Origin of the sequence: Paenibacillus sacheonensis (assembly GCF_009909195.1) — a bacterium.
Classification (GTDB): domain Bacteria; phylum Bacillota; class Bacilli; order Paenibacillales; family Paenibacillaceae; genus Paenibacillus_Z; species Paenibacillus_Z sacheonensis.
In genome coordinates this window covers 1-45,669 of sequence record NZ_JAAAMU010000031.1, presented here as the reverse complement: position 1 = coordinate 45,669, position 45,669 = coordinate 1, and the positions used below count along the sequence as shown (strand labels likewise).

Annotated in this window: 38 protein-coding genes, 11 tRNA genes and 1 rRNA gene; 39 read left to right on the top strand and 11 right to left on the bottom strand. The window is 53.5% G+C overall.

Annotated features, from left to right (window positions below; genetic code table 11):
* The first annotated feature begins 71 nt into the window (after positions 1-71).
* The 19 genes from GT003_RS30950 (at position 72) to glmS (ending at position 13,773) form a co-directional block, all read left to right on the top strand.
* A tRNA-Asn gene (locus GT003_RS30950) sits at positions 72-147 on the top strand.
* Positions 148-152: 5 nt separating this feature from the next.
* Positions 153-228: transfer RNA gene (locus tag GT003_RS30945), tRNA-Thr, on the top strand.
* 12 nt (positions 229-240) lie between these two features.
* Positions 241-315: transfer RNA gene (locus GT003_RS30940), tRNA-Glu, on the top strand.
* A gap of 13 nt (positions 316-328) precedes the next feature.
* A tRNA-Val gene (locus GT003_RS30935) sits at positions 329-404 on the top strand.
* Positions 405-413: 9 nt separating this feature from the next.
* Positions 414-488 (top strand) — tRNA-Gln (locus GT003_RS30930).
* Positions 489-493: 5 nt separating this feature from the next.
* A tRNA-Lys gene (locus GT003_RS30925) sits at positions 494-569 on the top strand.
* Between the two features lie 34 nt (positions 570-603).
* A tRNA-Leu gene (locus GT003_RS30920) sits at positions 604-683 on the top strand.
* Between the two features lie 327 nt (positions 684-1,010).
* Entirely contained in the window at positions 1,011-1,844 is an 834-nt protein-coding gene (locus tag GT003_RS30915; RefSeq protein WP_161705336.1) for an ABC transporter ATP-binding protein, read from the top strand.
* A 177-nt stretch (positions 1,845-2,021) separates the two neighbouring features.
* Positions 2,022-2,096, top strand: a tRNA-Gly gene (locus GT003_RS30910).
* 5 nt (positions 2,097-2,101) lie between these two features.
* A tRNA-Arg gene (locus GT003_RS30905) sits at positions 2,102-2,178 on the top strand.
* 25 nt (positions 2,179-2,203) lie between these two features.
* Positions 2,204-2,280 (top strand) — tRNA-Pro (locus GT003_RS30900).
* Between the two features lie 8 nt (positions 2,281-2,288).
* Positions 2,289-2,362, top strand: a tRNA-Gly gene (locus GT003_RS30895).
* Between the two features lie 318 nt (positions 2,363-2,680).
* Complete coding sequence (gene ppc / locus GT003_RS30890) at positions 2,681-5,491, top strand: phosphoenolpyruvate carboxylase (RefSeq protein WP_161705333.1); 2,811 nt, start codon at positions 2,681-2,683, stop codon at positions 5,489-5,491.
* A gap of 471 nt (positions 5,492-5,962) precedes the next feature.
* Complete coding sequence (sigW, locus tag GT003_RS30885) at positions 5,963-6,529, top strand: RNA polymerase sigma factor SigW (protein WP_161705331.1); 567 nt, start codon at positions 5,963-5,965, stop codon at positions 6,527-6,529.
* Positions 6,530-6,658: 129 nt separating this feature from the next.
* Positions 6,659-7,288 carry a zf-HC2 domain-containing protein gene (locus GT003_RS30880; protein ID WP_161705329.1) on the top strand — a complete coding sequence of 210 codons (630 nt, stop codon included), beginning with the start codon at positions 6,659-6,661 and terminating at the stop codon, positions 7,286-7,288.
* A gap of 136 nt (positions 7,289-7,424) precedes the next feature.
* Positions 7,425-8,267: a diadenylate cyclase CdaA gene (gene cdaA / locus GT003_RS30875; RefSeq protein ID WP_161705327.1), complete on the top strand. Its 843-nt coding sequence runs from the start codon at positions 7,425-7,427 to the stop codon at positions 8,265-8,267.
* The gene (locus GT003_RS30870; protein ID WP_161705324.1) at positions 8,260-9,753 is read left to right on the top strand and encodes a CdaR family protein; all 1,494 of its coding nucleotides are present in this window, start codon (positions 8,260-8,262) and stop codon (positions 9,751-9,753) included. The genes cdaA and GT003_RS30870 overlap by 8 nt, the downstream gene beginning before the upstream one ends.
* A gap of 19 nt (positions 9,754-9,772) precedes the next feature.
* Positions 9,773-11,119 (top strand): phosphoglucosamine mutase, encoded by a 1,347-nt coding sequence (gene glmM / locus GT003_RS30865; RefSeq protein ID WP_161705322.1) that lies wholly within the window; start codon positions 9,773-9,775, stop codon positions 11,117-11,119.
* An 821-nt stretch (positions 11,120-11,940) separates the two neighbouring features.
* Entirely contained in the window at positions 11,941-13,773 is a 1,833-nt protein-coding gene (gene glmS, locus GT003_RS30860) for a glutamine--fructose-6-phosphate transaminase (isomerizing) (RefSeq protein ID WP_161705319.1), read from the top strand.
* Between the two features lie 472 nt (positions 13,774-14,245).
* On the opposite strand, the gene GT003_RS30855 is transcribed toward glmS, so the two are convergent.
* The 5 genes from GT003_RS30855 to GT003_RS30835 all read right to left on the bottom strand — a co-directional run bounded on the left by GT003_RS30855 (position 14,246) and on the right by GT003_RS30835 (position 17,380).
* Positions 14,246-14,665, bottom strand: coding sequence for a DoxX family protein (locus GT003_RS30855; protein WP_161705316.1), 420 nt, complete (start codon positions 14,663-14,665; stop codon positions 14,246-14,248).
* An 89-nt stretch (positions 14,666-14,754) separates the two neighbouring features.
* Positions 14,755-15,234 (bottom strand): hypothetical protein, encoded by a 480-nt coding sequence (locus tag GT003_RS30850; protein WP_161705313.1) that lies wholly within the window; start codon positions 15,232-15,234, stop codon positions 14,755-14,757.
* Positions 15,235-15,360: 126 nt separating this feature from the next.
* Positions 15,361-15,519: a hypothetical protein gene (locus GT003_RS30845; protein WP_161705311.1), complete on the bottom strand. Its 159-nt coding sequence runs from the start codon at positions 15,517-15,519 to the stop codon at positions 15,361-15,363.
* A 150-nt stretch (positions 15,520-15,669) separates the two neighbouring features.
* Positions 15,670-15,843, bottom strand: coding sequence for a LuxR C-terminal-related transcriptional regulator (locus GT003_RS30840; protein WP_275589214.1), 174 nt, complete (start codon positions 15,841-15,843; stop codon positions 15,670-15,672).
* Positions 15,844-16,090: 247 nt separating this feature from the next.
* On the bottom strand, positions 16,091-17,380 hold the full coding sequence (locus GT003_RS30835; protein WP_161705307.1) for a galactokinase: 1,290 nt from the start codon (positions 17,378-17,380) through the stop codon (positions 16,091-16,093).
* 239 nt (positions 17,381-17,619) lie between these two features.
* Here GT003_RS30835 and GT003_RS30830 point away from each other — a divergent pair, with 239 nt between their 5' ends.
* Positions 17,620-18,045: a MarR family winged helix-turn-helix transcriptional regulator gene (locus tag GT003_RS30830; protein WP_161705344.1), complete on the top strand. Its 426-nt coding sequence runs from the start codon at positions 17,620-17,622 to the stop codon at positions 18,043-18,045.
* A 77-nt stretch (positions 18,046-18,122) separates the two neighbouring features.
* Positions 18,123-18,476, top strand: a complete 354-nt coding sequence (locus tag GT003_RS30825; RefSeq protein ID WP_338046044.1) for a DoxX family protein — start codon at positions 18,123-18,125, stop codon at positions 18,474-18,476.
* An 85-nt stretch (positions 18,477-18,561) separates the two neighbouring features.
* Here the strand turns inward: GT003_RS30825 and GT003_RS30820 are convergent, their stop codons facing one another.
* The 5 genes from GT003_RS30820 to GT003_RS30800 all read right to left on the bottom strand — a co-directional run bounded on the left by GT003_RS30820 (position 18,562) and on the right by GT003_RS30800 (position 23,918).
* Positions 18,562-19,650 (bottom strand): GerAB/ArcD/ProY family transporter, encoded by a 1,089-nt coding sequence (locus GT003_RS30820; RefSeq protein ID WP_161705305.1) that lies wholly within the window; start codon positions 19,648-19,650, stop codon positions 18,562-18,564.
* A 37-nt stretch (positions 19,651-19,687) separates the two neighbouring features.
* Positions 19,688-20,842: a Ger(x)C family spore germination protein gene (locus tag GT003_RS30815; protein WP_161705303.1), complete on the bottom strand. Its 1,155-nt coding sequence runs from the start codon at positions 20,840-20,842 to the stop codon at positions 19,688-19,690.
* 32 nt (positions 20,843-20,874) lie between these two features.
* The gene (locus tag GT003_RS30810) at positions 20,875-22,353 is read right to left on the bottom strand and encodes a spore germination protein (protein ID WP_161705300.1); all 1,479 of its coding nucleotides are present in this window, start codon (positions 22,351-22,353) and stop codon (positions 20,875-20,877) included.
* Between the two features lie 234 nt (positions 22,354-22,587).
* Positions 22,588-23,337, bottom strand: a complete 750-nt coding sequence (locus tag GT003_RS30805; protein ID WP_204798995.1) for an SDR family NAD(P)-dependent oxidoreductase — start codon at positions 23,335-23,337, stop codon at positions 22,588-22,590.
* A 137-nt stretch (positions 23,338-23,474) separates the two neighbouring features.
* A complete protein-coding gene (locus GT003_RS30800; protein WP_161705294.1) occupies positions 23,475-23,918 on the bottom strand; it encodes a MarR family winged helix-turn-helix transcriptional regulator in 444 nt (147 codons plus the stop codon).
* 298 nt (positions 23,919-24,216) lie between these two features.
* Here GT003_RS30800 and GT003_RS30795 point away from each other — a divergent pair, with 298 nt between their 5' ends.
* The 5 genes from GT003_RS30795 (at position 24,217) to GT003_RS30775 (ending at position 28,641) form a co-directional block, all read left to right on the top strand.
* Complete coding sequence (locus tag GT003_RS30795) at positions 24,217-25,470, top strand: sensor histidine kinase (RefSeq protein WP_239566175.1); 1,254 nt, start codon at positions 24,217-24,219, stop codon at positions 25,468-25,470.
* 4 nt (positions 25,471-25,474) lie between these two features.
* Positions 25,475-26,137 carry a response regulator gene (locus GT003_RS30790; protein ID WP_161705291.1) on the top strand — a complete coding sequence of 221 codons (663 nt, stop codon included), beginning with the start codon at positions 25,475-25,477 and terminating at the stop codon, positions 26,135-26,137.
* 427 nt (positions 26,138-26,564) lie between these two features.
* Positions 26,565-27,713 (top strand): peptide-methionine (S)-S-oxide reductase MsrA, encoded by a 1,149-nt coding sequence (gene msrA, locus GT003_RS30785; protein WP_161705288.1) that lies wholly within the window; start codon positions 26,565-26,567, stop codon positions 27,711-27,713.
* Complete coding sequence (locus tag GT003_RS30780) at positions 27,710-28,171, top strand: DinB family protein (RefSeq protein ID WP_161705286.1); 462 nt, start codon at positions 27,710-27,712, stop codon at positions 28,169-28,171. Before msrA ends, GT003_RS30780 begins: the two co-directional genes overlap by 4 nt.
* Before the next feature lie 104 nt (positions 28,172-28,275).
* Positions 28,276-28,641, top strand: a complete 366-nt coding sequence (locus tag GT003_RS30775; protein ID WP_161705283.1) for a DUF1304 domain-containing protein — start codon at positions 28,276-28,278, stop codon at positions 28,639-28,641.
* Positions 28,642-28,714: 73 nt separating this feature from the next.
* On the opposite strand, the gene GT003_RS30770 is transcribed toward GT003_RS30775, so the two are convergent.
* A complete protein-coding gene (locus GT003_RS30770; protein WP_161705280.1) occupies positions 28,715-29,521 on the bottom strand; it encodes a DUF2935 domain-containing protein in 807 nt (268 codons plus the stop codon).
* 216 nt (positions 29,522-29,737) lie between these two features.
* Here GT003_RS30770 and GT003_RS30765 point away from each other — a divergent pair, with 216 nt between their 5' ends.
* The 13 genes from GT003_RS30765 to GT003_RS30705 form a co-directional block, all read left to right on the top strand.
* Positions 29,738-31,249, top strand: a complete 1,512-nt coding sequence (locus GT003_RS30765) for a sensor histidine kinase (protein WP_239566178.1) — start codon at positions 29,738-29,740, stop codon at positions 31,247-31,249.
* Positions 31,239-31,451: a sensor histidine kinase gene (locus GT003_RS30760; protein ID WP_161705275.1), complete on the top strand. Its 213-nt coding sequence runs from the start codon at positions 31,239-31,241 to the stop codon at positions 31,449-31,451. The genes GT003_RS30765 and GT003_RS30760 overlap by 11 nt, the downstream gene beginning before the upstream one ends.
* 18 nt (positions 31,452-31,469) lie before the next feature.
* The gene (locus tag GT003_RS30755) at positions 31,470-32,768 is read left to right on the top strand and encodes a response regulator transcription factor (RefSeq protein ID WP_161705272.1); all 1,299 of its coding nucleotides are present in this window, start codon (positions 31,470-31,472) and stop codon (positions 32,766-32,768) included.
* Between the two features lie 105 nt (positions 32,769-32,873).
* Complete coding sequence (locus GT003_RS30750; RefSeq protein WP_161705269.1) at positions 32,874-34,598, top strand: extracellular solute-binding protein; 1,725 nt, start codon at positions 32,874-32,876, stop codon at positions 34,596-34,598.
* Positions 34,599-34,745: 147 nt separating this feature from the next.
* Positions 34,746-35,696 carry an ABC transporter permease gene (locus GT003_RS30745; protein ID WP_161705267.1) on the top strand — a complete coding sequence of 317 codons (951 nt, stop codon included), beginning with the start codon at positions 34,746-34,748 and terminating at the stop codon, positions 35,694-35,696.
* Positions 35,697-35,712: 16 nt separating this feature from the next.
* Positions 35,713-36,603 (top strand): carbohydrate ABC transporter permease, encoded by an 891-nt coding sequence (locus tag GT003_RS30740; RefSeq protein WP_161705265.1) that lies wholly within the window; start codon positions 35,713-35,715, stop codon positions 36,601-36,603.
* A gap of 56 nt (positions 36,604-36,659) precedes the next feature.
* On the top strand, positions 36,660-37,775 hold the full coding sequence (locus GT003_RS30735; RefSeq protein WP_161705262.1) for a glycosyltransferase WbsX family protein: 1,116 nt from the start codon (positions 36,660-36,662) through the stop codon (positions 37,773-37,775).
* 259 nt (positions 37,776-38,034) lie between these two features.
* On the top strand, positions 38,035-39,771 hold the full coding sequence (locus GT003_RS30730; protein ID WP_161705259.1) for a sensor histidine kinase: 1,737 nt from the start codon (positions 38,035-38,037) through the stop codon (positions 39,769-39,771).
* Positions 39,772-39,783: 12 nt separating this feature from the next.
* The gene (locus GT003_RS30725) at positions 39,784-41,358 is read left to right on the top strand and encodes a response regulator (protein ID WP_161705255.1); all 1,575 of its coding nucleotides are present in this window, start codon (positions 39,784-39,786) and stop codon (positions 41,356-41,358) included.
* Positions 41,359-41,517: 159 nt separating this feature from the next.
* The gene (locus GT003_RS30720) at positions 41,518-42,438 is read left to right on the top strand and encodes an ABC transporter permease (protein WP_161705253.1); all 921 of its coding nucleotides are present in this window, start codon (positions 41,518-41,520) and stop codon (positions 42,436-42,438) included.
* 42 nt (positions 42,439-42,480) lie between these two features.
* On the top strand, positions 42,481-43,362 hold the full coding sequence (locus GT003_RS30715) for a carbohydrate ABC transporter permease (RefSeq protein ID WP_161705251.1): 882 nt from the start codon (positions 42,481-42,483) through the stop codon (positions 43,360-43,362).
* A 55-nt stretch (positions 43,363-43,417) separates the two neighbouring features.
* A complete protein-coding gene (locus tag GT003_RS30710) occupies positions 43,418-45,040 on the top strand; it encodes an ABC transporter substrate-binding protein (protein ID WP_161705248.1) in 1,623 nt (540 codons plus the stop codon).
* A 395-nt stretch (positions 45,041-45,435) separates the two neighbouring features.
* Positions 45,436-45,669 (top strand): 16S ribosomal RNA (locus tag GT003_RS30705); the annotation flags it as partial.

Below are 45,669 nucleotides of genomic sequence, written 5' to 3'. Positions count from 1 at the left end.
CTAAGCAAGACACCTTTCGCAAAGGTTCGTATCCAGTTTTCAGGGTGTAAGCTGCCCGAGTTACATACCGTTCCCTGATAGCTCAGTTGGTAGAGCACTCGACTGTTAATCGAGTTGTCACAGGTTCGAGTCCTGTTCGGGGAGCCATTTTTGCTCTCATAGCTCAGTAGGTAGAGTGCATCCATGGTAAGGATGAGGTCACCGGTTCGATCCCGGTTGAGAGCTCCATTTTTTTAAAATGGCCCGTTGGTCAAGTGGTTAAGACACCTCCCTTTCACGGAGGTAACAGGGGTTCGAGTCCCCTACGGGTCACCATCTCTCTCAACCCGGAGGCTTAGCTCAGCTGGGAGAGCATCTGCCTTACAAGCAGAGGGTCGGCGGTTCGATCCCGTCAGCCTCCACCATTTAAATAATGGGGATTAGCCAAGCGGTAAGGCAACGGACTTTGACTCCGTCATCCCTAGGTTCGAATCCTAGATCCCCAGCCATTTATGAGCCATTAGCTCAGTTGGTAGAGCACCTGACTTTTAATCAGGGTGTCGTAGGTTCGAGTCCTACATGGCTCACCATTTTCCTTTTGTAGGAAATGGAACTATATAACATGCGCGTATGGCGGAATTGGCAGACGCACCAGACTTAGGATCTGGCGGGCGACCGTGGGGGTTCAAGTCCCTCTACGCGCATTCATGGAAAGGCCCGCATTGGGTCTTTTTGTGTTTGTGCATAAGTCTGTGGATAACGCTGCTTGCCCTCTCGGAAGCCACGGAACGCCTATGTTATTTACCCACAGCACAATTGATGGTAAAACAGAACAGTAATATCTAGCGTTAAATTATGCATTGATTAATTGAGATTTATTATGTAAATGTTTTTCCACATGAATAAATATATTTCTGTGTATAAGGGTCAATTTACTTGACGCATATACTGAGAATGGTTATCATTATAGATGGATATTTTATGAGAACGGTTATCATTAAGGCCATAAGAAGCTTTAAGGAGTGGATGAGATGCAAGCGATGCATACGAATAATCTGAATATCGGCTATGAAGACCGGCTGATTGTTGAAGACTTGAATATAGCGATTCCCAAAGGCAAAATAACGGCGCTTGTGGGTGCGAACGGATCGGGTAAATCCACGATATTGAAAACGCTGGCTAGGCTGATGTCCCCCTCGAATGGAACGGTTATGCTGGATGGGAAGTCCATTCATAAACAATCGACCAAAGAAGTTGCGAAGCAGCTGGCGATTCTTCCTCAGAATCCAACAGCGCCTGACGGTTTGACCGTCTCGGAGCTTGTTTCGTACGGACGCTTCCCTTATCAGCGCGGATTCGGTTCTTTGAGCAAAGAAGATCGTTCCATCATTCAATGGGCCGTAGAGAGCACCGGACTTTTAGAGTTCAAGGACCGTCCTATTGATCGTCTCTCGGGCGGTCAGAGGCAGCGTGCTTGGATCGCAATGGCACTTGCGCAGCAAACCGATCTGCTGTTCCTTGACGAGCCTACGACGTATTTGGACATGGCTCATCAGCTTGAGGTATTAGAGCTGCTTCAACAATTGAATGCTACTGCCGGAAGAACGATTATCATGGTTGTACATGACCTGAATCATGCCTCCCGTTACGCGCAGCATATGGTTGCCATAAAGAAGGGGCAAGTCGTTAGCGTAGGCGCACCGGTAGCCGTTATGACGAAAGATGTCCTGCGTGAAGTTTTCAACATTGAGACGGACATTATCCCGGATCCGCGTACTGGCGTGCCTTTGTGCTTCCCGTTTGCGCTAGCGGACAATAAGCCGCAGGTTGCAGAAATGATTTTAGAGCCCGTAAAAGTAAGCTAAACGCAATGCGAATGGCTTGAGGAAAGGGCTTTAGAGCATGAGCAGAGTGCTTCTCGAAAAAAGTTTAATTTTTTTCTGTGAAGAGGTTGCATTCTGCTTGTGACCATGATATATTATTACTTGTCGCGCTTGAGAAAAAGCGACTGACACTGAAATGCGGAAGTGGCTCACTGAAATGCGGAAGTGGCTCAGCGGTAGAGCATCGCCTTGCCAAGGCGAGGGTCGCGGGTTCGATTCCCGTCTTCCGCTCCATATTTGCGCCCTTAGCTCAGCTGGATAGAGCGTTTGACTACGAATCAAAAGGCCGGGAGTTCGAATCTCTCAGGGCGCGCCATTTCTTTAAAGCAGATGATACATATCGGGACGTAGCTCAGCTTGGTAGAGCACCTGGTTTGGGACCAGGGGGTCGCATGTTCAAATCGTGTCGTCCCGACCATATTTTCTGCGGGTGTAGTTCAATGGTAGAACTTTAGCCTTCCAAGCTAATAGCGTGGGTTCGATTCCCATCACCCGCTCCATATTAACCATTCAAGCCTTGGGATTCCAAGGCTTTTTTATTTTACCTGTATTTCCTTTTCTTATGCCGGTGAAAAAGGTTTTACCGTTATTTGATTTGTAGTATGATGATGAGAGTTTAAAATCGCCGATATCGGTTAATTTGGCTTATGGTGAGGATTGCTGCAGGCAAGACCTGAGGATAGGCCGTTATTATATACAAATAGGGAAGCGTTTCGCATTATAAACCGAAGATTATGCTTTTGCAGTGGTTTGCTCTGCTGACCATCGACGAAGCTTAAGATATGGTTTCGCATCGCAAACCCTAAGGAGGATTAGGAATGTCGGAACAGGCTGGTACTACAATGACAACAAACCGACCGCAAGCCAATAACTTGCTGCGACGTGATGTTCGTTTCCTGGGGAACATTTTAGGGGACGTACTCGTTCATCAAGGCGGTCATGAACTGCTGGAAACCGTTGAGAAGATCCGTGAAATGAGCAAAACGCTGCGAGCTGAGTTTTTGCCGGAACTGGACGAGGAATTCAAACAGGTTATCGATGCGCTGACTCCCGCAACTCGTTATCAGGTCATTCGCGCCTTCGCCATTTATTTTCAATTGGTGAACATCGCCGAGCAGAATCACCGGATTCGCCGCAAACGCGATTATGAGCGTTCATCGGGCGAGAAAGTACAGCCAGGTTCCATTGAAAGCGCGATTCAAGTGCTGAAGGATCAAGGCATTTCGGTCGATAACGTGAAAGCGATCATTGCGGATATTTCATTGGAACTCGTCATGACCGCACATCCTACGGAGGCGACGCGCCGCGCTGTTCTCGATATTCATCAACGTATCGCCGCTGACATGATGGAGCTTGACGATCCGACACTGACATTCCGCGAACGCGAGAAGCTGCGCGAGAGACTGTTGAACGAAGTGCTGACATTGTGGCAAACCGATGAGCTTCGCGACCGCAAGCCGACCGTCATCGATGAAGTTCGAAACGGAATGTACTATTTCGACGAGACGTTGTTCGAAGTGCTTCCTAACGTATATGAAGAGCTGGAACGGTGCTTGGACAAGTACTACCCATCCGACGAACACTGGCATGTTCCGACCTACCTTCGTTTCGGTTCGTGGATCGGAGGCGACCGTGACGGCAATCCTTCGGTAACGGCTAAGATTACTTGGGAGACGTTGAAGCTGCAACGCGGTCTCGCGCTCGAGAAATACGAAGAGCTATTGAAAGAAGTTATGGGTCAGTTAAGCTTCAGCACGAATATCATCGATGTCACGGACGAACTGATCGAGTCCATTAAGAAGGATCGCGAGCAGATTGAGCTCCGCGGCGCGGATATTTGGCGTAATGAGAAGGAACCATACCGCATCAAACTCGGCTACATGCTGGAAAAGCTGGCTAATGCGCTGGATGATTCCCTGAAGGGGTCGGCGAAGCGTTACAACAGCGCGGAAGAGCTGAAAGAGGATTTGCTGGTCATCGACCGGAGCCTTCGTCATCATTTCGCTGATTACGTGGCCGATACGCTTATTCGCAAGCTGATACGTCAAGTGGAGCTGTTCGGATTCCACCTGGCTGCGCTCGATGTTCGTCAGCACAGCAAAGAGCACGAGAGTGCGATGACGGAAATCTTGGCGAACATGAATATCGTAGAAGATTACGCGTCTCTGGCTGAAGACGATAAAATTCATTTGCTGCATGAAGTACTGAACGATCCGCGTCCGCTTACGTCGCCGCATTTTGCCTATTCTGAAGGCACGCGCGAATGCTTGAACGTCTACCATACGATTTACCGCGCACAAGCCGAATTCGGTGCTAACTGTATTTCCAGCTATCTCATCAGCATGACGCAGGGCGCAAGCGATATGCTGGAGGTTATGGTATTCGCGAAAGAAGTGGGCTTGTTCCGCAAAGAAGCAAACGGCAACATCACTTGCACGCTGCAAGCCGTGCCGTTGTTCGAAACGATCGACGACCTGCATGAAGCGCCAGGCATTATGGAAAAGCTTTTTGCTTTGCCGATTTACCGGCAGGCCGTCGAGGCTCGCGGCAATCAGCACGAAATCATGCTCGGTTATTCCGATTCCAACAAGGATGGCGGCGTGGTTACGGCAAACTGGGAGCTGCGTGTCGCCCTGAACGCGATCACGAGTACAGCGAAGAAATTCGGCGTGAAGCTGAAATTCTTTCATGGCCGCGGCGGAGCGCTCGGCCGTGGCGGAATGCCGCTTAATCGCAGCATTCTGGCACAACCGCCGCATACGGTAGGCGGAGGCATCAAGATTACGGAGCAGGGCGAAGTATTGTCTTCCCGTTATTCTTTGAAGGGCATTGCGTACCGCAGCTTGGAGCAGGCGACTTGGGCGCTTGTGACAGCTTCGCGTTTGGCGAAATATCCGGAACAGGAAGAAGCGGCTACGGCGGAGTGGGAAGAGATTGCCCGCGGGATCTCGGAGACGGCGCTGACGAAATACCAGGACTTGATTTTCCGCGACCCGGACTTTATGACGTTCTTCAAGGAATCGACGCCGCTGCCCGAAGTTGGCGAGCTGAACATCGGTTCCCGTCCGGCGAAACGCAAGGGTAGCGACCGTTTCGAAGATCTTCGCGCAATTCCTTGGGTATTCGCATGGACGCAAAGCAGATACTTGCTGCCGGCATGGTATGCCGCAGGCACGGCGCTGCAGAACTACGTTCAAGACGATGCGAAACGGTTGGATACGCTGCGCGTGATGTACGAGAAGTTCCCGTTCTTTACGACGTTAATCGATAATCTGCAAATGGCGCTTGCCAAGGCGGATCTTCTGATCGCCAAGGAATATGCGGGCATGATCGAGGATCAAACGATTCGCGATCGCATCTTCACGCAAGTCGAGGAGGAGTATGCTCGGACATCCTCGTTCATCTTGGCAATCACGGGGCAGGAAGAAATCTTGGATAACGTACCGGTTATCCAGGAATCGATCCGTCTGCGTAACCCGTACGTGGATCCGCTGAGCTACATGCAGGTCCAATTGCTAATAGAGCTGCGTGAAAGCCGCGCTAAAGGCGCTGAGGACGATCTGGAGCTGCTCCGGGGAGTGCTGTTGACGATCAACGGAATCGCGGCAGGGTTGAGAAACACGGGTTGATCAGCTGATTGGTTTGCGCGGACGCTAGGCCGCGCAGCATTCGTCAATGGGACGATTGGTTTGCGAAGACGGTAGCCGGTAGGCTTCGCAGCATTAAGCGATCGGGACGTCTCGTTTACGAGCCACGAAAGGCCGCGCGTATCGTTCCCTGCAAGAGGCTGTGAATAACGCTTTAAAATAAACCGAGCTTGGAATGGCTATTATCCATTCCAAGCTCGGTTTTTTATTGTCCTCAAAATGATATCCACAGTTCCCTGCATAGTTGTGAGGAATATGTGGATAAGCCTGTGGATAGTACTTATTTTATGTGTTATGAGCATGTGGATAGACGCTTGAAATCATTATGCACAGAAAATAATGCGTTTTTCTGCAATTGATTTCCTTTTCCATTCTCATTCATTGCCTCCGCACGCTCATAACGGTATAATCAAAACGTCGTGTATTGGATACGGCGGGTTTGGAGGAGTCGCATTGTTATCAGTAGAGGCGAGATTAGCGAGAATGGCACTGCAAGGCGATCAACGGGCGTTTGCCGAGATCGTGGAGCTATACCAAGACAAGCTTTACCATATGGCTTACCGGATGCTGTACAACCGTCAGGAAGCAGAGGATGTCGTGCAGGACGTGTTCCTGCGTGTATATAAAAATTTGGATCGTTACGACGCAACGATGAAATTCTCGACCTGGATTTATCGGATCGCTACGAACCTATGCATCGATCTCCTTCGCAAACGCAAGCCGGTGTACTCATTGGATGCGGAATCGGGCGAGCATGAAGGGTTGGACGGCTATGCGATGATTCCGAGCGATGACCGGACGCCGGAGAGCGAACTGCTCTTGTCGGATACCCAGCGTATTATTCATCAAGCGATTGCAACGCTGCCTGCCAAATACAAATCGGTCATGGTACTCCGGTACTTGGAAGAGCTCTCGCTGCAAGAGATCGGAGACGTGTTGGAGATGCCCGTCACGACCGTGAAGACGCGGGTGCACCGCGGCCGGGAGTTTCTTCGTAAGAAGTTGGAGCATAAGCTGTAGGGAAATGGGTCCGCCGGCGATGAACCATAAATTGGGCAGCCGCGGATTCCAGAAAAAAGTGAAACATCTGCTTCTTTCATACGTATCGAATACTACTGTGAAATTACAACGAAGAAAGGACTGGCTGCTATGAATTGCAACGTCGCCATCATGTTGATGCATGATTACTTGGACGACGAGCTGCCCCATCAAGATCTTGCAGAGCTTAAGGAGCATCTTGCTTCTTGCCCGGAATGCCGCATCCGAATGGAACAGCTGGAACAGACGGAAGCGCTCACGCACAGGATGATGGACACGCACTTCGTCGTTACGGCCGAACAATCCTCGCAGTTGACGCAGCGTATCATGTCCGCTCTGCCGGTCAAGCGCCGCAGAACAGGGACCGGCTTCGCAAGATGGGTCCGGAATCACCCGGCCGTCTCGGTTGCCGCCGTGTTCGTGCTTGTGATGTTCTCCAGTTTTCTGGCGATGTGGCAGCAAGACAGCGAATTGGCAGTTCGGGGACCTGATTTGGCGGAAGTCGTCATCCAAGGCGATACCGTTACCGTGCCTGCGGGCGCACATATCAATGGCGATCTGACGGTCGAAAACGGAAAAGCAAACGTACTCGGCGAAGTGGATGGGGATGTTACGGTTATCTCAGGAACGCTGTACGAAGCCTCCACTGCACATATCTCAGGAGAAGTGAAGCAGATTGACCAGGCGCTGGACTGGTTTTGGTACAAAGTTACGACTTCCATCAGCAGTTTGGCCTATTGATGTTCTGCCTCCCTTACGCGGGAGGTTTTTTTGTGAAGGAAAGAGGATTTGCAACCCCGTTTCTAGAAAATAATAAGGTTAGAATGCCGATAAAAGGATTAATGTGTACGCACGTTAGGTCTTTGGGGGTTGACGTATGAACTACTTTGACGATATGACATGGACGGTCTTAATCAAGGATATTATCGATATTTCCGTCGTTAGCTATATTATTTACAAACTCATCATACTGGTTCGCGGCACGAAGGCGGTACAGCTCTTCAAAGGGATAATCGTTCTCGTGGTGACGTGGGCGATCAGCACTTGGTTCGACCTGTATACGCTCAAGTGGCTGATGAACCAAATGTTCACGCTCGGCGTGTTCGCAGTGCTCGTCATCTTTCAGCCGGAGCTTCGCCGGGCGCTGGAGCAGCTGGGGCGTGGCAAATTGTTCAGCCGCACGTCTGTCGTCGACCCGGATATCAGCGATCGGATCAACGCGATCATTAAGGCGCTGAATTACATGGCCAAGCGGAAAATCGGGGCGTTGATCGTATTCGAGCGGACGACCGGACTTCAGGATTATACGGAGTCCGGCATTCGGATGGAATCCATGGTCAGCTCGGAGCTGGTCATTAATATTTTCATTCCGAATACGCCGCTGCACGACGGGGCCGTCATCATTGGAGGCAACCAAATCAAGGCGGCCGGATGTTATTTGCCCTTGTCCGAGAATCCGTTCATCAGCAAGGAGCTGGGCACGCGCCACCGGGCTGCGATCGGGATTACGGAGGTGTCGGATGCCGTATCGGTCATCGTTTCGGAGGAGACGGGGCAAATCTCCCTTGCGGTCGGCGGAATGATCGTTCGCGACATTAAAGAAGAATCGCTGATCTCGAAGCTGTACGAGGAGCTGAATCCGAAGCCCAAGACGCGCGAGCGGCAAGGCGGCGTGAAGATACCTTTCTGGAAACGGAAAGGAGGGAACGAACATGGATAAATGGCTCAATCATCCCACGGCGCTCAAGATCATCTCCCTGCTGATCGGGATCCTCATGTGGGCGGTCGTTCATTTCGATTCCGAGGAAACGCCGAATACGGTGTCGACGCTGACCGAAACGCGCGACATCGACGGCGTGCAGATCAAGCCGATCGGCATGGACGATAAGAATTATGCGCTGCGCCTGCTTGATCCCGAGGTTGTGCATCTGACGGTTCGCGGATCGCGGTCTGATTTGCTGATTGCTTCGCATAACAATGATTATCAGGTTACGGTCGATCTGAGCAAGGCCAGCGAGGGCAGGATGGTGCTTCCCGTTAAGGTCAACCTGCCGCGGGGACTCGAGCTCATCGAAGCGCAACCGAGCAATGTAACGGTCGTGCTGGAGCGGCTGCTGACGAAGGAATTCGAGGTTCAAATCAATGCCGAAGGGACGCCGGGCAAAGGGTATAAGCTTGGTCAACCGCTCGTCAAGCCAAACGGCCGCGTACATGTCACGCTGCCGGAGGACGAGATGAACGAGGTGGCATTCGTCGGCGCAACGGTGTCCGTAGACGGCGAGGAGGAAACCGTCAGCGACAAGAAACTGAAGCTCACGGCACTGGACAAGAACGGGAACGAGCTCACGGATGCCATCATTAGTCCCAACGTCGTCGAGGTGGAAATTCCGATTACGAAACCATTCAAGAAGCTTCCATTGCAGGTCAGCTTCAAGGGAAGTCTGCCGCAAGGCCTGGCGGTTGCGTCGTTCAAACAAAGCGTGGACGCGATCACGATTTATGGGCCGCAGGACGTGCTCGATAAGTATGATTTTTATGATGGATTGACGATAGACTTGTCGCAAGTGAAACAATCGGGTACGATGGAGCTCAATGTCGAACCCGGAAAAGATATCGCAACGGTAGATCCGGCGACGGTAACATTCGACTTTACGATCGTATCCGCGGAAACGAAGGTGCTTCCGAAGCTGCCGGTTACGATGATCGGGTTATCCGAAGGGCTGAAGGCGCAAATCGCGCTTCCGGAGGATGGCCGCGTCGATGCTTCGATCAGCGGCGCGCCGAACATGCTGGCGCAGATCGGCACGAAGGATGTGCAGCTCGTCGCGGATTTGAGCGGGCTTGGTCCAGGCAGCCACGTCGTGCCGCTGGCCATGCATGTGCCGCGGTTCATTGACCAAGCGGCCGGCGCTTCGCTGAGCATTACGGTCACGATTACGGATGGCACGGCACCGGCTACGACCGACACGCCTGACGGCAGCTTGCCGGCAAACGGACAAACGGATACCGAGCCCGATGCGGATTCAGGGGCCGTGACTGGCGGAAGCACGAACGGAAGCAACAGCGGTAATAATCCATCGGGCACCGCGGGAACGGGAACGGGAGCCGGCTCCAATGCCGGCGCTGAGCAGAAGCCGGGCAATGAGGGCGTCGACGAGAGTCCGGATACCACGAAAAACAATCAACCAGTGAACGGAAATCAATAATCAAAGGGGAACTACAACCATGGGAAAATATTTTGGGACGGACGGTGTCCGCGGTGTCGCAAACCGTGAGCTTACGCCTGAGCTTGCTTATAAAATCGGACGCTGCGGCGGTTACGTGCTCGCCGGGCAGGCAGATAAGCCAAAAGTCGTAATTGGACTGGATACCCGGATTTCGGGACCTATGCTGGAGGCTTCGCTTATTGCGGGCCTGCTCTCGATCGGCGCAAGCGTCGTGCGGATCGGCGTCGTGTCGACGCCGGCCGTAGCCTATCTGACGCGTGTTCTCGGCGCGGATGCGGGCGTTATGATCTCCGCTTCGCATAATCCGGTCGAAGACAACGGCATTAAGTTCTTCGGCGGCGACGGTTTCAAGCTCTCCGACGATACGGAGAACGAGATCGAGCGCTTGATGGATGCGGAAGTCGACGAACTGCCGCGCCCGGAAGGCGGCGACATCGGGACGGTCACGGTGGATGAAACGGCGAAACGCGTCTTCATGGATTTTCTGAAGACGACGGTATCCCATTCCTTCAACGGGCTGAAGATCGTGCTGGACTGCGCGAACGGCTCGGCGCACAGCATTGCGCCGACGGTATTCCGCGAGCTTGGCGCGGAAGTGATTACGGTCGGGGCCGAGCCGAATGGCCTGAACATTAACGACGGCGTCGGTTCGACCCATCCGGAGTATTTGCGCGAAGAGGTCTTGAAGCACGGGGCTGACCTGGGACTTTCATTCGACGGCGATGCGGATCGGCTGATCGCGATCGACGAGAACGGCGAAGAGGTGGACGGCGACTATATTCTCTGCATCTGCGGCGACGCGATGAAGCGGGATGGGAAGCTGAAGAATGATACGATTGTAACGACGGTCATGAGCAACATCGGCTTCTTCAAGGCAGCTCAGAAGATCGGCTTGAACACCGCGCAGACGGCCGTAGGCGACCGCTATGTCATGGAAGAGATGCGCCGTGGCGGCTTCAATCTCGGCGGCGAGCAATCCGGTCATGTTATTTTCCTGGATTACAATACGACTGGCGACGGCATCTTGACCGCGCTGCAATTGACGGACACGTTGGTGGCTTCCGGCAAGAAGCTGGGCGAGCAGAAGAAGCTGATGCGCAAATACCCGCAGGTACTGATCAATGTGCGCGTGGCGGACAAAAATGCCTATAAGACCAATCCGGCCATTGCCGCGGTAATTGCCGATGTGGAGCGGGAGCTGGGCGACAACGGGCGCGTGCTCGTGCGTCCTTCCGGTACGGAATCGCTGGTCCGCGTCATGGCGGAAGGCCCTGAGAAGGATCAAGTCGAGGCTTACGTGGCGCGAATCGTGGATACGGTTCGCACGGAGATTGGCACGGAATAAATATGCGGCCCAACAGGCAACCCTAGAAGCATAAACATATGCTCGGGGTTGCTTTTCTCGTGATCCGAGAGCTATTGGTAAAATTTCAAAGTTGCTGATTAACAGCGGTTGGAAACGGTTACCTGAAGATTGGGTTGCACGATTCCCGTAAAATGCATATAGTAGGTAGTGACATTCAAGCAGGAAAGCGAGGATAGCGGTTATTAGCATCACAAAGCGCCAGAGCTTGTGCATATTCATGCAGCTGCTGCAGCGGTCCAATTCGGAACGGGCCATGCGGATCTACAATCGGCTGAATGAACGGCAAGCTGACGAGGTGGAGGTGTTCGAAATTTCGGCGGGGACCTCCCGGTTTTGCATTCAACCGAAAGTCGATTCTCAAATGGACCGGGCGACCGGTCTGACAAAAGGTCGACAGGATGCTTCATAGTAAAGAAGGCGAGGGACGGCAACGGAAGCCGTCTGCGCTAAAACAGCCATCAGAGCGACTAGAACGATGGAAGGTAAACGGCTCCAAGCAGCTGTTTGTTTTCTGCTGGATTCTGACGGTTGGATTTAGGGATGAGGGTCTGGAGAAACGGATTTGAAAGTCGGTGCATACGTTGGCTGACTTCTCTTCGTACGGCAGCAAGCATGCGAAATATTTCAATGGCTTAGCAGCCCGGTGATTTTTGAATGTGCAGGCTGCGCTTTATTTCTTATTGTCTTTATACTTTTGCGGATCGATGCCGGAGAATAGTGCGGCTTTGTGCCGCCATGCTTTGACAGGTATTCGAAGGCATCCGTTACCGCTATACATTCGATAACGGAGGTCTATTCATATGTGTGGAATTGTAGGATATATCGGTAAACGGGATTCGCAGGATATTTTGATCGAGGGCTTGAAGAAGCTGGAGTATCGCGGTTATGACTCCGCCGGCATTGCCGTATTCACGAAGAACGGACTTGAAGTACGCAAGTCGATCGGCCGTCTAGCCAACTTGGAGGAGAAACTGGACGGTCGGCCGTTGGAAGGCTCCGTGGGCATCGGGCATACGCGCTGGGCAACGCACGGTAAGCCGTCGGATGTGAATTCTCATCCGCACACGGACAACACGCACAAGTTCTCTGTCGTGCATAACGGCATTATCGAGAACTACCTGGATTTGAAGGATGAGCTGGTTGCGAAGGGCTGCCGATTCGTATCGGAAACGGATACGGAGGTCATCTCGCATCTCGTCGCGGACGAATATGATGGCGACATCGTGAAGGCCGTACAGCGTGCGGTTAAACGGATGCGCGGCGCGTTTGCGCTTGGCGTGTTGACGGAATTCGAACCGGACCGCTTGGTTGCCGTGCGTTTTGCCAGTCCGCTCGTTATCGGCGTGGGCAAAGGCGAGAACTTCATCGGCTCCGATATTCCGGCGATTCTGGAACATACGCGCGACGTATACATCCTGAATGACGGGGAAATGGCGATTCTGACGCAGAACAGTGTCGAATTGATGACGATCGATGGCGGGTTTATTTCCAAGGAAATATTCCATGTCGATTGGGATTTGGAAACGGCGGAAAAAGCCGGATTCGATCATTTTATGTTGAAAGAAATTTACGAGCAGCCGAAAGCTTATCGCAACACGATGATGGGACGTATTACGGATGACGGCAAATCCGTCGTTCTCAAGGAAATCGGCATGACGGCTGAACAGATTCGTGGGATTCGCAAGGTTCATATCGTCGCTTGCGGAACGGCGTTCCACGCGGGTCTGGTCGGCAAGTCGGTCATCGAGAACTTGGCGCGCATTCCGGTTGAGACGGATGTTGCATCCGAATACCGTTACCGTTCGCCGATTATCACGCCGGATACGCTCGTGATTGTCGTCAGCCAATCCGGCGAAACCGCGGATACGCTCGCCGCGCTGCGCGAAGCGAAACGCTGCGGGGCCCGCGTGCTGGCGATTACGAACGTCGTCGGCAGCTCGGTTGCCCGCGAAGCAGACGATGTCATGATTACGCAGGCCGGCCCGGAGATCGCCGTGGCATCGACCAAAGCGTACACGTCGCAGCTCATCGCATTCTATCTGCTCGGATTGTTTCTGGCGGATACGATCGGCACGCGCGATGCAGCGTATGTATCGGAAGTCGTTGCGGCCATGGGCGAGTTGCCTGAGCAGGTAGAGCGAATCCTGGAGCACGCCGAAGTGTTGAAGCAGGTAGCGGAATCCCTGTCGAAGCACAATAACCTGTTCTTCATCGGCCGCGGCGTCGACTTCGCCGTTGCGCAGGAGGGATCGCTGAAGCTGAAGGAAATCTCGTACATTCACTCCGAAGCGTATGCGGCAGGCGAACTGAAGCATGGTACGCTGGCCTTGATCGAAGAAGGCATTCCGGTCATCTCGGTCATTACGCAGGAAGATCTGTATGAGAAAACGTTGAGCAATATTAAAGAAGTGAAAGCGCGCGGCGCGCATGTCCTTGCCCTCGTTAACGAAGGTCAGGAAGAAGAAGTCGGCAAATCCGTCGACGAGCTGTTCGCGATTCCGAAGACGCTGCCTCTGCTTGCGCCGGCTCTGTCCGTTGTACCGCTGCAGCTGATTGCTTACTTCGCGTCTCTGGCGCGCGGCAATGACGTGGATAAACCGCGGAATTTGGCGAAAAGCGTCACGGTGGAGTAGGCCTATCATAAAGCTTGTAGCTGATGATGGTCAGCAGTGATAAAAATGTATGGAACCATTAAAGAAAGTATGGAACCCATTAAAATTCTAAGGTGCCATTAAAGAAACTGTGGAACCAGTCTGTAGTATTGAGCCGCATAGTTGGTCCCGATGATTGAATGTCATCGGGACTTTTTTTATATGGGGAAAGGTGGACACGGTCTGTATCATTGCGCCGACGAGATCGGTGAGGGGCTGATTTTAACTACCCAAAAGTCGTCAACGTTGTAGCCAATTTCAGCAACCGTCCCCATCCGCAGCGAAGCGACACCAGTGAGGCATATCGTCTACAGGCTGGAAGAAGGTATTTGGAGGTTTGTAACTGGAGGCAATGCATTGGGGGTTTCGGAGTATTTAAAAGCATTAAGTGTCTAGAAACGCTCAGAATTAAAACTCCTTATAAGGAAGGACAGCTGTTAATTTCATTAGCTCCTTAAAGTTTACGGCTCTTCGGACGTAGCGCCCACGAGGCGAGAGCTAGGAGTGCAAGACCAACAGTGCTCCAAATATGGTACGCATAAGCTCCGTAATCCCCCACGAATGCATGTGATGCCGCTGCGCCCGACATTCCAAAGAAAATGCCTGCATACGCCCATTCTTTAAGCCGTAGAAAGCCCGGCACGAGGATGGCTAACGTCCCAAGCACTTTCCAAATCCCGATAATGGTCAGAAAGTATACCGGATACCCTACTATCTCCACTGTATCGAGCGTTCCCCATTGATGGCTTAGTTCCCCAATTCCTCCGCTTCCCTCAACGAATGCAAGCAGTACCGTTGTAACCCAATATGCGGTGATTTTAACTCGGGGCTGGATTTGTTCTTTCGCGGTTATTTCCACGCCAATCGTACTCATTTTGTTTCCTCCTCATAATTGTTGATTCAAGTTTGGGCATTCTTCTTATTTTTTACCATAGGCATGTGAAATCTCCTTATATTCAGCAATTAGCCTTCGACTTTGTGTACACGAAGCCACATTTCGCCGTAGAATTCACCGTTTTCAGCTGCTTTAACAAATGTTGAGTTACCAGATCCAACGTACTTGTGGTCTGTGATTCCTTGCAACATGCCGCCGAATACTTTGCCAGTGATTTCGTCAGCAAGGCGCTCTTTGTCAGCGCTTGTTCCAGGCACGACGAGGTAGTCGCCAGCGAGGAAATCGAGGACGTCCGCTCCCTCCACGTTGAACTCGCCCATCACGCCGAAGCCGCGCCAAGCCTTGCCGGCGATCACGTAATTGATTTGATACTCTTGCCCGTCCGCGAGTGCGAGAAGTTCAGCAAGCTTGTTGTTTTCAGTAATTTCAGCTTTTTTCGTTGCAGTTTTTGCTGCATTACCCGCCCAGTCGTTGTAGTCCTCAAGTGAAACACCGAAAGCAGTCATTTTGTAGTTTTCCGAGATTGTTTTGATGGCGTAGTTAGTCATTTTGTTCTCTCCTTTGTGGATTTGTATTTGTTTCTTACAAGATTGATTCTATTTTCTGAATGTATCAAAAAATGATACTTTATATTTCATCTTCGTGCTTTCCGGGGTGTAGTACCAGCGGAGCTGTCACCAAGTGCCGATCCGGTCATGGGTGGTTTCTTTAAACTGCGATAACGCCTTGGTGGAGGACGCGCCTTTGTCCTCCGCTTCCGCGGGCGTACAAACGCTCCGCAACCTGCCGATGCCGATTGGCACCATCATCATACGTTTCGATTGTTTTAACATATCCAACGTTCCTATTGTCGTTTGCCTTCTTTAATCAAGCTTAGCAAGGACGGCGGCAAGGCGAATCTGCAGGACGATAGATTGCAGGCAGCAAAAAAGAGATGCCTGAGCATCTCTTTTCTCTCTTCCGACATACTTCTATGCCGAAAGTCATGCCTCGAAAGCGGCCAGTCCATGCTTTACAGCGAAGATCGCAACCTCAAGACGGTCGCGCAATTCCAGCTTCGCGTTGACGTTGGGCACGTAATTCTTGACGTTCCCTTCGGTGATGGTCAGCACGTCGGCGCTTTCCCGGCTGTTCAAACCACGCCCGAGCAGCCGCAGTACATCACGTCTCTCGGTCCGACAGACTGCCGATTCGCGCGAAACCCCGAGCGGGACCGGGGATTTCGGTAGAAACGATCGTCACGCTCTTCTTCCATTCCTCGAAACGAGAATACGGGCCGTTATATTCGGCTGCAGCACCAAGCCCCCGGCGTGAATGGCATGGATGGCGCTGACGATGGCATCCGAGGGCATGTCCTTCAACAGGCAGCCGTTCGCGCCTTGGTTCAGAGCCTGGACAATTAATTCAATACGAACTCGAATTCAAGCACACCGCGCCGACTTCGCGCACGCGGATCTTGAACAGCTCGGTGCCGGTCGTACGCGCGATCAGTTCCCGGTATTCCGCTACGGCCGCATGCGGCAGAACGGCCAGAATGACGCCGGCAAAGCCGCCGCCGTGGACTCGGCAGGCACCGTCGCCCAGCCGCTCGATGAAACGTTCGGTAATGGCGAGCGTGAGCGCGATCCCTTGTTCATGGGACACCGATTCTTGATGGATGTTCTGCAGCCATTTCCACGAGGAATTGCCCGACGCGGTAATATGCTTCAGCACGTCCTTCCACTCGCCGGCCTTAACGGCCTCCACTTGCCGACCGACGCGGTCATTCTCATCCAGGAAATGAAGCGCCCGCAGCACGGCTCGATCGCCGGCAGTTTCGCGGAGTTCCGCGAGCCGGCCATAGATCATCTCCGCCGTCAGATCGCGGCATACCTCTACGCCGAAAGCTTGCGCCACCGCCCGCATCTCGTTCGGAATCGATGCATAATCTTTCGTCAGGTCGGCATGGTTACCGCCGGTGCCGACGATGACGAGGCTGTAGCCTGCTTCCTCGAAGGTACCCGGGATTCGCTCGATCAGAGGCTTTGCCGGCTCCTTGAAGTCGATGGTGATCAAGCCGCCGTGCGAGCAGGCCATCTGGTCCAGCATTCCCGACGGTTTGTTCCAATACAGATTTTCGGCATGCTTGCCGATGCGCGACATCATGACCGCATCCATCGCTCCGTCGTTATAGAGCGTGCTTAGGATCTGGCAGATCAGAATCTCGAAGGAGGCCGAGGAGCTCAGTCCTGAAGCCGGGAGCACGTTGCTGCTGACGTAAGCCTGGAACCCGCCGATTCGGTACCCGTGCTGCCGGAAACCGTGGGCAATGCCGCGGATCAAAGCGGCCGTCCCGCCTTCGCCCGACTGAGGCTCCAAATCATCGAGCGGGATGACCGACAAGCCGGGATACCCTTCGGAAATGACGGAGATAACTCCGGTGTCCACGGCTGCCGCAGCCGCAATCGTGTCTAACTGAATGCTGGCCGCCAGCACCTTTCCATGGTTATGGTCCGTATGATTGCCGCCGATCTCCGTGCGCCCCGGAGCACTGAAATAGTTCAACGACGCCGTGTTTCCGTATTGCGCACCGTATCCTTCCATGCACCCCCGGTACCTATCGATCTGCTGCTCTCGTTCCTCGCTGCCGTACATCTGGTCCAGCAGCTGCCGTACCGGAGCCGAAGCGAATAGTTGTTCGAATGAATCGTTCATCTTGAGAATTCCTCCTGTTTCTAACTGTTTATGGAGTAGTTAGTTATTATCATGTCCATTGTATCGAAAGGCAGCGTTCGCAGATAGGATATTTATGAAATCGTCGGTAGGAAAAGCATGTCGAATCAGCGACATCACGCATGCTTCGTTGACAACTTCAAGAATAGGCATTAGTATATGCTATAGCATGTAAATAAAAGAGTATCTAAATTCACGGGAGGGCTGCAATGAAACCCGCTATGGAATTATTCGATCTGACCGGATTCCTGATCCATCGAACCGATATGAAACTAACCAATTTCTTCATCCGAAAACTAAAACCTTATTCGGTCACGCCGGAACAGTGGGGAATCATCAGCGTGCTTGACGGCGATCGGGCCTTGACGCAGAAGGAAATCGCCGAAGCGATCGACAGGGATCAAAGCACGGTCGTCAGGATGATCGCCTCGCTCGAGAAGAAAGACATGGTGAAGCGGGTGCAAAACAACGACGACAGACGTTCCCATAACCTGTTTCTCAGCGCCAAAGGCATGCAGCTTAAGACGAGCCTGCTGCCTGTGGTACGGGAGGCGCACGAGGTGTTGACCCGTAATCTAAGCCAGGCCGAACTTGCGCTGCTTCACGACACGCTTCATAAGCTCTATCTGAACGTAAAGGAGGACTAATCCTTTACGCATTATATATGCTATAGCATGTAATTTTGACGCGCAGCGCGACCCTCATTATCTCAAGAAAGAGAGTGATTCCATTGATGACGTTCATTCATAGCGTTCAAGCCGTGTTGGGGATATTCTTTCTGTTCACGGGCACCACGATCATCTCCGGGAAAATGGCAAACGAGTTCAAAAAGCTCGGCCTCCCGCCTATCTTTAATTCGTTGACCGGTGCCATCGAAATCGTTGGGGCGATCGGCATGATTGCGGGTTATTGGTTCCCGATCACGGCTGTATTGTCAGGCTTGCTGCTAGGTTCGACCATGCTGGTTGCCGCCTTTATGCTGCTTGTGATTGCAAGAGATCCGTTTAAGAAGGCAATTCCCGCAATCGTGTTGAGTGTATTGGCTTATGCTGCCGCCATTATATGCTATAGCATGTAAAGGCGAACGGACTTCTAATGGGCGGCCTAATTGCGGCGGTTCTGGCCGAACGGCCCCGGGAAACGAGGGTTCTCTATGGGCTGGATTATTCGGTCTTGACCGCTTTGCCTCTCAAGGCTGACACGATCCACAGGCATAATGGAATCGCTACCGCGCATAACGGAATAACGATGGTTTCCCACAGCTTCTGAAGCATTAGGATGGCTGCTTCGCCGGGAATAAACATGGCAATCAGAAAGATGGCCGGAGCGCTGAACCATATCATTCGTTTCCAGGACTTGATCCGGAGCCATTGCGCCATCTCGTAGCTGGTGATGAAGAGATACAACGAAATTTTGGCGAACACCCCGAAGATCCAGATGAAGATGACCAGGATATCCAGGTTTTGAATGAAATTCATGATGTTAATCGAGCGAACCAGCATGAAATAAGGGAATCGTAGTTCTTTGGCCACCAACGGACCGAATACCAGAAGCACCATGACCGTTGACATCGCGACCACGATTCCGGTGAACAGCACGCTAGTCAGAGACCTTTTCATGATATGTTTGGGACTCGATGCAAACGACAGCAAGACGAGCAGCATGAACGATTCCGCCAGAAATGAGGCGGGAGCGAGGGAAGCCTTCGCGATTTCGGACAGATTCGCATCGCCGAAGACCGGCAGCAGATGACTCCGCTTCAGATTCCATATATTCAGCAGGAAGCTGAGCAGCAGCGTGAGGATCGTCACGGGACCCACGATCTCGCAAAACCGCCCAATTCCCGTTATCGCGCTCGTTGCCGTTAAATAAACCGCAGCACCAAGCAGCATGATCATCAACACCCAGACCGGCGTCTTGTCCAACAGGACCAGATGGATGAAGTCGACGAAGGAACGGAGCACGTCTCCGGATAGAATGAACCACGCCGCAAAATAGGGTAGGAGCACGATTTTTCCAAGCCATGCGCCCAGGAGCTCTTGACTGAATTGGGCCAAGGTTTTGCCGGGATGCCGCAGGCCGACTTTGACGACCAAATAGGTAATCACCGCGCCCAACATGCAGGCCAGCAGCATGGATAGCCAAGCATCCTGCTTGGCGATCTCCACGGCAGGGGAGATCCGCAGCCAGACAGCCATGACAATCTCCGCGGTTGCGACGATCCAGAATATTTGCGAGCCCGTTAGTTTCATCGCTCCCGTCCTTTCCGTGCTCCATGCACAAGCAGCCTCACATCGAAGAATTCGTTTGCCCCGGATCCTGGTAGCGCAGGTGGACCTCCGCCGTAATGGGAAGCTTGGCGAACGTAGCGTTCCAGTCCTTCTGCAATGACTTCCACTCTTGCGGATACTTGCGGTGTACGTGCTCGCCGATTCCGAGAAAATCCACCTTGTATTGCTTCTGGGCTTTATCGATCAGGTGGGCGACAGCCTGATTCGCTACCTTGCCTAACTGGTCTTGAATGATGTGGAGATCCTTGGCGTTCGACGGGTCCAGCAGCGTATTATTTTCCACGATGTCTCCGTTGCCGTGCAAACGGATATGGACGCGCATGCCTTGTTTGTCCTTGTAGACGCTAACGTGACGCTTCAGAGGCTTTACCCGGATGCTGATGCTGCTGCCGGCGCCTTGACTTTGAAGCGCGGTAACGGTAAGCATTCTCTGCCGTCCGGTGATCCAATTCGCATAATACGATTCAAGCGGATTTAAATATCCGCTGAGCCGAAGTTCCGCTTCCTTATTCAGCACGGCCGCCCCCGTATAGACGAACTTGGTGCTGGAGCGCTGGAGGCTGATGGCTGGCAATAGAATGGCGCCTCCGTGCGTCAAGGAATCCGCTAGAAATTCCCGATAGTAATAAGGCTTCATTCCGAGCGACATCTGGATACTGCTTAGGGCCGTACTGAGCAGCGGGTCAAAGACGGGCTTCGTCCCGAGGATATCTTTTGCCTCCCCGTCCTTTACGATCCAAATGACCGATCGGATCTCCGACTTCGGGTTGCGGACGATCATGTCCAGATATCGGTGTATCCCGTGTTTCGCGAGTCCGTTTTGCGCCATTCGCTGGCCGATCAGAATCGTCTGGCGATGGGCATAGAACAAGGTGCGGGAGAGCTGCGTCTGAATGTTTTGCCCCGCATCCATAAAGTCCTTGCCATAAGCGCTCACAACGACAAAGCTTCGATTCCTGCCGGCATTGCTATCCTCGGCGCTTAGACCGGCAGGAATCGCGATCTGCGAGCTGACCTTCAGTCGTCCGTCTTCGCTCGCGTCCAGCCCGGCAGCGATAACGATCGCAAGCTGGTTGGGCTCCCTAAGGTTCCAGCAGCCGCCGGTTACGGTAGAAAGCAGCAGGAAGCAAAGGACGATCATCGTTTTCTTCATTGAATAACCACCTTAACCTTCAGGTGTTTCTGTTAGCTCGTACGTTTTCTCGGCTTTCTTAGAAAGACGTTCTGCAGCATGTTTTTCTTCGTCGGGGCGATAGGCTCCAGATAGGGAGATCCCAAGGGACTCAATTGAATCAAATGCGATAGGATGACGATCAATCCAAGCGCCACGCCGAACAGGCCGAATAATCCGGACAGGAGCAGCAGCGGAAACCTCAGCATTCGAAAAGGATAGCCAAAGCGGTAACGCGGGATGACGAAAGAAGAAATGCCGGCCGCGGATACGACGATTACGATCGGCGCCGAGATGATTCCTGCCGCAACGGCCGCTTGACCGATGACCAAGGCTCCCACGATACTGACGAGCGGACCGATTTGCATCGGAAGGCGAATGCCCGCTTCCCTTAAGCCTTCGAACATAAATTCCATCAGGAAGACCTCGATGACCGTCGGTAAAGGGGATTGCTCCCTGAGACCCGTAATGCTGAGCATCAGTTTCGGCGGCATCATCTCCGGATGATAGGTCGTGAGCGCGATATAGATGGACGGAAACAGAAGGGAGAAGAGCGAAAAGATATACCGGATCCATCGGTTCATAGTGACATACAGGAAACGTTCGTAGTAATCGTCCGGGGCCTGTAGTCCGTCCCAGAAGGTCATGGGGGCGACAAGAACGATCGGAGTGCCGCTAATGAAGATGGCGATTCTCCCTTCCAGCAGTCCCGCGGACACGACATCGGCCCGTTCGGTGCTCTGCATTTGCGGAAAAGGCGAATAGTTGGTGTCTTCGACATATTCTTCGATATAGCCGGATTCCAAGACGCTCGGGATATCGATCGCCGAGATTCTCGACCGGACTTGATCGATCAAGCCAGGAGCGGCAATACCGTCGATATAGGAGAGAACGACCTCGGTTTTCGTCAATTTGCCGACCTGGAACGTTTCCATTTTGAGTTTCGGCGTCGTGATGATCCGCCTTAGCATGGTCGTATTCGTCCGCAGCTGCTCGGTAAAGCTTTCCCGGGTTCCGCGCAGCGTCGCTTCCGTCGAAGGCTCTTCGATGGCGCGGGTTTCGTATTGCGACACATCGGCCAGGAGAATGGAGTCTTCGTCTTCCGCCAAGAAGGCCACGCTTCCTTGAAGAATAGCATCTGCGGCTTCTTCGAACGCGGTTACCCGACTGGTCCGCAGCGCCGCAACAAGCTGCAGATCGCACATTTGGGCCAAGCTGTCCAATGTCCGGAGTCCCTGGGGAAGTCCGTCATAGATCAAGGGCCTCAAAATACTGGACTGCACAACGTCTTTATCGATCATGCCGTCGACGTATACCAGCAGAAGTTTGGCGTTATCTTGCAAGGCTACGCTGCGGAACACGACATCGGAGCATAGCTCGAAGATGGCTTGAAGTGTTTGTTCGTTCTCCCCAAGGTCCGGACCGACCCTGCGAACCGGATCCTCTTGCAAGCTGGGGCGTTCATTGGAGGTGAAGCTTTCATTGGAAGGCATGCAATTAGGCTCCTGCCGCTGGAATGATTTTGGATGTGTTGATACTATGCCCCAACTTTTGGTTCGCTACACTTGATGGCGGTGGCGCTGGTTTTTGGAAGAGTAGTGGCCAGAAGCAAGGGAAACCGGGACAAAGCAAACGGGACAAAGCAAATCGGGACAGAGCGGCAGGCTGCTCTATCCCGTTATTTATTGCGAAGCGTTCAAGGAAGGAGGAAGGAAGAAGACGCGGCGTCAAGCGATCGTAAGTCCGCCGTCGACCGGGATGACTTGACCCGTGATCCAGCTTGCCTCCGGATCGGCGAGGTGAACGATCCAGCGCGCCACGTCGTCCGGCACGCCTCTGCGTCCGAGCGGAATGGCTTGAACCTCCTGCTCCTTGACCGCGGCGATCTGTTCGTCGGAGAGTCCCATGCGTTCGCGAAGGAAGTCCGATTCGACCGGTCCGGATGCAATCGCGTTGACGCGAATGCCCTTCGGGGCGAGCTCGAGCGCCCAGCAGCGCGTCAGTTGTTCCATGGCTGCCTTGCTCGCCGAATAAAGCGACAGTCCCGCACCCGCCTTGCTTCCGAAGGTACTGGAGATGTTGATGATCGTGCCCTTGGACGCCTCCAGATACGGAAGAGCGGCGGCGGCAAGCAGCGTGGGCGCAGTGACATTCACGGCGAAAATATCATTGATCGCCTGCGCGTTCGCGGTCGCGAGCGGCTGGATGGCGCCGCTGCCGGCATTGTTGATTACGATATCGAGGCGGCCCCAGCGCTCGATGGCAGCGGCGACCGTCCGGGCAGCCGCCTCCGGATCGGAGGCATCCGCAGTAAAGCCTTCGATGTCCGGATGGCTGGCGGCAATCTTATCCAGCACGTTCGTTCTGCGTCCGGTAATGAGCACCTTCGCTCCCTTGGAAGCGAGCAGTTGAGCCGCGGCCAGTCCGATACCGGCGCCGCCGCCCGTGATAATAGCAACCTTGTCTGTGTACGTCATAACTAACATCTCCTTTAAAGGTTATCGAATGAGTTCCCTGAATGCGGTAAGCTTTGGCTTAAATTATCTAGTTAATAATTAATTGATTAATCAAAAGTCAAGTGATGCCCTTTCTCGAAGGGGCATCGGACTAGGGGCTAAAACAACTTTTTCAACAGACCTTTCAGCTGTGCTTGTTCCTGATCGGTAAGCTTCTCGCCGACGGTTCGTGCGATCGTCTCCTCATAGACAGGCCAGACGTCGGATATCAGCTGATGACCTGCGGGCGTTAGACGGACCAGGATTCTTCTCCTGTTCGTAGGATCGAATTCCCGTAGAATCCGGCCTGAATTCTCCAACGAATTCAACAAGTTGCTGATATTCGCTCTCGTTACCGCAAGATCGTCGCTGAGTTCGGAGGGAAGCATTGCTCTGCTGCCGGAGCGGAGGGCCACCAGCAGGCACCATCGGCCGAGCGTCAGATCGAAGCTTGCCAGCTGCTCTTCTAATTGTTGGACCAGATGATGATTGGTCTTATACAAACTTAGAAACACATCGACCGATAGGACGGGTCGTTCGAACGGGCTCCATTTCTCGGTCATAAAACCTCCTAGGTCGCGAAGCTGAGAATCGCGGTGGATGTAGGTTGAAAACACACAGTTAATTAATTAACTATTCGAAGATTAACAGCAAGACGAGGTCTTGTCAAGCGGTCGTTTGAACCGATGCACGAAGGTACTTGCCGCGAGCCATCAGTCGCCATCGTTGTCGAATGTTTGATTTTGTGAAAACCGTCATGGTAAGTTTAAGATGGCATTTTTTCTCCGAAGGTCCGGAGCGGGTAAGCAGCGCTGAGCGGAAGATGGAATGCATGCAGAACAATATAGAAGGAAGACACTCATGGAGAGAAATCGAGGACCTATGCATACAACCGCCGACAAGGAAGACGCCTATGGAAGAAGATGGAGTCCCGTTGTTTGGAAATGGCTTTTCGGATTGAAGTTTGCGTTTGATCTCGCTTTGACGGGTATTTTTTATTTTGAACATTCGATATCGTTTTTCTGGAGACTTAGCTTCGTACTCTTCTCGTTAGCGGCATTCCTGTTCGTCGGTTTCGTCTACTTCGATTGGAACAAGAGGCAAAATTGGCTGTTTCACCTGCTGATCATCGATTTCCTGGTGTCCGCTTCGTACGGTTACGTTTATATCGGGGGGGATTTCCCCAATCATCTCTTTATCGGAATTACGGCTTTAGCCATATTCATGTTCGTGAAGAAGACCCGGACGCTCATCCTGACTTGTTTGCTGCTGCTGGTCCTATACGTGGTCACGATGGGCGGCATCGATTGGTACGTATACCGGGACTTTGACGAAGTCGGTTATTTTACGACCGGTTCGTTTATTGTTTTCGCCGGTATCGTTAGCGCATTGGTGAATTTCTATCGGGGCGCGCGCCAACATACGATGGAGTTGTACGCGGAATTGATGGCCTCCCATGCAAAGCTGCAGGAGTACGCGCTCCAGACGGAGGAATGGGGAGCAGCCAAGGAAAGGGTGCGGATCGCGCGGGACATTCACGACAGCGCAGGCCATAAACTGACGGCTTTGCTGGTTCAGATGCAGGCGGCGCGCAAGCTGAGCCAGGTGGATGCGGAGCGAAGCGCGCAAACTTATTTGGCGTGCGAGCAATTAATCCGCGATTCGCTGCAAGAGATTCGGCTCTCGGTCAGGGCGATTCGGGATGAACCGGTCAAGACCGCCTCCTTGGGCGATCGGCTTGAACAGCTGGCCCGGGAATTCAGCAAATGGGCCGAGGTGCAGACGACGGTCGAGGTGGACGGAACGCCGGTCGCCCTGCCGGGCGAGCTTCAATTGACCGCCTATCGGATCGCGCAGGAATCGCTTACGAATGCCCAGAAACACGGACACGCCAGAACGGCGGAGATCCAGCTCGCCTATTCCGAGCGCGGATTTTCGCTGCGCATCCGCAATGACGGCGAGGTGCCTGCCGCATTCAAGCCGGGGTTCGGCATTATTAATTTGCAAGAACGAGTCAGAGAGTGGAACGGGGAAGTGCAGGTTGGGGCGGATCGGCGAAGGGGCTTTGCCGTTGAAGTCAATTTCCCGTATTCCGTGGCGGAAATGGAGCGGTAAGCAATTGAAAATTCTAATCGTTGACGATCAACGGCTTATGCGAGAGGGACTCGCCACCATCATCGGCTTGGAAGCGGGCATGGAAGTCATCGGTACGGCAGTGGACGGAAGGGATGCTTATTCCCAAGCGCTCGAGAAGCGGCCGGACGTGGTGCTGATGGACATTCGAATGCCGGGGATGGACGGCGTGGAAGGAGCCGAGCTCATTCTCAAGCACGCGCCGGACACGAAGGTGTTGATTCTGACCACGTTCGATGACGCGGAGCTTATCTTGAACGTGTTGGAGAAAGGCGTCCATGGCTATCTATTGAAGGATCTGCCGGCGGAGGCGATCGTAAGCGCGATCCATACGGTGTACAACGGAGGCACCGTGCTCCAACCCGAGATAACGGAAGTGCTGATGCGGGAAATGAAAAAAATGTCGGAATGGAATCCGGATAAGGCGCGTCTAGCAAGCACGGAAGCGCCAGAAGGATTAACGGCGCTGACCGACCGGGAGCGAGAAATCCTTTCCTTGTTGGGACAAGGGTTCAACAACAAGGATATTGCGGAATCGCTGTCGATAACGGAAGGCACGGCGAAGAACCATGTTTCCAATCTGATCGCGAAGCTTGGGCTGCGCGACAGAACGCAAGCCGCGTTATTCGCGGTTCGTTTTTCGATCTGAGTTTCGAGTTCGATCTGAGATTCGTTCTTCTCATCCGATGCAGCAGGCATTACTTTTGGCATAGGGCATGATCTCGATCATGACGAATGCCCGGAAGTAGTGCCTTTTTTGGCGTGAACTCATGACGTTCACCAGATTTGCTCCCCTGCGTTCTTTGTTAAGATCAAAGAGCAAAGAAACGAGGAGGACGAGCACCAGAAACCTCCGGCAAGGCCATAATCGCAAAAGGAGAGTGGACGTAATGACGGAGAACAAAACCAGCTTCAAGCTGCGGATCGTGACGGTGTCTCTGCTCGCTGTGCTTGTCGTCGGATCTTTTTTTGAAATCAACTGCTTCCTGAATTATTAAGCATCTTAAATGATTAAGAATCTTGAACCATTAAGAAAGACATACGCAACCTAATCGATTCCGCAGAGGTGAAGGGGAATGAAACTGAATCTGAAGCGTTATGCGCTGCCCGTCGGCTTGGCGGCCGTGATCTTGTATGCCGCGTATGCTCCGTCCCATGAGCGCGGGACCGCGGAGGCGTCGGGATTACGAACGCAGCTTGATCAAATTACCGGCACGAACTTCAAGACCGCGATATTTGCGGGAGGCTGTTTTTGGAGCGAGGAAGAGCCTTTCGAACGGTTGGACGGCGTGCTGAGCGTCGTCACGGGATATACGGGCGGACATACGGCCGATCCTACTTACGCCAAAGTGTCTTCCGGCAGAACGGGACATCTCGAAGCGGTGCAGGTGCGATACGACCCGAATCGGATTACGTACGACGAGCTGCTCCAGGTGTTCTGGCGCAACACGGACCCGACCGACGCGGAAGGTCAATTCGGCGACCGCGGCACGGAGTACCGTTCGGCTATCTTCTACGGCAGCGACGAGCAGCGAGCTTCGGCGGAAGCATCGAAAGCGGCGCTGGCCGCGCAAGGCAAATTCGCCAAACCGCTCGTGACGGGCATTTTGCCCGCCGCGACGTTCTATAAAGCCGAGGATCAGCATCAGGATTTCTACAAGACGAATCCGGCCGGCTTCCAAAGCAACCTCATCGGCTCCGGCCGGGATGCCTATCTGAATCGCGTATGGGGAGAGGATCGCATCGTGAAAAAACTTGAAAGCAAGTATGCGGATATCGACAAAGCGGCAAGGCTGAAATCGTTGACGGCGCTTCAGTACGACGTCACGCAGCATAACAGGGACGAGCAGCCGTTCCATAACGAATACTGGGATAACAAGAAAGCGGGCATCTACGTCGATATCGTGTCGGGCGAGCCGCTGTTCAGCTCGAAGGACCAATTCGACGCGGGCACGGGGTGGGCGAGCTTTACGAGACCGCTCGAGCCGAGCAATATCGTGTACCGCGAGGCCGGCGGGATGTTCGCTTCCGCCTCGTCCACGACGCAGGTGAGAAGCCGATACGCGGACTCCTTCCTCGGCGACGTGTATAATGACGGACCCGAGCCGACGGGACTGCGGTTCTGCACGAATTCAGCGTCCTTGCGGTTTATCCCTGCCGATCAGCTTGAACGGCAAGGGTACGGCGAATATGCCAAGAGCTTTCAGGAGGATGGACAATCATGAGAAACGAATTTGTATTCGAGCTGCTGGACAGCCGGCTTGACGTCCTGCTTCGATTGTTCGGGGAGTGCCCGGAAGACAAGCGCCGCGTGATTCCCGAGGGGTTTAATAACCATCTTCACTGGCATGTCGGGCATGTGCTCACGGTAACCGAGTTCCATGTATTCGGTCTCTCGAATCAACCGAAGGTGCTTCCGGAACGGTATCAGGCGTTGTTCGCGTACGGCACGAAGCCCGCGGACTGGCAGGAGGAACCGCCTGCGTGGGAGCTCTTGATCGCGCAGCTGCAAGAACAGCGGTTCATGATTCGCGAATCCCAGCAGGACAAGCTGGACCTGCCCGTGAAGCCGAACTTTCTCAAAGCGGAAACGGTCGACGAGCTGATCGTCTCCACGGTGCTGCATATGCTTCAACACATAGGCGTCGTCTCCGCGATACTGAAGGTTTTGAAATCGTCCTAAGTCCTTCTCGTACGAGAAAACAAGGTTTGTTCGCGCCAGGAATAATGTGGTAGAGTGGAGCGAACGGACCGATAAGGATCTTAGGCGATGGGAGTCATTTCGATATGATAGCAGCAGCGATCTTAGTAGGCATTGTCGCTTTGGAGCACTTGTATATTCTGATTCTGGAGATGTTCTTCTGGACCGCTCCCCGCACGATGCAGCGGTTTGGAACGTCGGCCGACTTCGCGCGGGCATCCAAGTCCCTTGCCGCCAACCAAGGATTATACAACGGATTTTTGGCGGCCGGGCTCGTATGGGGATTGGTTCACCCGCAGTCGGGCACGGGCTATCAGATTCAGGCGTTCTTTCTCGTCTGCGTAATCGCCGCCGCCCTCTTCGGAGGACTGACCGCCCAGCGTTCCATTCTCTATATTCAGGGGGTTCCCGCCTTGGCGGCGCTGATCGCCGTCATGATCGCTTGGCAATGAAACACAAGAAAACGGCAGCCGATAAAGCTGCCGTTTTCTCGTTGAACGCAATAGGACTGCCGGCAATACCGAGCTAGTTCCCCGCTCTAGGTTTGGCAGGATCGCAATCCGGACGGGGGATGCCGGCGGCAGCCTGAGAGAGTTTGGTCAAATAATAGCACTCCTCCCGATACATATGATCGGGGATTAACTGCGTTAACGTTCCCAGCAGCTCTTTGGTTGCCGTGAGTTCTTCGATTTCGGTCAAAAATTTCATGAAGAGAAGCATGATCGTGTTCGCTTCCTGGTTAAACCGGCGCAAAGCAGGGAAATCCGTCAGGTTCGTGCGCATATACCCCGCAAGCTCGATCGCTTTGAGATAACAGTTTTGAAAGTAGAGCTCGAATTCCCCGCTCTTGTCTTTCCAATTCCGCTCGATTGCATCAAAATCGCCCGACAAAATGCCCGCGTGGCCGACCGCATCCTGAAGCCATAATAAATGCTGGTGGATTGCCGGTCCCGGAGGAGGAAGCTGGCCGCGGCTCAGTGCCGCGAATACGCGCATCGCCTCCTCGAGCTCATTGACCATGTGACTCAGGAAGGTCGGGGCCAAGCCAATGACGATATTTCCTGTCAGCGATCTTTCCAGCAAGTGGAGTTTATAGGCGCGAAGCTGCGAGATCCAAGGATCGACGGCTTGAAGCAAGGCAGCAATGCCTTCGCGATTCAAGTTCTGCCGCGCGGAAGACAAGAGTTGATCGAAGGCTTGAACGAACTGCTGCGCACGCGCGATTTCCACGGCTTCGCCCGGAGCCAGCGCATCGCGGATAAACCTCGCATGATCGCCGAATACCTGCAGCCAGAATCGGAGTTCGAAGCGCGCGCCATCCTCAAAGCTCATATCGGCAGCTCCCCTTTTCAGATGACATTTCCGTCCACTATCCACCCTATGTCCGCGAGTCTAGTCCTAGTCCGATGCCTAAACAACGGCGGCTTAACCGGAAGGTTAGTTTCCGGTCTGCCGTGTATGCTAACGGGATGTGCTTTTGCGACGATTTATGGCTTAATAAGGGAGGGAATAGTTCACGAATAGAAGGGGGATGCCCATTTGAAGGCAATGAGGTTTTGGCGAAGATCGATCTTTGTGCGGCTTGTTCTAACCTTTCTGATCATTATGGTGCCGCTGTACGGCATCGGAATCAGCATGTACAAGTGGGGCGTAACCGCGATCAAGAGAGAAATCCTCAATACGAAGGCCGCTCAGATGTCCTACTATCTGGATAAGCTCGAACAGGAGATTCAGCGGCTCAAGCTGGTACAGTCGGATACGCTTTACAACGACGATATTAACCGGCTGGCCAACGGCGATCCGTTCATGGACAATTACGAACGCGGCTACTATCTGAACAAGCTGCAGCAGCGGTTGAGCGCGATCAAGAACGGCAGCAATTACATCGAAAATGTAACCGCATACATTCCGTCAATCGGGCGGACGGTTCCCGCGGAAGGCAGCATAGGAGACTTCCAAAGCGCGGATTCGTTACGGATGACGGCCTTCGATAATTCAACGCCTTCCCAGCTTATCTACAGCGAGCAGCAGCTTGTCCTTAACGCGTACTTCCCGCCCAACTATAGCAAGAAAAGCCCGCAGCCTTTATATGCGGTGCAGATCAAGCTATCCCTCCCTCAATTCAAGCAATCCCTGCAGCAATTCAATCTGAACGAGAACAGCGGATCATTCCTTATGGATGCTCGCAAGCAGCTGTTGATATCGGACAACCAGGTGACGCCGACGCAGGAACGAATCCGCTCGCTCGCGGGCACTTCCGATAGCGGCAGCGGTTCGATCCGAGTGAAGGGAGAGCATTACCTGTATATTTACCATCCGTCGGCCTACCTCGGTCTCACGTTGGTCAGCTATATTCCGGAGAGCACGCTGTTTGCCGGACTCGGGAAATACGAATTCTCCTTCTGGCTCCTTTCGATTGCCGTTCTCTTGATTATTATTCTATTCTCGCTGGCGATTCTTCGCTTTATCCGGATGCCGCTTCACACTTTGATGAGAGGGTTCAGGCGGCTTGAGAACGGCGATATGGAGTTCGCGATCGGCCATCGTTTCGAAGACGAGTTCGGTTTTATCTACGACCGTTTCAATTCGATGCTCGGGCGGCTGCGGTCGCTGATCGACCAGAACTACAAGCAGACCATCATGGTTCAACGGGCGGAGCTGAAGCAGCTGCAAACCCAGATCAATCCGCATTTTCTCTATAACAGCTTCTTCATCCTGTACACGATGACGAGGCGCGGCGAGTACGAGCAGTTAATGAAATTCCAGCTGCAGCTGGGCGAGTATTTTCAATTCGTCACGCGAAATGCATCCGACGAGGTGACGCTGGAGCAGGAAGTGAGCCACGCGCGAACCTATTGCGACATCCAGTCCATCCGATTCTCCAACCGCATCCGGGTGGCGTTCGAGGAGCTGCCGCCGGCCTACGCTCAGGAGAAGGTGCCGCGATTGATATTGCAGCCCATTCTGGAGAATGCCTTCGAAACATGGCCTGGAGAATTTGGAGGAGAACGGATTGCTGCAGGTCCGGTTTGCTCCGGAGCAGGACGGATTGCGGATTGAAATCGCGAACAACGGCGCGCCGATGACGGACGAGCAGCTCCGAAGCTTCGAGTCCGATCGGGAATCGAGCGAAGAGGCGGAAGTCACGGGCTTGATCAACATCCACCGGCGGATCCGGCTGCTTCTCGGCGAGCGGAGCGGGCTCAGCCTTGCAAGCGGTCCGTTCGGCGTCGTCGTCACGATTCGGCTGACAACCATTTGAACGATGAAGGAGAATCCGATGTATACACTTCTGATTGTCGACGATGAACCGATTATCGCGGACGGCTTGTATGAAGAATTCAAGGCATGCGGCCAGTGGGAACTGGACGTGCATCGCGTCTATTCCGGCAAGGCGGCGCTCGAGCTGTTAGGCCGGATGAAAGTCGATCTGATCCTATCGGACATTCGCATGCCCGGCCTGGACGGAATCGGCCTGCTTCACCATGTGAAGAACAGCTGGCCCTCGTGCCGCGTGATTTTTCTCACCGGATACAAGGAGTTCGACTATGCGCACCGCGCCATGGAGTACGGTGCAGTCCGTTATATTCTGAAGACGGAAGGATACGGCAAAGTCATGGAGGCCGTAGAGCAGACCATAGCGGAGATCGAGCGGTCGCTTCGAGCCGAAGCGCTGATCGCCGAGGCGCGGGAAAGGCTTCGCGCGCTGAACGAGATGACGCTCCAGGACCTGCTGGGCTTCGCGCTGAACGGAGAGATGGAGGCCGGTCCAGAGATTGCCGAAGAGCTGTTACGGCTCGGCATGCCGATTGATCCCCATGAGCCGATCTGGATGGCCGTCTGCCGCTTCGACGCGTTATTCCCCCCGGTCCCATCCGGATATATGGCCAGGAAGGCAGCCGTGGAGACGATCCGCCTTATTGCCGAGCAGTATTTCTCGCCGCTCGTGGAAAGCGTGATGACCGCATCCGGTTCCCATCTCATGGTCTGGCTCCTGCAGATGAAGCCGGCAAGCGATAGGACGGATAACTCCGTCCAGCGTAACGAGCAGATCGGATTGTTCATTCGCGAGACGCTCGAGACCATTCAGCGGGCAGCCAAGGAGACGACGGGGCGAACGGTTTCGTTTGCGGTCCGCACGGAGACGCTGCAGTGGGCGGAGATGTCGGGCGTCCATCAATCGCTCGCCCTCCTGCTTGATTCCCGGTTCGGCGCGGGGACGGAGATGCTTCGCACCGATAAGCAGGAGGCGCGGTCCCAGGATATCGTCGCCAAAGTCAAAGTTTTCATCGATGCGCATCTGCATGACGATATTTCGCTCGTGCGGCTGGCGGATCTCGTTCATTTCAACCCCACCTATCTATCTCGCTTCTTCAAGCAGCAGACAGGTTTGAACCTGTCCGAATTCATCCAGACGGTCCGGCTGGAACGGGCCAAGCAGCTGCTGGCCGACTCCGAGAACCGCATCAACGATATCGCGGCATCGCTCGGATATGGTTCGGCTTCGAACTTTGCCCGGTCCTTCAAGAAGCTGACGGGTCTCGCCCCGCAAGAATTCAGGGATGCCTGCCGCAGGTAAACAAATGAATCGGGCGTAAAGAAATGATGGTATGAAAGCGCTTCAGCAATTTCTATAATGGAAACACAGCGGCCACTGTAAAAAAACGATAAAAGGGGAACATGCATGGAAAAGAAAGCTTTGAGCACGAAAGCATCCCTGATTTCCGTCCTGGCGATAGCGATTCTCGTTCTATCGGCCTGCGGAGATAACGCTGCAACGAACAACGCCAACGATAATTCCGCCAAAGCAAGCAATACTTCGAATGACAACAAAGGGGAAGCGACCGTCTCGAATACAGAAGATGCGAAGGGCATCTATAATCCTCCGATTACGGTGACATCGGTCATGGGCTTGAGCGATCAAGTGCAGAAAGCCGTCACGATCAAACCGGACGTCGTGGACGACAATATATGGACGCGCAGCTACGAGAAGGAGCTGGGCATCAAGGTGAAATACCTCTGGACGGTTCCGGGCGTGCAGATGGAACAGAAGATGAACGTGGCGATCTCCGCCAACGATCTGCCGGATATTATTCCGGCCAACCCGCGCCAATTCAAGATGCTGGTCGACAGCGGCGTAGCCATGGATCTGACGAAGCTGTTCGACGAGAACGCCTCCGAGTTCACGAAGCAAATGATGGACGCCGACAAACAAATCGGCATCGATCAGGCTACCGTGGATGGCAAGCTGATGGGTCTTCCGGCAGTGAACGGCGCGATCGACGGCGCATCGATGATATGGATCCGGGCGGATTGGCTGAAGAATCTCGGCCTCGAGCCTCCGAAGTCGATCGACGACGTCATGGCGATCGCCGAGGCGTTCACGAAGAACGACCCGGATCAGAACGGCGCCGACGATACTTACGGACTGGGGCTCGTGAAGGACCTGTTCGGCGGATTCGCCGGACTCGACGGTTTCTTCGAAGGCAATCATGCGTACGCGAACGGCTGGATCGATGACGGGTCGGGCAATCTCGTGTTCGGCGGCATTCAGCCCGAAGTCAAGAGCGCGCTCGCCAAAGTGGCGGAGATGTACAAGAACGGCTATATCGACAAGGAATTCTCCGTCAAGGATTCCGCGAAGGTCGCCGAGTCGGTAACGGCCGGCAAGGTCGGCATGCAATTCGGCCAGCATTGGAATCCGTTCTACCCGCTGCAGGATTCGAAGAACAAGGATCCGAAAGCGGATTGGCAGGCATTCCCGATCGTCTCCGTGGACGGCGAATCCGCCAAGCCGATGATTAACGGTTCCGCGAGCACGTTCTACGTCGTGAACAAGAATATGAAGAATCCGGAAGCGGCGATCAAGCTGTACAACTATTTCTACGCCAAAGACCCTGCGCTCAGCCCGGATTTCGATCCCATCTATCACGGCAAGAACGGGGAGCAGGAAACCAAGCCGGATCAGAACTTCTCGCTGGCTACGATGACGTCGTTCTACCCGCAGCAGAACTTGTTCATTCATCAGAACGTGAACAAGTACTTCAACGACAAGGATCAATCGGTCAAGGAAAATTACTGGGTCAAGGATAACGTGGAACAGATCGAGCAGTACAAAGCCGGCGACAACAAGCTGTGGAGCGCCTTCGCCTGGTCCGGTCCGGAGAACAGCGCGTTCAACGTCATCGACTTCTACGAGAAGGGCAGCCTCTTCCTGCAGAACGGTTACATCAAAGCCGATACGGAGTCGGCGACGCAAAAGGGAGCGACGCTCAGCCAAATGCGCGCCGAAACGTTCACGAAAATCATCATGGGCAAAGCGCCGGTCGACGAGTTCGACGCTTACGTGACGAAGTGGAAGAAGCTCGGCGGGGACGATATCACCAAGGAAGTAAACGCAGCTAAGTAAGATACGGCAGCTAAGGTTCAGCAGCCAATCAAGGCTATACAGCCTAGTCAGTTAACGCAGCTAAGCAAGTCAGCGGCAAAGGAGCCGGTTGGAAGGAGGCGAGCCTTCCTTCAACCGGCGATTACTTGAACAAGGAGTGTAAGGGGAATGGCGATTAGACCAAGCGCTGCCCGAACCGGCGGTTCTACCAAACGCGCGCGCGCCGCGGCGAAGCTCAAGCAGCAGCTTCCGATGCACCTCATGCTGCTTCCCTGTATCGTGCTGGTCGCGATCTTCAGCTACTATCCGATGGCGGGTATTCTGATCGCGTTTCAGAACTATAATCCGACGAAAGGGTTCTTCCATTCCAAATTCGTCGGCCTCGAGAACTTTGACTACGTCTATGCCATGCCGGAGACGATGCAGGTGCTGTGGAATACGATCTTTATCGCCTTGCTGAAGATCGTATTCGGGCTCGTCGTCCCTGTCGTATTTGCGATATTGCTGGATATGGTTCGGCGCAGCTTCGTGAAGCGTTCCATCCAGACGTTGATCTATATTCCGCACTTCTTGTCTTGGGTCATCCTGTCGGGCATCCTGATCGATATCTTGTCCCCGACCGACGGCATCATCAGCTTCATGCTGAAGGGCCTAGGCATCGAACCGGTGTTTTTCCTGGCCAACGAGAAGCTGTTTCCCTATATCCTGGTCGTGACGGATGTCTGGAAGGAGTTCGGGTACGGAACGATAATCTACCTGGCGGCGATCACGTCGATTAACACCATCCTCTACGAGGCGGCGATCATGGACGGCGCCAGCCGGTTTCGCCAAGTGCTGCATGTCACCATTCCGGGCATTATGCCCATCGTCGTCCTGATGGCGACGCTTAGTCTCGGCAATGTGCTGAACGCGGGCTTCGAGCAAGTATTCAACCTGTACAGCCCTGTCGTATACAAGACCGGCGACATCCTGGATACGTTCGTTTACCGGATCGGATTGCTGAACAGCCAATATGGCGTTGCTACGGCGGTCGGACTGTTCAAGTCGGTCGTGTCGTTTATCTTCATCGTCACGGGCTACAAGCTTGCCTCCAAATTCGCGGGCTATCGCATATTCTGACAAAGGGGCGGACATCATGCATCACCGATCGTTTGGCGGCAAACTATTCGAAGGCTTCAACTATGTATTCCTTGTCGCCTGTGCGCTGCTGTGCATTTTCCCGATTATCCACGTCTTTGCCGTATCCTTCAGCAGCAGCACGGCGGCGGCTTCCGGTCAGGTAACGCTTTGGCCGGTCGGATTCAACCTCAGTTCGTACAAATACGCGCTGAACAATCCGCAGTTTCTCGCCTCCTTCCTGGTGACGTTGAAGCGGGTCGCGCTCGGCGTGTCCGTCAATATGCTGCTAACGATATTCGCGGCTTATCCGTTATCCAAGGAGCGCGGCGATCTGTTTGGCCGGAACGTGTATTCATGGTACCTGTTCATCACGATCATCTTCAGCGGGGGGCTCATTCCCTGGTACATGACGGTTAATCAGCTTGGCCTGATGGATTCCGTATGGGCGCTCATTCTGCCGGGCGCGCTCCCCGTATTCAACGTCCTCATCCTGCTGAACTTCTTCCGTCAGCTCCCGAAGGAAATCGGCGAATCCGCCTTCATCGACGGAGCGGGTCATTGGTCCATTCTGGGCCGGATTTATCTGCCGCTCTCCAAGCCGGCGCTCGCGACGTTGGTGCTCTTCACCTGCGTCGGGCATTGGAACTCGTGGTTCGACGGCCTGATTCTGATGAGCTCGCCGCACCATTACCCGCTGCAATCCTATCTGCAGACCATCATCGTCAATCGCGACATGTCGCTGTTCACGACCGCTTCGCAAGAAGAGCTCAAAGCGCTGTCCCAGGTGTCCGACCGAACGTTGAAGTCCGCGCAGATTTTCATTGCGGCCGCCCCGATTCTGGCCGTCTACCCGTTCCTGCAGAAGTATTTCATGAAAGGTATTGTCATGGGCAGCGTGAAGGGTTAATCTCAACTTGGAAATCATTGCTTCTCGTACACATACATCGATCAGGAGGGCTTCGCATGAAGAATTCGAATCGCTATGATGTAGCGGCGTATGTCTGGCCGGCTTATACGGGCGACGAACCGAGAACCAGAATGTTTTGGCCGGAAGGAATCGGGGAGTGGCAGTCCGTCAAGAACGCGGTGAAGAAATTTCCGGAACACGATTGGCCGAGGAAGCCGCTGTGGGGCTATGTCAATGAAGCGGATCCGTATGTAATGGAGATGCAGATCGATGCCGCGGCAGACCACGGCGTCAATGTGTTCATCTATGACTGGTACTGGTACGACAGGCGTCCGTTCTTGGAGCAATGCCTAAACGACGGATACTTAAAGGCGCGAAATAACGACAGGGTTAAATTTTACTTGATGTGGGCGAATCACGACGTTAATCATACGTGGGATATTCGGCTTTCCCATATGCAGGATACGGTCATTTGGGATGCGTCGGTGGACCGCCCCGAGTTCGAGCGGATCGCCAACCGGTTGATTACCGAATACTTCAAGCATCCTTCCTACTATACGATCGACGACAAGCCCGTATTTATGATTTACGACCTGGCGAATCTGATGAAGGGTCTGGGCGGAGCGGCCGCGACGAGAGAAGCGCTCGATTGGTTCCGCAGCCGGGCGGTCGAGGAAGGGCTTCCGGGTCTTCATCTGCAGCTGACGATGTGGAGCGAGATGAACTTCAATCTGAGCGGCGTCGACGGCGGCAAGGAAGCGACTACCGGCGAGGTGGTCTCGCTGCTGGGCTTCGACAGCATGTCCCACTATCAGTTCGTGCATTTTGCCGATATCGATCGCGACTATGAGGAGATCATGAAGGACGTCGTTCAGGAATGGGAGCGCATCGACCAAACCTACGACATTCCGTATTACCCGCATATTTCCATCGGCTGGGATAACAATCCGAGATTCCAGCAGTTCCGTCCAGGCATCGTCAAGCAGAACACGCCGGAGAAGGTGCGGAAGGCGCTTCAATTGGCCAAGGAGTATGCGGACAAGCATCCGGAACAGCGCCCGCTCATCACCATTAACAGCTGGAACGAATGGACGGAAACCAGCTATCTTCAACCGGATGATTTGTATGGTTATGGCTACCTCGAGGCAGTGAAGCAAACCTTCAAGGATTAATGGGGCAAAGCATCCGATGGAATAGAATAATGCAGTATCTTAAAGCTTGATCATGAACGGTTCCGAGGGTTATCCAGACGAATGCTGCATGTACAACCTCGGTTGTACGCGCAAACCAATCGTCTATCCCTCGGGGCCTTTTTCGTGCAGGGCGGGTTTTCCAAGACGCAAACGCTAGTAACCGCTTTCATCTCATTGTAGAATGGATGAGACTGGCGGACAGCCGCTATCGCCTACACCGACGCAAGGGAGAATGCGCATGGACAGGTCCCGGCCGAATAAAAAGTATATCCCGTTTACATACAAGATGATGATTCCTTATCTCGTCCTTGTCCTCCTGACGGACATGCTGGTTGGCTATATCGCCTACACGATGCTCATTCAATCCAGGACGGAGATGGCGGAGACGAACGTCCGGACCGCATTGAAGCAGACCATGAGCAATATCCATTACCAGACCGACGAGATCGAGCGCATGACCAATTCGCTGTTCCTGAATACGACCTTTCAGAACGCGCTTCAGTTCAGGGGGCAGCCCTTGGAGAACATGCTCAAGATGAGGGACGATATCGTTCCTTACATGAAGGCTCCGCTGCAGCTGTACGGCAACAAGCTGAGATTGGTGCTCTATTCTCTCAATGAGACGATGCTTGATATCACTGGCGACGAGATGTCGGAACCGATCGGCAGAAGCGATTATTACGTGCTGTCCGAGCAGGCTATCGAAGGGCAGGAATGGTTCAAGTCCATCGTGGCGGGCAACGAAGACAGCGTGTGGCTTCAAGCGGACACCGATCGGGAGCTGAGCAATATCTCCTATTTCCGGAAGCTCGTTTCTTCCAATGTGGGTCCTGCCGTCATCGGCTATATTCGCGTCACGGCGAGGATCGACGAGCTGTTCGGGAATTTCAGTTCGTTTCCGATCGAGCAGGGTATCGACCTTCGTTTGATCGACAGGGCTTCGGGGCTCAAGATGTACGAACAGGGCAAGGTGAACGAACAAGCGAAAGCAGGCTCGTATCTCGTCATAAGCGAGGAGCTTCCGTTATCCGACTACGTCATCGAAGTAAGGGTGCCGCACACGTATTTGTACAAAGACGCGAGCAGGATGCAGTTCGCGATCACGGCCGTTTGTTCCATCAGCTTCGCGGTAATGGCGTTTATCGGGTTCCTGGTGGCCCGTCTGTCCGGCAAGAAGATCAAGCGCATCGTGTACTTGGTCCGCTCGTTTCAGGAAGGGAATTTCTATAAACGAATCGGGTTTTCCGGGAACGACGAGTTCGTCTACATATCCAATTCGTTCAACCAGATGGCGACGAGCATCCAGGAACTGATTCGCAACGTGTACGAGCAGGGCATTCAGAAGAAACAGGCCGAGCTGGATGTGCTTCAAGCCCAGATCAGCCCGCATTTCCTGTATAATACGCTGTCCACGATCGGCAGTCTCGCCAATATGGGGGAAGCGGAGAAGGTAACGAGCATGGTGCAGGGCCTTGCGAAATTTTACAGGCTGACGCTGAACGAAGGTCAGGTGTATATCTCGCTCGAGGACGAGCTGGAGCAGGTGAAGATGTATCTGGAAATCCAACGGGTCAAATACGCGGACGCTTTCGAGGTGCATTACGATATCGACCCTGGGATTCTGCAGGTTCCCATCATCAAGCTGATCCTGCAGCCGTTCGTGGAGAATATCTTCAAGCACGCCTGGTTCGGGGAGACGATCGCGATCATTATTACGGGCAAGCGATTCGGCGACCGCATCGAGCTCAAAGTCATCGATAACGGAATCGGCATGCGCCCGGATACGATCAGAAACATGCGGTTAAGCACGTTCCGTTCGGACGGCTACGGGCTGAAGAACGTGGAAGAACGAATCAAGCTGCGATACGGCAATGACTTCGGCATTCAGATCGGCAGTTATTTCGGCGCGGGAACGACCGTTCAAATCATCCTGCCGGTCGATAATGAAGAGATCCGGGAAGTCCAGGGCGCGTAGGGGGAACTAGACATGGAGATTAACGTTCTGTTGGTGGACGACGAAGCCGTCGATTTGGAATGGTTGAGGCGCCGAGTGGCAGGCAGCGGGCATTTGCCCTTGCATAGCGTGCGAACGGCAGCGAGCGGATTCGCCGCATTGAAAATGATGGAGCAGCATCGGATCGACATCATTCTCTCCGATATCCGAATGCCGATTATGTCGGGCATGGAATTCGCGCGAAAAGCGAAGGAGATGAATCCCGAGGTCCATATTCTCTTTATTAGCGGCCTCCAGGATTTCCACTATGCCCAAGAGGCGATTCAGTTGAACGCGTCGGGGTATTTGCTGAAGCCCGTCAATAACGGAGAGCTGAACCGAATGCTGACCGAGCTCTGCGATAAGATCGAGCAGGAGCGCAAGCAGCATATCTCCTTGTCGGAGACGCTTACGCTCGTTAATCAGGAGCTGCTGCTGCGCTGGTTTAACGAGGCCGCTCCCGGGCATGCCGAGAAGCATATTCAGGGTTTCCTCGCACCGTATTTGCAGAGCGGTTCGGCGGTCGCCGTCATCGAGATCGACGACATGGCGTGGAAGATCCAGTCCTGGACGCAGGAAGAGCAGCGGATATGGACCGCCCGCGCCAGTCAGTTTATTCGGACATTTGCCCACGATCGTCATGCGGGTATGGTCATCACGACCTACGACTATCGATTCGTCGTCTTGGCTGCCGTTCAGGAGCCCTATTTCGCGCCCTTGCTTGAAGAGCTGATCGGGGCGTTCAATCAGGCGTTCTCCTTCTCGCTTACGATCGGCAGCGGGATGTACGCGACCGAGCTCGACAAGCTGCACGACTCTTACCGTCAGGCGCAGGCCGCGCTGAGCATCAAATGGATCGTAGGGAAGAATCGGCTCATTCAAGATGCCTCGGAGTGGCATCCCCAAGAGAAAATCGCTTCGGACGTCGAGGAAGTCGTCGACAGGATGCTTAAGGCCATGCTCGACTACGACCTGACGACTATCGATGATTGCTTGCTGCAGCTGTTTGCCGGGCAAGGCCTGGTCTCCCGGAAGAACGACATCTACGAGATCATCATTCGCATGACCTCGAAGCTTCATGCGGACCTGCGGCAAATGAACGAGCATTTGTACGACATCTTGAACTGGGATTCCCATCAACCGTTCGTGCTGTTCCAGTTCGAGACGATGCACGATATTCTCTCGTGGCTGAGAAGAAGGTTCTTCGAGCTGTCGGAGCTGCTGTACCTGAAGCGGCAGCGGCAGAAGCGGAAGCTGATCGATGCGATCACGGAATACGTGAAAGAACGATTGGAGCACAAAATCACGCTGAACGAAATCGCCGCGCATTTCGACTTTACGCCCAACTATCTCGGTCAGCTGTTCAAGGCCGAGACCAACAGCCTGTTCAGCGATTTTCTCAATGAGCTGCGGATGAAGCGGGTATGCGAGCTGCTCGGCGATCCGACGAAGAAGGTATACGAGATCGCGGAGCAAGCGGGCTACAAGAACATTATCTATTTCAATCGGCAGTTCAAGCAGCATATGGGCATGTCGCCCGGCGAGTACCGGAAGAGAAACAAGATTTAAATGCATTTATTTGCGGGGCTCATGTTCTGAACGGAGAACATGGGCTTCTTTTATTGCGCGGAATCGTTGAATTAGTATTAGGTTTAGTTGAATCGCTGAATTACCTCGCCGCAGCCTGCCTTTTATAATGAGAGATATAGAGAAGAGAGGCGATCCCAGATGAATAGACATCCGTTTTGGAACGATTTGAAAAGGTATAGGGTCATCCTGCTCATGCTGACGCCGGCGGTCCTGTTTTATGTCCTGTTCGCTTATATCCCGATGGCCGGCATTATTATCGCGTTCAAGCATTACGACTACGCCGGAGGCATATTCGGGAGCGCTTGGAACGGGCTCGACAACTTCCGCTTTTTCTTCGAATCGGGGGATGCCTGGCGCGTAACGAGAAACACGGCGTTGTATAATATCGCGTTCATCGTCGTCAATAATGCGCTGCAAATCGCGGCGGCGATCGTCTTGTTCGAGGTCGGCGGCAAGTGGTTCCGCAAAATCGCCCAATCGGCGATGTTTCTGCCTTACTTCATCTCGTGGGTCGTTGTCGGCGCGATCGCCTATAACCTCTTGAATTACGATATCGGCACCGTGAACGCGCTGCTCCGGGGCCTCGGACTCGAGCCGGTCGATATTTACAATACGCCTGCCTATTGGCCGTATATTCTCGTCCTCGTCTCCGCTTGGAAAGGTCTCGGGTACGGAACGGTCATGTACCTCGCCGCGATCGCGGGCATTGATACCGAGATGTACGAAGCGGCGGAAATCGACGGCGCCAACATATTCCAACGAGTCGCGAAGGTGACGATACCCAACCTGTATCCCACGGTGATCATTCTGGTGCTGCTGGCGGTCGGGAACATTTTCCGGGGCGATTTCGGGATGTTCTACAACATGATCGGCAATAACGGCCTGTTATTCTCGGCGACGGATGTCATTGACACGTTCGTATTCAGATCGCTTATCACGTCGAATGATATCGGCATGTCCGCCGCGGCCGGGATGTTCCAGTCCGTGCTTGGCTTCGCGACGATCATGGCCGTGAACTACTCGGTTCGCCGATACGACAAGGACCGCGCGTTGTTTTAAGGCTCGCAAGGATTCAGGAGTTCCCATAATGGAGGTCACGGTATGAAGCAGCTCGATCGTAAACTGTTCGCGGGTATCGGTTATGTGTATGTCGTTCTTCTCGCGATTCTATGCGTCATTCCGTTTGTGCTTGTCGTATCGTCATCCCTTACGGAAGAAACCAAAATCACGTTGGACGGCTATCAATTCCTGCCGACGGCGTTTTCCACGGAAGCCTACAGCATCTTGTTCAAGTATCCCGACGAGATGATCCACGCGTATACGGTGACCATAGGCGTGACGTTAGCGGGCACGCTGCTCGGCTTGTTTCTGACTTCGATGACCGCTTATGCGCTGTCCAGAAAGGACTTCAAGTGGCGCAATCAATTCTCGTTCTTCTTCTTCTTTACGACGCTGTTCAGCGGTGGACTAGTTCCGTGGTACCTGCTGATCGTGAATTATCTTCATCTCAAAGACACCCCGCTGGCCCTGGTGATTCCGATGGTGCTCAACGTTTTCTACATCATCGTCATGAAGTCGTTCATGGGCAGCATTCCGGAAGCGATCGTCGAATCGGCCAAGATCGACGGCGCCGGCGATTTCCTGATTTACGCCCGCCTCATCCTGCCGCTGTCCAAGCCGGCGCTCGCCACGATCGGATTGTTCCTTGCCCTGGCCTACTGGAACGACTGGTATAACGCGCTGCTCTTCGTTTCCGACGACAAGCTGATGCCGCTGCAATACTACTTGTACAAAATGCTCGGCAATATGGACGGCATGCGAAAAGCGATGATGGGCGCGGGAGCGGTCGTAACCACGTCGATTCCGACCGAGAGCTTGAAGATGGCGATGACGGTCGTGGCTACCGGCCCGATTCTGTTAGCCTATCCGTTCGTTCAGCGATATTTCGTGCAAGGGCTGACGATCGGCGCCGTGAAAGGGTGAACCCGGGCCTGCCCGGTTTATCGATACATTCCATTACCTAGGGGGAAGGCTCGAAATGCTGAAGAGAACCAGATGGATGATGATGCTTACGCTCGTTTTAACCTTCGTCATGGTGTTGAGCGCATGCGGCAGCAACGAAAACAAGAATGCCAATGCGCCTGCCGACGCTGCAGACAATGCAACGAAGACCGACAACGCAGCGAAGGCGGATAACGAAGGAAACGGCGCCGCGAACGCCGGGAACGCCGCAGGCACCGCGGACGCAGGCCTCGATACATCCAAAGAAGTGAAGCTGAAAATGGTCTTCGTTGGCCCTAAGCCTGTCGACTATGATTCCGTTTTCGCCGAGATCAATAAGAAGCTGAAGGAAAAGATCAACGCGACGGTCGAGGGCGAGTTTCTGGACTGGTCGGAATGGGCGCAGAAATACCCGCTTAAGCTGGCGGCGGACGAAGATTTCGATCTGATCTACTCGGCGAACTGGGCCGGCTACAACGACCAGGCGCTCAAGGGCGGATTCTTGGAATTGACGGACGAGATGCTTGCCAAATATATGCCGAAAACATGGGCAGCCATGCCGAAGGTAAGCTGGGATCAAGCGAAAGTGAGCGGCAAGCTGTACATGGTTCCGCAGAATAACGGGGAATCCGTAGAGAAGCTTATTTTGTATCGCGAGGATTTGCGCAAGAAATACAACCTCCCTGCCATCGACAGCCCCGAAGCGTATGCAACGTATTTGAAGACGGTCGCGCAGAACGAGAAAGGCATTACGCCCTTCACGCCGGAAACGGGAGATTGGAAATATCACAACCTGGACCGCGTCTTGCTGAAGCAGCAGAACGAGTGGAACATGTTCGACCTGGACCTCCCGTTTGCGTTCAAGCTATCGGACGCGCAAGGGAAAGTGTTTAACGTCTACCAGACGCAGGAGTTCAAGGATCTGCTCGTCTACTATAAAGACCTCGCGGATCACAATGCCTGGTCGAAGAACGTGCTGAACAGCAAGAACGACCATCAGGCGGACTTCAAAGCCGGCAAGACGGCATCGATTACGCACAACAACGGAACGCTTGGGGCCCTTATGGCGTTGATGCGCCAGGAAAACTCTCCTTATGAAGTCGCGCTGGCCGATATTAACCAAGGCAAGAAAAAATCGGTCGCGATCTCGACGCAGAACGGGACGTCGATTCATGCGAATTCCAAAAACGTCGAGCGCTCCATGATGTTTATCGATCTCATGCAAAACGATAAAGAGCTGCACGACTTGATGATGTACGGCATCAACGGCGTGCACTACGAACCGGTGGGCGACGACAAATACAAGGCGCTCGACAAGAATCCGAACTTCACGGGGTTCTCGAACTGGAACTTCAACTCGCCGCTGAACCTTCAGAACGAAGCCTTCCCGACGGAAGCATCCGACCTGGCGAAGGGCTGGGAAGCGAACGTGTACCACTATCCGCTGGAGACGTTCGTATTCGACAACAGCAAAGTGAAAACCGAAATCGCGAACGTCGGCAACGTGATGCTCCGTTATGCGATTCCGCTGGAATACGGCGTGATCAAAGACATCGATAAAGGCGTCGTAGATTTGAATAAGCAGCTGGCAGCGGCAGGCGTCGATAAGATTCAAGCCGAATTGCAAACGCAAATCGATGCGTTCCTGGCGAAACAGTAGAACACGCGCGAGCTTTCCGGATGTCCGGGAAGCTTGCTTTTTGATTCAGAGGCAGAAGAAGACTCTTACCATATAGACGCATAAGAAATATGTCAAATTTTACAACTTGCAAGTCAATCCGCCAACATGGTATATTCTAATTCCGACCGAGACGGACACGTCGAAACGGTGATCGAAATCGAAACAAGTTTGAAAATAAAGCTTGCCAAACGATTTCGAAATATGATATATTCTAATTCCGGCCGAGAGGCTGGGGAGAAATGCGAAACAATTTGTTCCTTGAAAACTGAACAATGAGCGACCTGTCAAAAGGTCTTAAATCGCGAAATTAACGTTTCGCAAGCTAGTATTTTGAATGAGCTAACAAGCGAATTCATACAATGGCTTCGGCCACTTTTATGGAGAGTTTGATCCTGGCTCAGGACGAACGCTGGCGGCGTGCCTAATACATGCAAGTCGAGCGGAGTTATTCCTTCGGGAGTGGCTTAGCGGCGGACGGGTGAGTAACACGTAGGCAACCTGCCTGGAAGACCGGGATAACATTCGGAAACGAATGCTAATACCGGATACGCAGTCACCTCGCATGGGGAGACTGGGAAAGACGGCGCAAGCTGTCACTTGCAGATGGG

Excerpts from the sequence above, each read along its gene's own strand:
- GT003_RS30775 (WP_161705283.1), top strand. The coding sequence starts at position 28,276 with ATGATAGCAGCAGCGATCTTAGTAGGCATTGTCGCTTTGGAGCACTTG.
- GT003_RS30855 (WP_161705316.1), bottom strand. The coding sequence starts at position 14,665 with ATGAGTACGATTGGCGTGGAAATAACCGCGAAAGAACAAATCCAGCCC.
- GT003_RS30830 (WP_161705344.1), top strand. The coding sequence starts at position 17,620 with ATGGAATTATTCGATCTGACCGGATTCCTGATCCATCGAACCGATATG.
- ppc (WP_161705333.1), top strand. The coding sequence starts at position 2,681 with ATGTCGGAACAGGCTGGTACTACAATGACAACAAACCGACCGCAAGCC.
- GT003_RS30800 (WP_161705294.1), bottom strand. The coding sequence starts at position 23,918 with ATGACCGAGAAATGGAGCCCGTTCGAACGACCCGTCCTATCGGTCGAT.
- GT003_RS30710 (WP_161705248.1), top strand. The coding sequence starts at position 43,418 with ATGCTGAAGAGAACCAGATGGATGATGATGCTTACGCTCGTTTTAACC.
- GT003_RS30795 (WP_239566175.1), top strand. The coding sequence starts at position 24,217 with ATGGAGAGAAATCGAGGACCTATGCATACAACCGCCGACAAGGAAGAC.
- msrA (WP_161705288.1), top strand. The coding sequence starts at position 26,565 with ATGAAACTGAATCTGAAGCGTTATGCGCTGCCCGTCGGCTTGGCGGCC.
- GT003_RS30750 (WP_161705269.1), top strand. The coding sequence starts at position 32,874 with ATGGAAAAGAAAGCTTTGAGCACGAAAGCATCCCTGATTTCCGTCCTG.
- GT003_RS30720 (WP_161705253.1), top strand. The coding sequence starts at position 41,518 with ATGAATAGACATCCGTTTTGGAACGATTTGAAAAGGTATAGGGTCATC.
- GT003_RS30770 (WP_161705280.1), bottom strand. The coding sequence starts at position 29,521 with ATGAGCTTTGAGGATGGCGCGCGCTTCGAACTCCGATTCTGGCTGCAG.
- GT003_RS30850 (WP_161705313.1), bottom strand. The coding sequence starts at position 15,234 with ATGACTAACTACGCCATCAAAACAATCTCGGAAAACTACAAAATGACT.
- GT003_RS30915 (WP_161705336.1), top strand. The coding sequence starts at position 1,011 with ATGCAAGCGATGCATACGAATAATCTGAATATCGGCTATGAAGACCGG.
- GT003_RS30735 (WP_161705262.1), top strand. The coding sequence starts at position 36,660 with ATGAAGAATTCGAATCGCTATGATGTAGCGGCGTATGTCTGGCCGGCT.
- GT003_RS30880 (WP_161705329.1), top strand. The coding sequence starts at position 6,659 with ATGAATTGCAACGTCGCCATCATGTTGATGCATGATTACTTGGACGAC.
- GT003_RS30780 (WP_161705286.1), top strand. The coding sequence starts at position 27,710 with ATGAGAAACGAATTTGTATTCGAGCTGCTGGACAGCCGGCTTGACGTC.
- GT003_RS30765 (WP_239566178.1), top strand. The coding sequence starts at position 29,738 with ATGAGGTTTTGGCGAAGATCGATCTTTGTGCGGCTTGTTCTAACCTTT.
- GT003_RS30870 (WP_161705324.1), top strand. The coding sequence starts at position 8,260 with ATGGATAAATGGCTCAATCATCCCACGGCGCTCAAGATCATCTCCCTG.
- GT003_RS30725 (WP_161705255.1), top strand. The coding sequence starts at position 39,784 with ATGGAGATTAACGTTCTGTTGGTGGACGACGAAGCCGTCGATTTGGAA.
- GT003_RS30730 (WP_161705259.1), top strand. The coding sequence starts at position 38,035 with ATGGACAGGTCCCGGCCGAATAAAAAGTATATCCCGTTTACATACAAG.
- GT003_RS30745 (WP_161705267.1), top strand. The coding sequence starts at position 34,746 with ATGGCGATTAGACCAAGCGCTGCCCGAACCGGCGGTTCTACCAAACGC.
- glmS (WP_161705319.1), top strand. The coding sequence starts at position 11,941 with ATGTGTGGAATTGTAGGATATATCGGTAAACGGGATTCGCAGGATATT.
- GT003_RS30820 (WP_161705305.1), bottom strand. The coding sequence starts at position 19,650 with ATGAAACTAACGGGCTCGCAAATATTCTGGATCGTCGCAACCGCGGAG.
- GT003_RS30845 (WP_161705311.1), bottom strand. The coding sequence starts at position 15,519 with ATGTTAAAACAATCGAAACGTATGATGATGGTGCCAATCGGCATCGGC.
- GT003_RS30815 (WP_161705303.1), bottom strand. The coding sequence starts at position 20,842 with ATGAAGAAAACGATGATCGTCCTTTGCTTCCTGCTGCTTTCTACCGTA.
- GT003_RS30740 (WP_161705265.1), top strand. The coding sequence starts at position 35,713 with ATGCATCACCGATCGTTTGGCGGCAAACTATTCGAAGGCTTCAACTAT.
- GT003_RS30835 (WP_161705307.1), bottom strand. The coding sequence starts at position 17,380 with ATGAACGATTCATTCGAACAACTATTCGCTTCGGCTCCGGTACGGCAG.
- GT003_RS30755 (WP_161705272.1), top strand. The coding sequence starts at position 31,470 with ATGTATACACTTCTGATTGTCGACGATGAACCGATTATCGCGGACGGC.
- glmM (WP_161705322.1), top strand. The coding sequence starts at position 9,773 with ATGGGAAAATATTTTGGGACGGACGGTGTCCGCGGTGTCGCAAACCGT.
- GT003_RS30805 (WP_204798995.1), bottom strand. The coding sequence starts at position 23,337 with ATGACGTACACAGACAAGGTTGCTATTATCACGGGCGGCGGCGCCGGT.
- cdaA (WP_161705327.1), top strand. The coding sequence starts at position 7,425 with ATGAACTACTTTGACGATATGACATGGACGGTCTTAATCAAGGATATT.
- GT003_RS30715 (WP_161705251.1), top strand. The coding sequence starts at position 42,481 with ATGAAGCAGCTCGATCGTAAACTGTTCGCGGGTATCGGTTATGTGTAT.
- GT003_RS30810 (WP_161705300.1), bottom strand. The coding sequence starts at position 22,353 with ATGCCTTCCAATGAAAGCTTCACCTCCAATGAACGCCCCAGCTTGCAA.